Source organism: Flavobacterium sp. (genome assembly GCF_031409475.1).
Lineage (GTDB): Bacteria > Bacteroidota > Bacteroidia > Flavobacteriales > Flavobacteriaceae > Flavobacterium.
On sequence record NZ_JANNXH010000069.1, the window covers coordinates 1 to 57671 of the forward strand.

Annotated in this window: 47 protein-coding genes and 1 tRNA gene (1 of these 48 running past the window's edge); 29 read left to right on the forward strand and 19 right to left on the reverse strand. The window is 33.7% G+C overall.

What is annotated here, in order from left to right:
- Positions 1-3027, reverse strand: a 3027-nt coding sequence (locus RMO53_RS13395; protein WP_310381673.1) for a class I tRNA ligase family protein, incomplete at its 3' end; no start/stop codon positions are given.
- A 162-nt stretch (positions 3028-3189) separates the two neighbouring features.
- Between RMO53_RS13395 and RMO53_RS13400 the strand changes: the two genes are divergently transcribed.
- The 11 genes from RMO53_RS13400 to RMO53_RS13450 all read left to right on the forward strand — a co-directional run bounded on the left by RMO53_RS13400 (position 3190) and on the right by RMO53_RS13450 (position 13884).
- On the forward strand, positions 3190-4065 hold the full coding sequence (locus RMO53_RS13400) for a permease-like cell division protein FtsX (protein WP_310381674.1): 876 nt from the start codon (positions 3190-3192) through the stop codon (positions 4063-4065).
- A gap of 10 nt (positions 4066-4075) precedes the next feature.
- The gene (locus RMO53_RS13405) at positions 4076-4315 is read left to right on the forward strand and encodes a DUF3098 domain-containing protein (RefSeq protein WP_310381677.1); all 240 of its coding nucleotides are present in this window, start codon (positions 4076-4078) and stop codon (positions 4313-4315) included.
- Between the two features lie 74 nt (positions 4316-4389).
- Positions 4390-5199, forward strand: coding sequence for an undecaprenyl-diphosphate phosphatase (locus RMO53_RS13410; protein WP_310381679.1), 810 nt, complete (start codon positions 4390-4392; stop codon positions 5197-5199).
- A gap of 6 nt (positions 5200-5205) precedes the next feature.
- Positions 5206-5919 (forward strand): tRNA pseudouridine(55) synthase TruB, encoded by a 714-nt coding sequence (truB, locus tag RMO53_RS13415; RefSeq protein ID WP_310381680.1) that lies wholly within the window; start codon positions 5206-5208, stop codon positions 5917-5919.
- A complete protein-coding gene (locus RMO53_RS13420) occupies positions 5909-6490 on the forward strand; it encodes a hypothetical protein (protein ID WP_310381682.1) in 582 nt (193 codons plus the stop codon). The genes truB and RMO53_RS13420 overlap by 11 nt, the downstream gene beginning before the upstream one ends.
- Before the next feature lie 67 nt (positions 6491-6557).
- On the forward strand, positions 6558-7244 hold the full coding sequence (locus RMO53_RS13425) for an ion channel (protein WP_310381683.1): 687 nt from the start codon (positions 6558-6560) through the stop codon (positions 7242-7244).
- 297 nt (positions 7245-7541) lie between these two features.
- Positions 7542-8249, forward strand: coding sequence for a UMP kinase (gene pyrH, locus RMO53_RS13430; protein WP_310381684.1), 708 nt, complete (start codon positions 7542-7544; stop codon positions 8247-8249).
- Between the two features lie 64 nt (positions 8250-8313).
- Complete coding sequence (gene frr, locus RMO53_RS13435; protein WP_310381686.1) at positions 8314-8877, forward strand: ribosome recycling factor; 564 nt, start codon at positions 8314-8316, stop codon at positions 8875-8877.
- A gap of 160 nt (positions 8878-9037) precedes the next feature.
- Positions 9038-10387 carry a hypothetical protein gene (locus RMO53_RS13440; RefSeq protein WP_310381688.1) on the forward strand — a complete coding sequence of 450 codons (1350 nt, stop codon included), beginning with the start codon at positions 9038-9040 and terminating at the stop codon, positions 10385-10387.
- Between the two features lie 16 nt (positions 10388-10403).
- Positions 10404-10817, forward strand: coding sequence for a hypothetical protein (locus RMO53_RS13445; protein ID WP_310381690.1), 414 nt, complete (start codon positions 10404-10406; stop codon positions 10815-10817).
- Between the two features lie 571 nt (positions 10818-11388).
- Entirely contained in the window at positions 11389-13884 is a 2496-nt protein-coding gene (locus RMO53_RS13450) for a DUF5686 family protein (protein WP_310381691.1), read from the forward strand.
- Between the two features lies 1 nt (position 13885).
- Here the strand turns inward: RMO53_RS13450 and RMO53_RS13455 are convergent, their stop codons facing one another.
- Positions 13886-16156: a cation:proton antiporter gene (locus RMO53_RS13455; protein ID WP_310381693.1), complete on the reverse strand. Its 2271-nt coding sequence runs from the start codon at positions 16154-16156 to the stop codon at positions 13886-13888.
- Between the two features lie 197 nt (positions 16157-16353).
- Between RMO53_RS13455 and RMO53_RS13460 the strand changes: the two genes are divergently transcribed.
- From RMO53_RS13460 to RMO53_RS13475, 4 genes are all read left to right on the forward strand, one after another.
- Positions 16354-18726 carry an MMPL family transporter gene (locus RMO53_RS13460; protein ID WP_310381695.1) on the forward strand — a complete coding sequence of 791 codons (2373 nt, stop codon included), beginning with the start codon at positions 16354-16356 and terminating at the stop codon, positions 18724-18726.
- A 217-nt stretch (positions 18727-18943) separates the two neighbouring features.
- The gene (gene asnS, locus RMO53_RS13465; protein WP_310381697.1) at positions 18944-20380 is read left to right on the forward strand and encodes an asparagine--tRNA ligase; all 1437 of its coding nucleotides are present in this window, start codon (positions 18944-18946) and stop codon (positions 20378-20380) included.
- 92 nt (positions 20381-20472) lie between these two features.
- Positions 20473-21945 carry an RNA polymerase factor sigma-54 gene (rpoN, locus tag RMO53_RS13470; RefSeq protein ID WP_310381699.1) on the forward strand — a complete coding sequence of 491 codons (1473 nt, stop codon included), beginning with the start codon at positions 20473-20475 and terminating at the stop codon, positions 21943-21945.
- A gap of 144 nt (positions 21946-22089) precedes the next feature.
- Positions 22090-22701: a hypothetical protein gene (locus RMO53_RS13475; protein WP_310381701.1), complete on the forward strand. Its 612-nt coding sequence runs from the start codon at positions 22090-22092 to the stop codon at positions 22699-22701.
- Here the strand turns inward: RMO53_RS13475 and RMO53_RS13480 are convergent.
- The 7 genes from RMO53_RS13480 to RMO53_RS13510 all read right to left on the reverse strand — a co-directional run bounded on the left by RMO53_RS13480 (position 22696) and on the right by RMO53_RS13510 (position 28030).
- Positions 22696-23397 carry a porin family protein gene (locus RMO53_RS13480; protein ID WP_310381703.1) on the reverse strand — a complete coding sequence of 234 codons (702 nt, stop codon included), beginning with the start codon at positions 23395-23397 and terminating at the stop codon, positions 22696-22698. The two genes, RMO53_RS13475 and RMO53_RS13480, sit on opposite strands and share 6 nt — an antisense overlap.
- Positions 23398-23458: 61 nt before the next feature.
- Positions 23459-23543, reverse strand: a tRNA-Ser gene (locus RMO53_RS13485).
- Between the two features lie 62 nt (positions 23544-23605).
- Positions 23606-24634, reverse strand: coding sequence for an asparaginase (locus RMO53_RS13490; RefSeq protein ID WP_310381705.1), 1029 nt, complete (start codon positions 24632-24634; stop codon positions 23606-23608).
- Positions 24624-25760, reverse strand: a complete 1137-nt coding sequence (locus tag RMO53_RS13495; RefSeq protein ID WP_310381707.1) for a 1-acyl-sn-glycerol-3-phosphate acyltransferase — start codon at positions 25758-25760, stop codon at positions 24624-24626. The genes RMO53_RS13490 and RMO53_RS13495 overlap by 11 nt, the downstream gene beginning before the upstream one ends.
- Before the next feature lie 65 nt (positions 25761-25825).
- A complete protein-coding gene (locus RMO53_RS13500) occupies positions 25826-26593 on the reverse strand; it encodes a TatD family hydrolase (protein ID WP_310381709.1) in 768 nt (255 codons plus the stop codon).
- Between the two features lie 130 nt (positions 26594-26723).
- Positions 26724-27446 (reverse strand): tetratricopeptide repeat protein, encoded by a 723-nt coding sequence (locus RMO53_RS13505; protein ID WP_310381710.1) that lies wholly within the window; start codon positions 27444-27446, stop codon positions 26724-26726.
- A gap of 2 nt (positions 27447-27448) precedes the next feature.
- Positions 27449-28030, reverse strand: a complete 582-nt coding sequence (locus tag RMO53_RS13510; RefSeq protein ID WP_310381712.1) for a sigma-70 family RNA polymerase sigma factor — start codon at positions 28028-28030, stop codon at positions 27449-27451.
- Between the two features lie 250 nt (positions 28031-28280).
- Here RMO53_RS13510 and RMO53_RS13515 point away from each other — a divergent pair, with 250 nt between their 5' ends.
- The 4 genes from RMO53_RS13515 to RMO53_RS13530 all read left to right on the forward strand — a co-directional run bounded on the left by RMO53_RS13515 (position 28281) and on the right by RMO53_RS13530 (position 34801).
- Positions 28281-29264, forward strand: a complete 984-nt coding sequence (locus tag RMO53_RS13515) for a hypothetical protein (protein WP_310381714.1) — start codon at positions 28281-28283, stop codon at positions 29262-29264.
- A gap of 159 nt (positions 29265-29423) precedes the next feature.
- Entirely contained in the window at positions 29424-31394 is a 1971-nt protein-coding gene (locus RMO53_RS13520) for a PKD domain-containing protein (RefSeq protein WP_310381715.1), read from the forward strand.
- Between the two features lie 330 nt (positions 31395-31724).
- The gene (locus RMO53_RS13525; protein ID WP_310381717.1) at positions 31725-34367 is read left to right on the forward strand and encodes a CHAT domain-containing protein; all 2643 of its coding nucleotides are present in this window, start codon (positions 31725-31727) and stop codon (positions 34365-34367) included.
- Positions 34364-34801 carry a retropepsin-like aspartic protease gene (locus RMO53_RS13530; protein WP_310381719.1) on the forward strand — a complete coding sequence of 146 codons (438 nt, stop codon included), beginning with the start codon at positions 34364-34366 and terminating at the stop codon, positions 34799-34801. Before RMO53_RS13525 ends, RMO53_RS13530 begins: the two co-directional genes overlap by 4 nt.
- Before the next feature lies 1 nt (position 34802).
- Here the strand turns inward: RMO53_RS13530 and RMO53_RS13535 are convergent, their stop codons facing one another.
- From RMO53_RS13535 to RMO53_RS13560, 6 genes are all read right to left on the reverse strand, one after another.
- The gene (locus RMO53_RS13535; RefSeq protein ID WP_310381721.1) at positions 34803-36014 is read right to left on the reverse strand and encodes a TCR/Tet family MFS transporter; all 1212 of its coding nucleotides are present in this window, start codon (positions 36012-36014) and stop codon (positions 34803-34805) included.
- Between the two features lie 182 nt (positions 36015-36196).
- Entirely contained in the window at positions 36197-38260 is a 2064-nt protein-coding gene (locus RMO53_RS13540; RefSeq protein WP_310381723.1) for a T9SS type A sorting domain-containing protein, read from the reverse strand.
- Positions 38261-38654: 394 nt separating this feature from the next.
- Positions 38655-39881, reverse strand: coding sequence for a 2-oxoglutarate dehydrogenase complex dihydrolipoyllysine-residue succinyltransferase (gene odhB / locus RMO53_RS13545; protein ID WP_310381725.1), 1227 nt, complete (start codon positions 39879-39881; stop codon positions 38655-38657).
- A gap of 28 nt (positions 39882-39909) precedes the next feature.
- Complete coding sequence (locus RMO53_RS13550) at positions 39910-40146, reverse strand: DUF2442 domain-containing protein (RefSeq protein WP_310381727.1); 237 nt, start codon at positions 40144-40146, stop codon at positions 39910-39912.
- Positions 40124-40360: a DUF4160 domain-containing protein gene (locus RMO53_RS13555; RefSeq protein WP_310381729.1), complete on the reverse strand. Its 237-nt coding sequence runs from the start codon at positions 40358-40360 to the stop codon at positions 40124-40126. The genes RMO53_RS13550 and RMO53_RS13555 overlap by 23 nt, the downstream gene beginning before the upstream one ends.
- A complete protein-coding gene (locus RMO53_RS13560; protein ID WP_310381731.1) occupies positions 40361-43135 on the reverse strand; it encodes a 2-oxoglutarate dehydrogenase E1 component in 2775 nt (924 codons plus the stop codon).
- Between the two features lie 115 nt (positions 43136-43250).
- On the opposite strand from RMO53_RS13560, the gene RMO53_RS13565 reads away from it, so the two are divergent.
- Positions 43251-43790, forward strand: coding sequence for a hypothetical protein (locus RMO53_RS13565; protein ID WP_310381733.1), 540 nt, complete (start codon positions 43251-43253; stop codon positions 43788-43790).
- Here the strand turns inward: RMO53_RS13565 and RMO53_RS13570 are convergent.
- Together RMO53_RS13570 and RMO53_RS13575 are read right to left on the reverse strand one after the other, a co-directional pair.
- Positions 43781-44140 carry a hypothetical protein gene (locus RMO53_RS13570; protein WP_310381735.1) on the reverse strand — a complete coding sequence of 120 codons (360 nt, stop codon included), beginning with the start codon at positions 44138-44140 and terminating at the stop codon, positions 43781-43783. The genes RMO53_RS13565 and RMO53_RS13570 overlap by 10 nt on opposite strands.
- A 57-nt stretch (positions 44141-44197) precedes the next feature.
- Positions 44198-45172 carry a polyprenyl synthetase family protein gene (locus RMO53_RS13575; protein WP_310381736.1) on the reverse strand — a complete coding sequence of 325 codons (975 nt, stop codon included), beginning with the start codon at positions 45170-45172 and terminating at the stop codon, positions 44198-44200.
- Positions 45173-45436: 264 nt separating this feature from the next.
- On the opposite strand from RMO53_RS13575, the gene RMO53_RS13580 reads away from it, so the two are divergent.
- From RMO53_RS13580 to RMO53_RS13615, 8 genes are all read left to right on the forward strand, one after another.
- The gene (locus tag RMO53_RS13580) at positions 45437-46033 is read left to right on the forward strand and encodes a TetR/AcrR family transcriptional regulator (RefSeq protein ID WP_310381738.1); all 597 of its coding nucleotides are present in this window, start codon (positions 45437-45439) and stop codon (positions 46031-46033) included.
- The gene (locus RMO53_RS13585; protein ID WP_310381740.1) at positions 46033-47361 is read left to right on the forward strand and encodes a TolC family protein; all 1329 of its coding nucleotides are present in this window, start codon (positions 46033-46035) and stop codon (positions 47359-47361) included. The genes RMO53_RS13580 and RMO53_RS13585 overlap by 1 nt, the downstream gene beginning before the upstream one ends.
- A 27-nt stretch (positions 47362-47388) precedes the next feature.
- Positions 47389-48528: an efflux RND transporter periplasmic adaptor subunit gene (locus tag RMO53_RS13590; protein WP_310381743.1), complete on the forward strand. Its 1140-nt coding sequence runs from the start codon at positions 47389-47391 to the stop codon at positions 48526-48528.
- A 79-nt stretch (positions 48529-48607) separates the two neighbouring features.
- Entirely contained in the window at positions 48608-52072 is a 3465-nt protein-coding gene (locus tag RMO53_RS13595; protein WP_310381745.1) for an efflux RND transporter permease subunit, read from the forward strand.
- Positions 52073-52242: 170 nt separating this feature from the next.
- Positions 52243-53718, forward strand: coding sequence for an alpha/beta hydrolase-fold protein (locus RMO53_RS13600; RefSeq protein ID WP_310381747.1), 1476 nt, complete (start codon positions 52243-52245; stop codon positions 53716-53718).
- Between the two features lie 28 nt (positions 53719-53746).
- Positions 53747-54358, forward strand: a complete 612-nt coding sequence (locus tag RMO53_RS13605; RefSeq protein ID WP_310381749.1) for a hypothetical protein — start codon at positions 53747-53749, stop codon at positions 54356-54358.
- 3 nt (positions 54359-54361) lie between these two features.
- Complete coding sequence (locus RMO53_RS13610; protein ID WP_310381751.1) at positions 54362-54814, forward strand: GNAT family N-acetyltransferase; 453 nt, start codon at positions 54362-54364, stop codon at positions 54812-54814.
- 17 nt (positions 54815-54831) lie between these two features.
- A complete protein-coding gene (locus RMO53_RS13615; protein WP_310381753.1) occupies positions 54832-55164 on the forward strand; it encodes a DUF3291 domain-containing protein in 333 nt (110 codons plus the stop codon).
- A gap of 320 nt (positions 55165-55484) precedes the next feature.
- Here RMO53_RS13615 and RMO53_RS13620 read toward each other — a convergent pair whose 3' ends face one another.
- On the reverse strand, positions 55485-56498 hold the full coding sequence (locus tag RMO53_RS13620; RefSeq protein WP_310381755.1) for a TlpA disulfide reductase family protein: 1014 nt from the start codon (positions 56496-56498) through the stop codon (positions 55485-55487).
- Positions 56499-56953: 455 nt separating this feature from the next.
- Positions 56954-57319, reverse strand: coding sequence for a membrane-binding protein (locus tag RMO53_RS13625; protein WP_310381757.1), 366 nt, complete (start codon positions 57317-57319; stop codon positions 56954-56956).
- A 207-nt stretch (positions 57320-57526) separates the two neighbouring features.
- Here RMO53_RS13625 and aspS point away from each other — a divergent pair, with 207 nt between their 5' ends.
- Positions 57527-57671, forward strand: partial view of an aspartate--tRNA ligase gene (gene aspS / locus RMO53_RS13630; RefSeq protein WP_310381759.1) — the 5' portion only. It continues 1607 nt past the right edge of the window; 145 of the gene's 1752 nt are visible here — the first part of the coding sequence; the start codon lies at positions 57527-57529; its stop codon lies beyond the right edge, outside the window.

Genomic DNA, 57671 nt, shown 5'->3' on the forward strand with positions numbered 1-57671 from the left:
GTCATTATTTACGATTAAACCATTTTCGTCAAAATACAAACGCCATAATTTTTTAAGAAACCCAAAAACTCCCGAAATTCCTGCCGTGTTCCAAGGTTTTGCTTGTTCTAATGGACCAAGAAACATTTCATACAAACGCAAAGTATCCGCTCCGTATTCGTTGCAAATATCATCAGGCGTAACTACATTGTATTTTGATTTCGACATTTTTTCGATTTCGCGACCGACGATGTATTTTCCGTTTTCTTCGGTGATAAATTCTGCATCTTTATAATCTTCTCTCCAAGCTTTGAATTTTTCAACATCCAATTCATCCGAAGAATTTACTAATGAAACATCTATATGTATAGGAATAAAACTTAAATCTGAAAGTACAATATCAGCACAAGAAATACCACTTAATTGCTCATCGGATAAACTATCTTTAAGTGTTAATTTTAAATCATTTATTATTGAAATTAAATTTTTAGAAATAAGATCCTTAATTAAAATTTCGCCTTTTTCAGAGTTTTTCAATTTAGATGATATAAAACAAGTTGGAAATTTCGACGGTAAGGTTGTACTTATTTTAAATTTTGGAATATCAATAATAAGTAATCTATATGCAAAAGCACTCATTCCCAAAATCATTCCCTGATTAATAAGTTTTTTGAATGGTTCTTCGGTAGGAGCAAAACCTTTGTCTTTAAGGAATTTGTTCCAAAAACGGGAATACAATAAATGTCCGGTTGCGTGTTCGCTTCCGCCAATGTATAAATCCACGCTTTCCCAATATTTCAAAGCGTCTTGGCTTGCAAATTCGTTCTCATTGTGTGCATCCATATAACGCATCCAATACCAAGAACTTCCTGCCCAACCTGGCATCGTGTTCAATTCCAAAGGAAAAATATTGACATTGTCTATCAACTCACAACTAACAACCGTCAACTTTTTACTGTCCCAAGCCCAAACCGTTGCATTCCCCAAAGGCGGTTGTCCATCTTCGGTTGGTAAGTATTTCTCTACTTCAGGCAATACGATTGGCAAATGTTGCACATCGATCATTTGTGGTAAACCATTGACATAATATACCGGAAACGGTTCACCCCAATATCTTTGACGAGAGAAAACAGCATCACGCAAACGGTAATTTATTTTCCCTTTTCCTTGTTTTATTTTCTCGAGTTCAGCGATAACTTTTTTGGTTGCTTCTTTGTAACCTAATCCATTCAAAAAATCAGAATCTACCAATTTAAAACCTTCTTTGGCTCCAAAAGCCGCTTCGGAAATGTCTTTGTCAAAAATATTTTTTATTGGAATTCCAAAATGTTTGGCAAACGCATAATCTCTTTCGTCGCCACAAGGAACAGCCATAACTGCGCCAGTTCCGTAACCTGCAAGAACATAATCGCCAATCCAAACCGGAATCGGCTCATTCGTAAATGGATGTGCTGCAAAAGCTCCTGTGAAAACTCCCGAAATGGTTTTTACATCCGCCATACGTTCTCTTTCGGAACGTTTTGCGGTTTTTTCGATATACACATCGACTGCTGATTTCTGTTGTGGTGTTGTGATTTGAGAAACTAATTCGTGTTCTGGTGCCAAGGTCATAAAGGTAACTCCAAAAATGGTGTCAGGACGCGTGGTGAAAATCCTCACCCCAACCCTCTCCAAAGGAGAGGGAGACGAGGTTTGACTGTTTTGAGCTAAATTATTTCTTGAAATTAATACTTGTTTTATTTTTGATAAAATTTTACTGATTTCAAATTTCACTTCTTCATTTGAAAATCGAATCACTTTAAAAAAATGTTTTTGTTCCAGTTCTAATGTTCTTTCCTCGTCTAACTCTATTTGTTCATTTGAATTATGATATTTTCCATCAACCTCGATAATTAGTCTTTTTTCAAGACAAACAAAATCGACAATATATTTTCCAATCAAATGCTGTCTTCTAAATTTATCATTTAATTTTCTATTTCTAATTGCATCCCACAACATTGCTTCTTCTAATGTTGGTTCTTTTCTCATTTCTTTTGCGTGTCCTAATAATATTGACGCAGTTTGATAATCTCCGGTCATGTAACCCGCAAATTCTCCCTCTCCTTTGGAGAGGGTTGGGGAGAGGATTTTAAATTCAACCATAGCACCAACACTCTTTCCAATCCAGTTTCGCTGGCTTTCTTTGATGCTTTCGCTCCAATCAATATCGTTTAAACCTTGCAACAAACGTTCGGCATAAGCGGAAATTCGCATACTCCATTGGGTCATTTTCTTGCGAATAACTGTAAATCCACCACGTTCTGAAACGCCATTTACGATTTCGTCATTGGCTAAAACCGTTCCTAATCCTGGACACCAATTGACTTCGGTTTCTGCGAGATAGGTTAATCTGTATTGCAAAAGGATTTTTTGTTGTTCCTCGGATGAAAATGCATTCCATTCGCTTGATGAAAAACTAACAATAGTATCATCGCAAACTGCATTTACATTTGTATTTCCTTCTCTTTCGAAAATTGAAATTAAAGTCGAAATAGCTTCGGCTTTATCACTGTTTTTATTGTACCAAGAATTGAATAATTGGATGAAAATCCACTGTGTATGTTTGTAATAATCTGGGTTCGATGTGCGCACTTCGCGACTCCAATCAAACGAAAATCCTATTTTGTCGAGTTGTTTTCTATAACCTGCAATTTCGTTTCCTTCTTTGTCAAAACCACCATCAATATTGACACGGGTTGTATCCTCTGGTCGTTGCCCGGTTTGTATGGCATATTGCTCGGCTGGCAATCCAAAACTGTCGTAACCCATTGGATGCAAAACATTAAAACCCTGATGTCTTTTGTATCTAGAATAAACGTCAGATGCGATGTAACCCAACGGATGACCTACATGCAATCCCGCTCCAGACGGATAAGGGAACATATCGAGCACATAATATTTGGGTTTTTGTACTTCGTCAAGCTCAGTATGATTTTCGGCGGCAAATGTTTGATTTTTGGCCCAATACTGTTGCCAATATTTTTCTATTTCGTTTGGATTGTATTTCATTAAAAAGGTTCTAAAAAGCTAAGAAGCTAAGGTTCTAAGTGTTTATGACATTATAATCAGGTGCCAAATTTACGTTTATTGTACGAAAGTTAAAACTTTGAGCGTTATTAACTTCAAATAAAGAAATTCTTTATTATTTTTACGCCATAATTTCAATAAACTATGAGTTCTTCCTTTGATAAATTTCAAAAACGCAGATTAATTTCCTCTTATTTTTCAGTAGTATTAAGTGTATTCTTAGTGTTATTTTTGTTGGGTATTTTAGGATTTTTTATTATAAATTCTAAAAAACTAGCAGACGATTTCAAAGAAAAAATTGCCATGACAGTATTTTTCAAAAGCGAAGCAAATGATAGTATTTTGAAAGCTTTTGGTGGGGAATTAAAAACCGCCAAATTTGCAAAATCCTATGATTACGTTTCTAAAGAAGCTGCTGCAAAGCAACATACTGATATCATTGGCGAGGATTTTTTAACTTTTTTAGGAGAAAATCCACTTCAAAATTCGTTTGATATTCATTTAAAAGCCGATTTTGTGATTAATGATAGCATTGAAAAAATAGAAGCTGGCTTGCGAAAAAACATAATGATTTCTGATATTGTTTACGATAAACAATTAGTTAATTTAGTAAACAATAATATCAAAAAGGTCAGTATGTGGATTTTAATAACCAGTATATTTTTGACCATCATAGCTGTTTTATTGATTAATAGTTCTTTAAGGCTTTCTATTCATTCCAATCGATTTATTATTAAAACAATGCAAATGGTTGGTGCAACCAAATCATTTATACGCAAACCTTTTGTAATGCGAAGTGTTAAACTAGGCATGATTGGCGCAGGATTAGCTATTCTTGCATTGATTGGTGTTTTAGTTTATCTCGAAGTTAATTTTCCAGATTTAGGAATTTTGGATGATAAATTATTGATAGGAATTGTTTTAATAGTCGTTTTTGGACTTGGAATTCTAATAACATGGCTGAGTACTTATTTTGCTACACAGCGCTTTTTGAACTTAAGAACAGATGACCTTTATTAATCTATGAATTATGAAAAATAACGAAAGTAAACAAGAATTTCTTTTTGAAAATATAAATTATAAATTGCTACTTATTGGAATTGCGGTAATAGCTTTTGGATTTATTTTGATGTCTGGTGGCGGAAGTGATGATCCTAAAGTATTTAATGAATCGGTTTTTGATTTTAGAAGAATTCGACTTGCTCCAACAGTTGTTTTAATAGGTTTTGGAATTACAATTTATTCTATATTAAAAAATCCTAAAAAATAGTGTTCAGTTTGCAGTGTTCAATTTGCAGGAATAACTTGAATTAATCGTTGAATACTAATCACTGAATACTAAAAATGAATACATTACAAGCTTTTCTAATTGCAATTATAGAAGGATTGACCGAATATCTTCCGGTTTCCTCAACGGCTCACATGGTTTTTTTAAGTTCCTATTTTGGAATTCAAGAAGATGATTTCGTGAAACTTTTTCAAGTTTCTATTCAGTTTGGAGCAATTTTGGCCGTTGTCGCTTTGTATTGGAAGAAATTTTTTGATTTTTCTAAAATCAATTTTTATAGCAAACTCATTTGTGCTGTTATCCCAGCCTTAGTCTTAGGAAAATTATTCGACGATAAAATCGAAGCCGTTCTAGGAAATCCAATTCCTATTGCCATCGTTTTAATTTTGGGTGGCGTAATTTTACTTTTTATAGACAGTCGTTTTCAAAACCCAAGCATTCATAAAGAAGAAGATATTAGCGTTAAGAAAGCTGTAATTATTGGGTTTTGGCAATGTTTAGCCATGATGCCTGGCACAAGTCGTTCGGCAGCATCAATAATTGGAGGCATGCAACAAGGATTAACGCGTCAGGTTGCAGCAGAGTTCTCGTTCTTTTTGGCAGTTCCAACAATGCTGGCAGTTACTTGCTATTCCGTTTTTTTAAAAACATACGAAGCCTCACAGATGAAAGGTTACGAACTCATTTTAAAATCAGAGGAGAACATAAAATTTTTCATTATTGGAAACGTTGTAGCTTTTGTAGTTGCCGTTTTGGCAATTAAATTTTTTATTGAAATCATCAAAAAATACGGTTTTAAACCTTGGGGTTGGTATAGAATTATTGTGGGAATCCTTTTGTTGCTTTACTTTTCATATTTAAAATAATTTCTTTTGAAAACTGACGACGACTACTTAAACGGACAAATTTTATTGATAGACAAACCGTTGCATTGGACTTCGTTTCAAGCAGTGAATAAATTAAAATATTTGCTCATCAATAAAGTTGGATTGCCAAAAAAATTCAAAATTGGTCATGCTGGAACGCTCGATCCATTAGCAACAGGATTATTGCTAGTTTGTACCGGAAAATTTACCAAAAGAATTACGGAACTTCAAGGCCAAGCCAAAGAATATACAGGAACTTTCTACATTGGAGCTACAACACCATCGTATGATTTAGAAACCGAAATCGATGAAACTTTTGAAACTTCGCATATTGACGAAGCATTAATTCACGAAACAGTGAAACAATTTCTTGGCGAAATCGACCAAAAGCCACCAATTTTTTCCGCTATAAAAAAAGATGGAGTTCGCCTTTATGAACATGCTCGCGCTGGAGCAACTATAGAAATCGCCTCAAGAAAAACCACCATTCATGAATTTGAAATCACACGAATTGCACTTCCAGAAATTGATTTTAGAGTAGTTTGTAGCAAAGGAACTTATATTCGTTCGCTCGCTTTTGATTTTGGAAAAGCATTGGATTCAGGTTCCCATTTAACGGTTTTGCGAAGAACAAAAATTGGCGATTATCAGGTGAATAATGCGATTGATGTAAATGAATTTGAAGATTTTTTAAATAAAAACGCAAACAATGAAAGTTGATTTAAAAAAACAACACTTTGCACTTCTATTCCTGCTATTCGCAATAAATTCAAATTCTCAAACCGTTTATCAAACTAATGATGGAGAGAAAACAAAATCTAAACCCACTTTCCTTCAATTTGATTTTTCAATTCCCTTAACAGGAAATCCTGATAGAGACGTTGTCGATCCCTACACTCACGAAAAGGGATATTGGTTTATCCCCGATGGTTTAAATGCGATTGTTGGGTTTGGAATTCATAAAAATCAATGGCTTGCTATTGGAATAAATTCAGGAATCAACTGGAAAATCACAGAAAAACTTGTAGCTGTTCCTGTTTTTGGTAGTTTAAAAATCAGCCCTAAACTCTCCAAAAATGATGAAACTAGAATATTTATTGCCATTGGTTTCGGAAAATCATTTGCACTTGGACGAGGAAATCTTTCTGGAAATTATAGAAAAATAAGTATTGGTATTGAAACAGACGATCACATTGCACTCTTTCTTGAACTCTCAGAACACGGCTTGAAATACAATAATTTTAACACCGTTCCAAGTGTAAGTGTAGGAATTTCAATCACTCGTTTTTGAAGATTTGTAAATTGATTATATTTACAAAATTCATTTCAATAAATCGTTACCAAAAGACCGAGTAAAAATGGAAATAAGAACGCAAAAACGACTGTTTTCAGTATTTATTTATAAATATTGCTACGAAATTTTATTAGTTACCTTACTATTTCATCTCTACGGAAGTGTGCTTTTTTATGATTTAAATTTTTATGAAAAATATTTCCGTATCGGAAATGTTATTCTGGTGTATTTAGCTGCTACAAATAGTTTTTTTCATAGGAAAAACAATATTTCTATATTATTTGGTGCAATTTTAATTTTTACGTTTTGTTGTAATACAGGATTGTTTTATTTAAATAATTATATCTCATTAAAATATTTAAGAGAGATTTCATTTCTAATTTTTTTGATAATAACGACCTATTATACATTCTCTTTTTTATTTTCACCACATCGTATTGACAAAGCCTTAATATCAGGCACAATCGTTGGGTATTTATTGCTAATTGAAATTGCAGTTAGAATCTTTCTTATTTTATTTCTAATTGAAGACAGTAGTGTTTTGACTAATATTGATTTAGAACATCATACCAGTATTTATGTTGATCTTGTATATTACTGCACCAATACCGCTACGAGTATTGGGTTTGCAAACATGCTTCCCATAAGCCAAAACGCTAAAATGGTTTCATCCATATTAGGACTAGCTGGGCAATTTTATCTTGTAATTATTATGAGTATGATGATTCGAAAATTTACATCAAATAAATAGGCAAGTAAAAGTCAAAATTTAATGTCGCATTTTAGTGAAGCACTAAATTAATTTGCCACAGATTTCACAGATTAACACAGATTGATTCGTCACAAAGCTTAAAAAATCATTTTAATCCTTCAAATCTGTGGCAAAAACTTTTTATCCTATTTTGATATTAAGACAATATATCTTTCTAATTACTTAAATCTCGTTGAAGTCGTATTAATAAAAAAAGAATATGATTATATTTGCACAACTCAAAACAAAATACTGACTTGAGCTTGTAAAATCAGGACTCAAAATTCTAATACTATCATGAAATACAAAAGAATTCTTCTAAAATTAAGCGGTGAAGCTTTAATGGGCGACAGACAATACGGTATTGATCCCGCGAGATTAGCTGAATATGCTGATGAAATCAAGCAAATTCATGACAAAGGTGTTGAGATTGCTATAGTAATTGGCGGAGGAAATATTTTTCGTGGCGTTGCTGGAGCAAGCAACGGAATGGATCGCGTTCAAGGCGATTATATGGGAATGTTAGCCACAGTTATCAACGGAATGGCGCTTCAAGGTGCGCTCGAAGACAAAGGAATTCTTACCCGATTGCAAACCGCACTCAAAATCGAAGCCATCGCTGAACCGTATATAAAAAGAAGAGCTGTTCGTCACCTCGAGAAAGGCAGAATCGTAATTTTTGGTGCTGGAACAGGAAATCCTTATTTCACAACTGATACTGCTGCTGTTTTACGTGGTGTCGAAATTCATGCCGATGTAATTCTAAAAGGAACAAGAGTTGATGGTGTTTATTCCGCCGATCCCGAAAAAGATGCTTCGGCAACAAAATTTAATTATATTTCGTTCGAAGATGTCCTCAAAAAAGGATTGAATGTAATGGATACAACCGCATTCACATTAAGTCAAGAAAATAAATTGCCTATCGTGATTTTTGATATGAACAAACAAGGTAATTTATTGAAAATTTGCGAAGGCGAAAATATTGGAACTTTAGTAAATATATAAAAACCAGACCGCAGATAACAGTTTACAAATACACTGAAATCTGAAATCTGAAATCTGAAATTTTATGACCGAAGAAATTGAATTTATATTAGAAAGTGCCGAAGAATCTATGACAGGTTCCATCGAACATTTAGAAAAAGCTTTCTTGAACATTCGAGCAGGAAAAGCTTCACCGGCAATGCTTGGCAGTGTTTTTGTAGATTATTATGGTTCTGCAACTCCGCTTTCTCAAGTCTCAAAAATTAGTGTGCCAGATGCGAGAACCATCACTTTACAACCTTTCGAAAAAAACATGCTTCACACCATCGAGAAAGCGATTATGATTGCAAACATTGGGTTTAATCCAATGAATAATGGTGATTTAATCATAATAAGTGTTCCGCCACTAACCGAAGAGCGGAGACGTGATCTTGCAAAACAAGCCAAAGTAGAAGCCGAAGACGCAAAAATTGGAATTAGAAATTCTCGAAAAGAGGCCAATACCGAAATCAAAAAACTAGAAAAAGAAGGAACTTCTGAAGATATTTGTAAAACTGCCGAAGAAGAAGTGCAAACCTTAACCAACGCTTTTATTCGGAAAATAGACGAACTCTTAGTTCATAAAGATGCTGAAATCATGAAAGTATAAGTTACCATAAAACAAAATCAAATCCGTCTCGTTATTTTAACAAGGCGGATTTTTTTATTGCCTTGCTACTAATAACATTAAAATAAATAAACATGAAAACCACACACTTTATTTTAGTTATATTTTCTTACTTTTATAAAATTTAATTATCAAACTTTTTATGAAAACAAACCAACAAAAAAGAAAGCACCGCCTTAAATGGATTGTTCTACAACTAGGAATTTTTATCGTCATTTTAAATAGTTGTTCTATCGAAGAGTCAATTGGAGGTAGCAATTCAAAAATAAAAACAGTAACTAAAGAAGAGGCAATTTCGTTCTTAAAAATCAAAACTGTTAAAAATAGAGTACTTTCTAAAATAGAAACGCCAGCCTTTGATTACAGTAAAATCACACACGAAAAACTAACCAATACAGATCAATTACTCACTGTGGTGCCTTTTAGCACTAACACTAAAATCAAAATAAGTAGTGCGTTGTTATTAAAGATAGAAAACAACATTCAAACTATTGTTTATACTGAATATCCAGATGCAACAACTACAAAAAATTTCTTTAGCGGCATCATTATTATGACTACTCTTGAGGGCGATTTTATTAGAGCCTATCGATTGAAAAACAATAACTATGTAATCGATTTAGTCCCCACAAAAAATAAAACTATAAAAACGGGTAAAAGCAGTTTTACTGGAGGCGATATTTTTGCTGCAGGAATTGAATTAGACGAAGTAATCATTTACAATAATTATCAAAATCCAAATTGGAAATTTGTTAGGATGGAATTTACAAATCCCGATCCAACAGTTTCTGATGAAACCGATTTATGGTGGATGGCGAATGGCGGAGGAACTTCTACAACAGCTGAAGAAGGAGATCCATGTCCGGATGGACCAACTACAAACACCTCACAAAGTACTACCTACAGCTCTGCACTTTCCAGTATTTTAGCTGCAAGTGTTGATGGAAAAGAGCACAGCATTACTTTAGGAAGGGATAGCAATGGACAAACAACCCAAGCGCCTATGAACACTGGCGGTCAATATAATGTGGCAACAAACACCAGTTGGCCTGGAGCTTTTGCAGCTATACACAATCATGTGGTAGCTACTCCGCTATCTGCCGGAGATATATATGCTAGTGTAAAGCTAAATTCACTGCGCAGTGATTTCACAACTTCATTTATTGTTTTGCCAGACGGAGTAATCTACGCCATATTAGTTACCGACTTAGTGGCGGCTCAAGCCTTTGTGGTCAGTTATCCCGCTGATGTATTACCTGGTTACAGCCCCGAATTTCCTACCTTTATATTTGACCAAATTGACGCTCTCAAATCGGATATGGGTTATGATACAGAGGCACGCACAACTGCAATAGCTTTTGTTTTGGACAAATATAATGCAGGAATAACGTTACTGAGACAAGACAGTGCTGGGAATTTCAACTCCATTAAAACGGAAGAAAATATACAACAAGATGGTGCCAAAACATATACCCCAAAACCTTGTAACTAACACTAAAACAAAAAACATGAAAAACACACTTAAAATTTTCGCTCTACTATGCATCTTATTAAACAATAGCTGCAAAGCGCAACAAATGGTGCAAACCCCTAATGAAACTCATAAATTAAAAACAAATGAGCAGTGGTTTATTAACAAACCTCTAAAAGTTTTACTGAAAGAGATAAAACCCGAAATTAAAATGGCTGAAGCTACCCGAGATTTTCCTGATTATTTTTCTTTTAGATTCATAGATCGTGAACAACATAGGAAAAGAAGGATTAATCAAATACCTGTAGTTATATATGTTTATGTAACAGAACAAATAGATTGGCATTACGAAAAAAGGCCTAAAGGAAAAGAGTTAGTTTGGACCAAAGAAGATGCTGAGAAATTTGGCAACCTTACTGTAATAAGGATTAAGGTAAGTGGTAAGGAATAAGAGTTAGCAAATTTTATTGAATAAAAAACATGAAAAAACATAAAAATTCTCGCAATACTATTCATTTTATCAAACTTTTGTTGCAAAGCACAACAAATAGTTCAAACAACCTAAGATGTTTACAAGTTAAAAATAATCGAACAGCAATTTATCAATAAATCTTTAAAAGATTTACTAAAAGAATTAAAACCCGAAATAAAAACTTCCTGTGCGAGTAATGAAGTGGGTCAACAGTTTTTCTCGTTTAGATTTAGAACTTTAGAGCAACGTAAAAAAATGGGGGAAACTATGAAGATAGAGTTTCGTTATATGTTTATGTAAAAGAACCTATAGATTGGCATTGGGAGAAAAGACCTAGAGGAAAGGAATTAGTTTGGACAAAAGATGATGCTGAGAATTATGGGAACCTAATTGAAATCAGGTAAAAAGTAATTAGTCCGCCTAAAGATTAAAAATCACAAGTTTTTTCTAACAACATTAAAAATACGTTCTTTTAAGGGAGCGGATTTTTTTATTCTTACTTTTGTGCTAATAAATCGAAATCTTACTCGTTTTGAAATAAACTCTTTATATGAAGCAACTTTGTTTAGTGTTTTTCTTTTTTACGCTTTCGCTTCAAGCGCAGTTTCAATTAACCGGAATTGTCAAAGAAATAACTACAAATAAACCGTTGCCTTTTGCTACAATTATCTCAAATGACGGTTCAAACTCCATTACCGATGTTGACGGAAAATTTAGTATTCTCACAAAAATAACCACCACGAGTTTCACTGTTTCCTACATTGGATTCAAAAAAACAATTGTCGATATCGAAAAAAACAAAAACTACTATTCTGTTTTTATTTCTCCTCAAACCAATGAATTAAAGGAAGTTATCATTCAGAGTAATACTCGAGCTTTGGCAATTATCAAAAAGGTTATTGAAAATAAAAATAGTAATGATCCACAAAAAAAACTATCCAGTTTTGAGTTTAAATCCTACAATAAACTTATTGTAACCGCAAATCCAGATTCGATTCAAGGACGAATAGATTCCGTATTTATCGAAAAATCTATAGGGAGAGAATTCTCAAAAATAGATTCAACGGATTATAAATTTAAAGAAGTAATAAGCAAGCAACATCTATTTCAAACCGAAAAAGTGTCGCAATATCAATTTAATAATTCAAAATTAAAAGAAACTATTTTAGGCACAAAAATGGCTGGTTTCAAGCAACCTGTTTATGAAATTATAGGATTCAATTTACAGTCTTTTTCTATTTACGACAATTATTACGAGCTTTTTGAAACCCGCTACAATAGTCCAATTTCGATTGATTCACCATTGGATTACAACTATAAATTACTAGACACAGTCCTTATAAATGGTAGAAATACGGATGTGATTTATTTTAAAAACAAGAAAAAAAGCAAAGCTGCTGGACTCGAAGGTGTTTTGTATATAGACCAAAATAATTATGCCGTTGCCAAAGCTGTAATGCGCATAAAAGGTGTACTTGACATTAGCGGAACGCACGAATTCAACTATATTCCTGAGGAAAAATTATGGTTTCCAAGTGATAAAACCTTTAAAATTGTAAAAGGCAATAACGACGACGATATCAAAATCCTTGGCGGAACAATTCAGTTTGATGGTGATATGGAAAACGAAATGGGGAGAAAAAGAGAAGCATCGGATTATATTTATTTACTTTCTCGAAGTACTAATTTTGATATCAAGTACAACATTCCTTTGCAAATAAAAAAATCATCCATTTTTATCGAGATTAAAGACGATGCCATCAACAAACCCGAGAGTTTTTGGAACAATTACAGGAAAGACAGCTTGGATCTCCGAAGCCAAAAAACCTATATTTTACTCGATAGCGTTGCCTTAAAAAAACGATTAGAAAGCAGAATAACCCTTGGACGAAAAGTAATAAACGGGTATTTGCCCATAGGATTTTTAGATTTAGATCTACGCAAACTATTTAGCTACAACAATTACGAAGGGTTTCGTTTAGGTATAGGTGGCATTACAAACGAGCGATTTTCAAGAAAATATAAAATCGAAGGTTACACCGCTTATGGAACCAAAGATGGCGCTTTCAAATACAGTTTAGGGCTTGGTACACGTGTGGGCAAATTCTCCAATTCTTGGATTGGTGTTTCGTATACTGATGATGTTCGTGAAATTGCCAGTAGCACATTTGCAATTGATAAAAAAGCCTTCAAAATATATGATCCAAGACCTTTTAACATCAGCACTTTTTATAATTATGTAAGTTGGAAAACATTTATAGAAACCAAAATAATTCCAAAAACCGAAAGCTTATGGGAACTTTCGCATACTGCTGTTTCACCAAAATTTAATTACGCTTATAATTTAAACGGAAAATTATACGAAAATTTCACCATGACAACCGCGATGGTTTCGTTGCGATGGAATCCGTTTAGCGATTATATGCAAACGCCAACAGGCAGGATTGAAATAGAAAAACGATTCCCAAAGTTTACTTTTCAGTTTACAAAATCATTGCCAAAAATCTGGAATAATGATTTTGAATTTAGCAAAATAGATTTTAGAACAGAGTACGAAAAAAAATATTTGAACGGTCAAAAAACAACCCTTTTGTTTGAAGCTGGAGCAGCTTTTGGTAATTTACCAATAACGCATTTGTACAATACGTCGCCTAATAATTTGACCAAAGAAAGTGTTTTGCAGCGCATTACTTTTGCCGGTAAAAATAGTTTTGAAACCATGTTTTTCAACGAGTTCTTCTCGAGTGAATACTTATTTTTTCAGATGAAACATGGGTCAAACAGAGTCACATTGTTCAAGAATGTAAAGCCATCACTAGTCTTGGTTACACGTATGGCGTGGGGAAATATGAAAAATCCAGAGCAACATGTTGGCATAGCGTACAAAACGCTAAACAAAGGTTTTTTTGAATCTGGAATTGAACTCAATCAAATATATAAAGGCATAGGTTTGGGCGGTTTTTACCGTTATGGTCCAAATCAACTGGCAAAATTCGAGGATAATATTGCTATAAAAATAAGCTTTGTTCTAAATTTAGGATTGTAAACTACGGTTTTAAAATCAAAACCGAAGGAACTCTACTCAACCAAATACTTCGCGAATCTACAAGTGCTTTCCAGCTTTCGAGACTTATAATCATTAAATCTTGTTTCGAAAGAAACTCTTTTTTAATAATTTTTTCATCTATCAATGTGATTTTATTAGGATATTTTTGATCTAATGAAATTAAAGACTGTTTCACTACATCGAGTATATTTATTTGATTATTCGCATCTAAAACCGCAACTTTTGAATCGTTGTTATAAATTAATTTTTGAGCGTAATCAAACAAAAAAGCATCCTCAGAACTGAAAATAGGTATAAAAACATTGTCAAAATTCTGTAATTTTTTATCAATCAAAATACCTAACGGCATTTTAGCTTTCGAAATAATTTGCCTTGTTCTTTCGTCAAAAGGTGAATTTTCGAACAAGCCTTCTTTACCGGTAAATTTATCGATTAATCGGTCCGGATTAATTAATCTTGTTGTAAATCCTAAAACTTTACCCAGTAGCGTTCCTTCAAATATTGATTTACCGAGTCCTACCAACAGCAAGTCATAATCGCCATTGTTTGCGATTTCAGTAATATTCGTTTCAATGTCAACAGTGGCTCTAAATATAGTTGTAATTTCTTGTTTGAGTGCTTGAGATTCCTTAATTATTGGTGAAAATCTATCTTTTTCTACATCTTCTAAATTAAAGGAATGCATTTCGTCGCTCAATGTGAGGTGCATTGCCGTTATGGTAGTTGTCTCTTTTTGTTTTTTGATTAAACTGTTCGCTAAGCGTAAGAGTGATTTTCCTTTTTCGTTATTTCCAAACGATATTAATATTTTGTATTTGCTGATAGTTTCCATTTCATCTACAATACTATCCCCTTTTTCTTTAAAAATATAATTGATTAAATTTAAAGCTGGTCCGGTCATAAAAGTAGTTACAAGTGCCATAATAACCATCATGGTAAAAACTTCTGGAGTCAAAATTTTTAACTCTAATCCAATGTTTAATACAATTAATTCCATCAATCCTCTTGTATTCATCAACGCACCAATGGTTAAACTGTCTCTCCAGTTTTGACCTACAAATTTTGCGGCCAAAGCACTGCCTATAAATTTTCCAATTACTGCTACAAGTATTATAAAACCGGTTACTTTCCATAAATACGGATCGTTTATTAAGCCTATTTCTGTTCGCAAACCCGTATAGACAAAAAATAATGGAAGCAATAATATTACTGAAACATCTTCAACTTTTTCTATAAAAACATTTCGGAACTTTGTTATATCCGGCATGATTACACCCATCATAAATGCTCCAAAAAGGGCGTGAATACCCATAATTTCTGTAGTGTAAGAGGAGATAATTAAGGTTAAAAAGAAGATTGCAACTACCGGTTTATTTAAATTCTTTTTGCCTTCGTACAATTCTCCAATTTTTTTTAAAAATGGCTTGACTACAAATATCATTACAATCACATAGAAAACGGCTAATAAAATAATATAAAGTGAACTCACAAATGTTCCCGCTTTTGCAATTGCAATTACGGCAGCTAGCAAACACCAAGCGGTAATATCATCTGCTGCGGCACAAGTAATCACAATAGCGCCTAATTTAGTTTTATGAATGCCCCGTTCTTGAACAATTCTTGCTAGAACCGGAAAGGCAGTTATACTCATCGCAATGCCCATAAATAAAGCAAAAGGCAAAAAAGGAATGCCTTCGGGAGCAAATCTATAATATACAAAATAAGCCAATCCAACTCCTAATGCAAATGGAATTACAATACTGGCGTGACTAATTACAATGGCCTCATTTGCTCTGTTTTTTAATACTTTTAAATCGAGTTCCATTCCTATTACATACATAAAAAGGATTAACCCAATTTGGCTTAAAAACTGTAAATTTCCTAAAGATGCAACCGGAAATAAGGACAAAGAAAACTCAGGAAAATACATTCCTAATAACGATGGTCCAAGTACGATTCCTGCAATAATTTCACCAATGACTGATGGTTGACCTATTTTTCTAAAAATCCAACCAAAAAAACGTGCCACAATAATAATAGTGATAATTTGGGCTAAAAGTATCGCTAATGGATGGTGCAAGTTCAGCATCATCGAAGACAAAAAATCATTCCAATGTCCATTTTCAGTGACCGAAACGACTATAGTTTTACTCTCTTGTAAATATTTACCTTGTTTTATAATCCAATACATCAACGCAGTAAATCCGCCTGTTACAACAAAATAAAATATGGCGTTTTTAAAATTCTTCATGCGGTTTTGTTTTCAACTTTTTATATAAATTCAATACTAAGATGGTAAAACCAAAGATATAAATTTTAGTGTACCAAAAAATAGTAACGCAAATTTTAAGTAAACAAAAAAACGAATTAAATTATCATTAAATCTAACGGTACAAATTATTAATTGTCTCTTGTTTTATTTACCTTTGCGAGCATTTTAATCATTTTATGAAAAAAACTTTTAAAGTAGGGTTTTGGGAATGGATTGCCAGAATAATACTCAAAAATAGAATAACAATACTTGCAGTCATTTTTGTGCTAACGGTTTTTCTTGGTTTTCAATGGAAAAATTTAAGCATGACTTATACCGAAGCGAATTTGCTTCCGCAAAAACATATTGTTAACAAACAATACCAAGACTTCTTAAACAAGTTTGGTGAAGAAGGTAATTTGATTGTTATTGGTTTCAAAGACAAGACTTTTTTTACTCCGAAAGCTTATTCTGCTTGGAATGAATTAATGACAGGTTTAAAAAACAACAATGAAGTAGAACTCGTTGTTTCGCTAAACGATTTAAAAAAATTACAAAAAGACACCATTTCCGAAAAATTTGAATTGATATCTCTTGTAGATCAAAGCAAAACTAAAGACGTAGCTTATTTAGAAAAAATAAAAAGCGAACTATTCAACAACTTGCCTTTTTACGAAGGTTTATTGTTCAATAAACAATCTGGAAGTATTCGTTCTGCGGTTTATTTAGATAAAAATGTAGTAAATACTGCCGCAAGAAAAACTTTTATTGTTGATAATCTGGTTCCAAAAATCGAGAAATTCGAAAAAACAACCGGAATCGATCTTCGTGTTTCCGGCATGCCTTACATTCGAACCGTTAATGCCGAAAACATGAAAGGCGAAATCACGCTATTTATTGGCGCAGCTTTGTTTATCACTTCTCTAATTTTCTTTTTATTTTTCCGTTCTGTACTCGCCACTTCGATTTCGATTTTTATTCTACTTTTAAGTGTTGTTTGGTCGTTTGGAACATTGGGGTTATTTCACTATAAAATCACAATTCTTACCGCAATTATTCCGCCATTAATTATCGTTATTGGTATTACAAACTGTATTTTCCTTATCAATAAATACCAACAGGAAATAAAACTTCACAACAATCAGGCAAAAGCCCTGCAACGTGTTATTTCAAAAATTGGCGTTTCCACTTTGATGACAAACCTCACAACTGCCGCAGGATTTGCTACATTTATGATTACGGGCAACGATTTGCTTTTTGAATTTGGATTAGTAACTTCGATAAACGTAATGACCGTTTATTTTTTAACCTTATTATTAGTTCCAATAGTGTCCAGTTACATGGCAATCCCAAAAGAAAAACACTTGTATCATTTAAGTAAAACCTATCTCTCTGCTGTATTAAACTGGGTTGAATATGCCGTGAGACACAATCGAAGAATTATTTACACTATTTATGGATTGCTATTGGTTTTCAGCATAATTGGTGTTTCACAAATGAAAGTTTCTGGAAGTTTGATTGGCGAAATGCCAAAAAGCGCTTCTTTCTTCAAGGATATTCTCTTCTTCGAAAAAGAATTCAATGGCGTTATGCCTTTGGAAATTATGATTGATACCAAGCGTAAAAAAGGGGTAATGAAATTGTCCACGATGAAAAAAATAGACGAATTGCAACAAACCATTTCCGAAATTCCAGAATTATCAAAGCCAGTTTCTATCGTAAATCTAGTAAAATATTCCAAGCAAGCCTATTACAACGGCAACCCCGAATATTATGAATTACCAACTTCGCAAGAACAAGCATTCATCCTTTCGTATGCCAAAAATGCGACAAAAAACAGTAAAGACAATTTGATGAAAAGTTATGTAGATTCAACTGGACAATATGCCCGAATCACGACTTTTATGAAAGACATTGGCACCGAAGAAATGGAAAGAGTCGAAGGAAAATTACAAAAGAAAATAGACCAGATTTTTCCAAACGATAGTTACAAAGTAACAATGACAGGTAAGGCATTGGTTTTCCAAAAAGGAACATCCTATTTAATTGACAACCTCATTGAGTCGCTCATTTTCGCCATTTTCCTCATCGCAGGATTAATGGCTTATATGTTTCGCTCCGTAAAAATGATATTGGTTTCAGTCATCACAAACATACTTCCGTTGTGCATCACCTCAGGATTGATGGGCTATTTTGGTATTCCGCTCAAGCCGTCAACTATTTTGGTGTTCAGTATTGCGTTTGGGATTTCGGTCGATAATGCCATACAATTTATGGCAAAATACCGTCTCGATCTGATTGAAAATAACGGAAAAATCAAAAAATCTGTTTTCAGCGCATTACGAGAAACAGGAATAAGCACGTTTTACACTTCTATTGTTTTGGTTTTTGGATTCGCTATTTTCACCCTTTCTAGTTTTAGTGGTACGATTGCCCTTGGTGGTTTAATTTCCTGCACTTTGTTGTTTGCGATGTTTGCCAACTTATTAGTATTACCAGCATTGGTGCTAACTTTTGAAAAAAAGAATGCGATAAAAGAGGATCTTTTAGAAGCTGAAGCATTGGAATAACTTGTCATTGCGAGGAACGAAGCAATCTAGGAGCTGATTCCCGCTATTCGCTATATCTTTTTTAGGTTTCCAGCCTTTGGAAGGCTGGAAGCCTAAAAAAGGATGCCGCTATTATCGAGGCTAAAAAATCACAATAAATCAATTATATTTGCAATTCGATTGAAACAGTGATTTTTTGTTTCAATCTAAAATCAGAAATCAGAAATTTAAAATTAAAATGAAACATACCAGAATTAAAGACATACTAAACAGTCCAACAACCTTACAAGAAATAAATGCAAAAGGTTGGGTAAGAACTTTTAGAAACAATCAATTTATAGCTTTGAACGACGGTTCAACCATCAATAATATCCAATGTGTTGTCGATTTTGAAAACACTCCAGACGAAACTTTAAAAAGAATCACAACTGGCGCAGCGATTTCGGTTACCGGAAACTTGGTCGAAAGTCAAGGTGCAGGACAAAAATTTGAAATCAAAGTAGAAAAACTTGAAATCCTAGGCGACTCTGATGCAGAGAAATTCCCAATCCAACCCAAAAACAAACCGAGCTTGGATTTCCTTCGTGAAAATGCCCATTTAAGAGTTCGAACTAATATGTTTGGTGCAATTATGCGTGTTCGTTCAGTGTTGTCATTTGCAGTGCATCAGTATTTTCAGGAAAAAGGGTTTGTGTATGTAAACACCCCAATTATCACCGGTTCAGATGCCGAAGGTGCAGGCGAAATGTTTAAAGTCACCGCTTTGCCTTTTGACAATACGCCAAGAACCGAAGACGGACAAGTAAATTATAAAGAAGATTTCTTTGGAAAAGAAACCAATCTAACCGTTTCCGGACAATTAGAAGGCGAAACTTTTGCTATGGCTTTGGGTCAAATTTATACTTTTGGACCAACATTTAGAGCAGAAAATTCTAATACTTCACGCCATTTGGCTGAATTTTGGATGATTGAACCCGAAGTAGCTTTCAATGATTTGAATGATAATATGGATTTAGCCGAAGATTTTATTCAATATGTAATCAAATATACATTGGAAAAATGTCCTGAGGATTTAAAATTCCTGGAACAAAGATTATTAGACGAAGAAAAATCAAAACCACAAGCAGAACGCAGCGAAATGGGATTGCTGGAAAAATTAAACTTTGTTTTGTCAACTAATTTCAAAAGAGTTTCCTACACCGAAGCAATTGACATTTTACGCGAATGTACCCCAAACAAAAAGAAAAAATTCAATTATATCATTAATGAATGGGGTGCAGATTTACAAAGTGAACACGAGCGTTATTTAGTAGAAAAACACTTTAAATGTCCCGTAATTTTGTTTGATTATCCTGCAAATATCAAGGCGTTTTACATGCGTTTGAATGAAGACGGAAAAACCGTTCGAGCAATGGATATTCTTTTTCCAGGAATTGGAGAAATTGTTGGCGGTTCACAAAGAGAGGAACGTTTTGACGTTTTGGTCGAAAAAATGAAAGCTTTAGGAATTGACGAAGAAGAATTGTGGTGGTATTTAGACACCCGTAGATTTGGCAGCGCAGTGCATTCTGGTTTTGGACTTGGATTCGAAAGATTAGTATTATTTGTAACCGGAATGACTAATATTCGTGATGTAATTCCGTTTCCTAGAACGCCTATGAATGCGGAATTTTAAAAAAAGTTTAATGTCGTTTAAAAAAATTTAAAGTTGTTTTAATAAGAACAACTTTAAACCATTAAACTCTTAAACCTTTAAACAAATAAAAAATGCTTAAGCAATTTCTAAATCTTAAACTTTCTCAAAAATTATCTCCTCAACAAATCCAGTTGATGAAGTTAATTCAATTACCTACGCAAGCCTTCGAACAACGATTGTTGGAAGAAATGAACGAGAATCCAGCATTGGAAACAGGAACAGATGAGGAAGAAATTTATGATGACGAGTTTAATAACGATGATACCAATGACGAATTTGATGACTATGATGACAATGAAAGCGAAGACACTAGCGACATTAATATTGACGAATATTTAAGCAGCGACGAAACTCCCGATTACAAAACCCAAGCCAATAATTACAGTGATGACGATGAGGAACGCGAGTCACCACTTGTTGCACCCATCAGTTTTCATCAAGATTTAATCAATCAGCTCAACACTTTTATACTCGATGATGACGAGCGAGAAATAGCCGAGTTTCTGGTAGGAAGCATTGACGATATGGGTTATATTCGACGAACTATTCTAGATATTGTTGATGATATGGCGTTTACCCAAGGCATTTACACCGATGAAAAAACGGTCGATAAAATGTTACACATCATTCATGAACTCGAACCTTCGGGTGTTGGCGCACGTGATTTGCAGGAATGTTTATTGTTGCAATTAAAACATAAAACACCTACAGAATATGTGGCTTTGGCAATGGATATTATCGAAAATCAGTTTGATGCTTTTACCAAAAAACATTACGACAAACTCCTGCAAAAATATGCGGTTTCGAGTGACCAACTCAAAACAGCCATTCACGAAATCGAAAAACTAAATCCAAAACCAGGAGGTTCTTTCACAGGAAGCAACAAAATCACAGAACACGTAGTTCCCGATTTTGCTATTCGTATTGTTGACGACGAACTTGTTTTGACCCTAAACGGTAGAAATGCTCCTTCGTTACACGTTTCCAAAGATTATCAGGAAATGATGCAGACTTATAAAAGTTCCCGCGACAAATCAAATGCACAGAAAGATGCAGTTCAGTTTATAAAACAAAAATTAGATTCGGCTAAATGGTTTATTGATGCCATTAAACAACGTCAGGAAACGCTTTATGTGACCATGAACGCGATAATGCATTACCAACAAGAATACTTTCTTGAAGGCGATGAAACCAAGCTAAAACCTATGATTCTAAAAGATATTGCCGATATGGTTGGGCTTGATATTTCGACCATTTCTCGTGTGGCAAATAGCAAATATGTAGAAACACCTTACGGAACAAAACTCATCAAAGAATTCTTCTCCGAAGCCATGAAAAACGACCAAGGTGAAGAGGTTTCGACACTCGAAATCAAGAAAATTCTTAAAAATACAATTGAGGAAGAAGACAAGAAAAAACCACTTCCTGATGATCAATTAGCAGAAATCCTCAAAGAAAAAGGCTATCCAATAGCACGAAGAACCATTGCTAAATATAGAGAACAACTTGATATTCCTGTGGCTAGAATGAGAAAAAAGATTTAAGATTTTAGATTTTGGAATTACTCTTTTTGTCATTCCGACCGTAGGAGACATCACATTTTTGTTCTCATTTGTTGAGATTGCTTCGTATGTTCGCTTTGCTTGAGTCCTCGTACTTCGTAATGACAAATAAATGTTATAGAAAGAATGAATTTAAAAAAAACACTTCCTTTTTTTTCCTATTTATTCCATCCGATATTCATTCCGGTATTTGCTGCTTTGTATTACTTTATCATCAACCATTCTAAATATACAAATTCCGAAAAATACTTCGTTGTTTTACAAATAGTGATTATCACAATTGTGCTTCCCATACTATTTTTTTTGTTGTTGCATAAAATGGGCAAAATAAATTCAGTACTAGCTGTAGAAATTGAACAGCGCAAAATTCCGTTGGTTATTCAATGTTTTTTGATTATTTTTTTGGTACGGAAAAGTGTACCATTGGAAAATTATCCTGAATTACATTTCTTCTTTTTAGGTGGTTTATTAAGCGCTTTAGTAGCGTTGATTTTATTGTTTTTTAAAATAAAAGCCAGTCTTCACATGATTGCAATTAGCGCTTTGACGGTATTTGTAGTTGGTTTGAGTTTGCAACTTCAAATTCAAAACATTGTTGGTTTTACAGTAATGGTATTATTGAATAGCCTGGTAGCAAGTTCTAGATTGAAAATGAAAGCCCATTCCATAAAAGAATTAATTATTGGATTCATTTTAGGAATTGTACCTCAAGTAGCATTGTGGTTTCTTTGGTTATAGAATGTAGAAAATAATCCCAATATTAAGAGCGTTTATGTCAACGTTTTCAGTATTAATTTTGGCAGATTTAAATATTGGATTTAACCCATAATAGGCATACACATTCCAAGTGTTGTAACCCGCAGAAACATAAACCCCGTAGAGTATTTTATTAAAATCTTTGTTATTACTAACCACAATTTTATTATTTCCATCAACAAAAGTAGATTTGTTTAAGGCAACATAAGTCATTTTTAAACCACCGTAGATTCTCCAAAACTTATGACTTTCATAGGTTGATGTTCGCCACCTGAACTCAAGTGGAACATCAATTAAAAGTTGGGAGAATTTGTTTTTATCATATCCTATATTGTTTTGGATGATAGAATAAAATGTGGTTTGTCCCGATTTATAAATCGAAAGATTCTGATTGTAACTGTTATAAGTAACTCCTATTCCTGACGCTATTGCAACTGTTCTGGTTTTATTTATTGGCATATCTCTAAGAAACCCTGCGGATAAACCTGTTGATAAATTACTTTGAGATAAACCTACAGGCTTATTTTGCAACACATTAAAAGTAAACCCAAAGTAAAACTGATCTTCTCGATATAAGGAGTCTATTTTTACTCTTTGAGTATTTTCTGAAGTAATATTTTCTTGAGAAAAAACATTCAAAACCGATAATAAAAGAAAGCATATACTAAATAATCGCATATAGAATTTTTTTTAAATGTACAAAAAAAGACAACTCTACGAGTTGCCTTACGAATTTTTGCAGAGAGGAAGGGATTCGAACCCTCGATAAGTTGCCCTATACACGCTTTCCAAGCGTGCGCCTTCAGCCACTCGGCCACCTCTCTATTTTTATTTTGGTTTGCAAAGAACACGAAAAAAATTGAGTTTAGAAAGTAAAAAATCAATATTATATCATTTCGCCTCGCAAAGAAGTTTCGAATATCGTTTTGAAATCTTTTGGTGCTATTTTTTGACTTAATAAATACATCAATTTAGTAATTGCCGCTTCGGTGGTGATGTCTTTTCCTGAAATTACTCCAATTTTTTTCATGGCAGAACTCGTCTCGTATTGTCCCATACTCACGCTTCCCCCAGAACATTGAGTTACATTGATAATGTGCAATCCTTTTTCTATGGCAGTGCTTAATAAATTTATAAACCAATCTTCGGTTGGTGCATTTCCTGCTCCGTAAGTTTCTAGAACTATTCCTTTGAGTTTAGGAATAGTAAGAATTGCCGTCAAAACCATTTCGCTCATACCAGGAAACATTTTTACAATCGCAACATTGTTGTCTAAATGTTTGTGAACCTTGAGTTTTCTAACTCTTTGAACGGGTAAAAAAAGTTCTGAATTTATTTTTAAATGTACGCCTGACTCAACCAATTCTGGATAATTAGGCGAAGTAAATGCCTTGAAATGTTCGGCATTTATCTTTGTAGTTCGGTTACCTCGGTATAATTTGTATTCAAAATATAGGCAAACTTCTTTGATAAGCGGCAAACCGTTTTCTTGCAACGAAGCAATTTGTATAGCGGTTATTAAGTTCTCTTTTGCATCGGTTCTTAAATCTCCAATAGGTAATTGTGAACCTGTGAAAATTACTGGTTTGGATAAACTTTCGAGCATAAAACTCAATGCCGAAGCCGAATAGGACATGGTATCTGAACCATGAAGCACTACAAATCCATCAAAAGCATCGTAATTATCTTCGATAATAGTCGCGGTCTTCATCCAATTTTCAGGATTCATATTCGATGAATCGATGGGCTTGTCAAACGAAATGGTTTCGATTTCGCAATCTAATTGCTGAAGTTCTGGAATTCGCAACAATAACTTGCTAAAATTGAAAGCTTTGAGCGCACCAGTTTCAAAATCTTTTCTCATACCAATGGTTCCACCAGTATAAATCAAAAGTATTTTGGCCTTAGATGACATTGTGATATTTGGATTTGTTGACAACAGGATTGGCATACATCGCCAAAAACCCATCCAAAGCTATAGGGTTTTCTTGGTCAATTCGCATTTCTAATCTGCGCTGAAACAATGATTTTTCGTTTTCGGTGTATAAATGAGCATGTGCATCGGTATTATTGACGATATCATACGCAATAAAATTCGTTGGCCAAAGATTATAATTACTCAATATTGAATCATCAATAACCGTCGCCAATGCTTGTATTTGCCTGTTTGTATTGTCATTTTCAGCGACAATTTTGTCAATTTCAGTATCGAGAATGTCGCAAATGTGTATGTGAATTCGTTTTTTTTGTCCCATGATTCCACTTAAAAGCGTCATGAAATCTTCGTTTTTTTCTTTGATATAAATCTCATTATTGGCTTCGGCCATTAATTGCGGCATTTTTAACACATCCGTAGGATCGTATTCGTAGGAAATAGAAACTGGAACTACTTTTATTTTTTTGAAATAATCCATCAAATTGGCTTCGTCAGAACCCATTGCAAGCATTTTGAGCACTCCCGGATTCGTGGCGTCGTTTCCGTCTTTGGTTCTTCCTTCGCGTTGTGCAATCCAAACCGAACGATTTTCACGCAGTAATAATTGTCCAATATATTCAGATAATAATTTAGAACTTTGCAGCATTTCTCTTGGTGTTAAACCTCTTTGCACTAAAAAATTACGATTTAATTTTGCCAAGGTATCTAAAAAAGCTTTTTTCACTAAATTATCTCCAATGGCCGAAGCGGTCATTACAAATCCATGTTCGAATAAGGCGGCATTCAACAAAGTCGTGTCCAACAAAATGTCCCGATGATTCGAAATAAACAGATATGAAGTGTTTTTTTCTAACTTTTCGAAACCCGAAGTCGTTAATCCTTCGGAGCTTTTTTCCAGCACTTTTTGAACCGATTGATAAATAAAATTACACTGAAAATCACGTATTGAATGTGTTTTTTTGAGTTGTTCTTTCCAAATATCATCTGCAATATCTGGAAAAGAAAAATTCATCAACGCCTTCATCATAGGGTGATGTATCACTTTTTGAATAGCTTCGTTTACTTCGGCATCATAAAACGGACGAATAGCGTCAAATTTCTGCATTTTGATTGGGTTTTTTATGGGAACAAATGAACAAAAAAAAAGTTAAAACTTACGTAAATTATACTTTAAATACCAAAAACTACTTTGGAGTTTTCGGTTGTTATACTTGCGATTTCTTCATTGGATAAATTGTAAATTTCAGACAATTTGTCAACAACATTAAGGATATAACTACTTTCGTTTCTTTTACCTCGTAAAGGAATTGGAGCCAGATAAGGAGAATCAGTTTCTAGAACGATGTGTTTTAAATCTATTTGGTTCAAAAATTGATCAATTTTTCCGTTTTTAAACGTTACAACTCCACCTATTCCGAGTTTCATATTATACGAAATAGCCTGTAATGCTTGTTCATAATTTCCAGTAAAACAGTGAAAAATTCCAAATAAATCTGGAGATTTTTCTTCTTCTAAAATTTCAAAAATTTCATCAAAAGCTTCGCGACAATGAATCACGATGGGTAATTTGTATTGTTTTGCTAATTGAATTTGTTTCCTGAACGAATCTTGTTGCTCTGGTAAATGCGTTTTATCCCAATACAAATCGATGCCAATTTCGCCAATGGCGTAGAACTTTCGTTTAGACAATTCGGTTTCAACATGCTGCAATTCTTCGAGATAATTGTCTTTTACGTGTGTGGGATGCAAACCCATCATCAAAAAAATAGTGTTGGGATAAGCCTTTTCCAAATCATACATCGAATGGGTATATGCAGAATCAATAGCTGGAATAAAAAATCGTGAAACACCGGCATCAATGGCGCGCTGAATCATTTCATTGCGATCTTCGTCAAATTCGTTGGAATATAAATGGGTGTGCGTATCGGTAATTATCATTGCAAGCTTAAATTAAATAGCAAAGATACAATCTTGCTCAAAAAAATGAACCATATAAGGCATTTAAGGTCATATTAGCTTTTGAATAAATTTCTTATATGACCTTAAATGCCTTATATGGTTAAAAAAATTAATCCAATTCATTCAACAATTCCTGCACTTGGTCGTAATCCTCAAAGTCTTCAGGAATAGTCAAAAGGATTTCCTTGCAAGATGTATATTCTTTCTGTTTCAATTTTGAAAGTGCCAAGTACCAAGTTGCTTTGTTTTTATAAATAGAATTTCTAGATTTTAACTCCAACAAATTGGTTTCGGCTTTTTGAAATTGATTACTTTCCAAAAGCGAAACGGCATAAAAATACTGAATTTCAGGGGATTTATTAGCTGCTAAAACCGCTTCAAAATAGGGAATTGCGGCGGTATAATTCTTGGCGTTGAATGCATCTTGTGCCAGTTTCAAAGTTGAGTTCACGTCGCCTCTTTCTATAAATGTTGCCATTTCTGGATTGTTATAATCGTCAAAAGAAGGGTTTGTATTCTGGAAAACAAACAATCCTAACAAAACCGCCACCGAAGCCGCTGCTGCATATTGCCAAGGTTTGAAAGCTATAACTTTTGATTTTTTTGCTTTAAAACGTACCGCAGAAATTAATTTTAGATTCGTTTTGAAAGCATTCAATTCCGTTTCATTTCCAAATTTATTTTCCAAATGAAGATTCAATTCCTTGAAAATTGCAAATTCTGAATCAAATTCTGGATTTTCGGACAATTGTTTTTCGAAGGCAATTTTTTCTTCGGCTGACAATTCGTTAGCAAGATATTGATCAAATACTATGTAGCGTTCCTCGTTCATGGCTAGGTAATTTTTAAAGATTTAAAGCGACTGGTTTCCTGAATCCACAGGGTCAATTGACCAACACACAATGATTTTTTCTTACGAACATATCCATAAGTTACATTGAGTTTTTCGGCAACTTCCTCCATCGATTTGATAGTGAAACTCAATTTCAATAACTCTTGGCATTTGTCGCCGAGTTTTTGAAACATCAAATCAAAAAGATGTTGTTTTTCATCGAATACTTCGGTTTCTAGAACCATTTCATCAATAGATTCAGTATTAGATAGCCTTTCATCATCGATTGTTACCCCTTTATTCGAAGATTTTTTTATTTCGTTCAACCATTTTCTTTTGCACAGTAAAAAAAAATAAGCGTCAAACGGACACGTCAGTTGCAGTTTTTTGGCTTTGGCCTGATTGAAAAGTAAAATCATAATTTCCTGAACAACATCTTGCGCCTGATCCTCATCGCCTGAATTGTTCCTTATATAATGAACGACTTTAGGAACGAACTTCTTATATATAGATTGAATTATCGCCGAATCATTATTGGCAAGTCCATCAATATAGCTTTGGTCAGGATGATTTTTAGTACTCATAAAAAACTTTTTTTCGAAAATACTAAAAAAAGAGGTAACAAATATAAAACCAAGTTGATATAACATTATAAATCAATAATTGGAACATTTAAATTAGTTAGAACATGAAAAAAATAATAATCAAATTCATTACTAAACTTTGGGCATTAATAACCCGATAAAAAATAATTCAAAATAAAGGGTAACACTATCAAACCCAAATTGATATAACAACAGAAAACAATAAATAACAAATTAAACACTAGAAATTATGAACACAAATTTTAAAAACATCGGATTAATAGCTTTAGCAACAATCATTTTCGCAAGCTGTACAAACAATGAAGACACAACTCCAATCCCAGCCACTGAAGCGTCATTTATTGCAATAAAAGAGCAAGGTGTTAGAACCAACACCCAAAGTTTCACTGCAACTGCTGGAGCTGGAATCATCACGCTAACCTCTGCAAAAGGAGTAGTTATTACATTAAACGGAAATGCCCTTACTAAAAACGGAAATCCAGTAACCGGTGCAATCGACATTAAATTTATTGAAATTTTCGACAAAGGAAATATGCTTATCACAAACAAACCTACAATGGGAGTGATGCCCGACGGCAAAAAAAGTTTACTGAAATCGGGCGGAGAGTTTTTTATAAAAGCCTCTCAAGGTGGTGTTGATTTAGTTTCAACAGGTTCAATCCAGCTTCGAGTTCCCGCAAATTTAACAGGAACAATAGACACCGGAATGTTATTTTGGGCAGGTGACACAACCGATGCCGAAAATCTAGCTTGGGTAAATCCTCGAAACGCCGCAGGAACTGGAGGGCAAAAGGATGGGAATGTTGAATTTGGTCAAACCAGTTATAATGTAACTTTTGGCAACTTTGGTTGGACCAATGTCGATAAATTTTACAGCGACCCAAGACCAAGAACTACAGTATTAGCAACCGTTCCTACAGGATACGACAATACCAATAGTGCGATTTATTTGTCTTACGACGGTGAAGGTCTAAATGCACTTGCCAAATTAGATACTTACAATCCCACTACAAAACAATTCAGCGAACATTATGGTCAAATTCCAATAGGATTACAAATGCACGTGATTTTTGCCACCGAAGATAATGGAAACTGGAGATACGCCATCAAAGCCGTTACAGTAGTAGCAAACGATGTGTATACCTTCACTCTAGCCGAAACTACTGTAGTAACCGAAGCCCAAATGGTAGCCGCAATCAATGCGATACAATAAAACAAAAATATAATTTTAGATAAAGTGGTGATTTGCTCACCACTTTTTTCTATTTTTAAAAATATTTTGAAGCTAATCCTGCTGTTCGCTATATCTTTTCCTGGCTAAAGAAGCCAGAAAAAGGATGTCGCTACCATCAGGGCTAAAAACGAATCGATTATGAAAAAACAAGTCTCTATTTTCTTTATTCTATTTTCTTTTTGTCTTCCTGAGCATGTCGAAGGACAAACCAAAGTAAAAGATACCGTAACCCGTAAAGCCAAGATCACCTATAATCAAAACAGAAATGCAGTTAAATTCAAACCTGAAACACCACCGTTAATTCCGATTGCGGGCGCACCAAAACCTTCCTATTCCTATTTATGGGAAATGGGCGACGGACATTACAGTAAAGAAACCGAACCCAAACACGTCTATAAAAACAAAGGAACTTATAATGCTCGACTTGCCGTAACTAATAATTATGATAACGGAAAACCACCAGCAACACGACCAAAAGTAGTCTCCATAACCGAAATATCGGATGAAGAGGTTTTTACTGATATTGCCTCCATCGAAGCCCAAAACGGATTGTCCATCCAAAAAAATTGCGATCCCATTCCCGACCAGCAAATGGAAGTCATCGTGAGTTATCAAAATATGGAAAACTACGTAGCCGACGGAAAATTATATCTTTTCTACAACGAAAAACAATTCAAAAACGACAATTTCGAATTGGTCGATTTCAGGACGTATTCAGGCGAAAGAGAAGTCAAGGAAAATCTGGTTGCTGCTGTAAATGATTTGGAAAACTCGGATTCCTATTTGGTTTCCGAAAACGCATTGGCTACAGCCAAAAAATACAAAATCACCACGACTGAGGAAGATTTGGACGCTACTTTATTGGATGCCTATAAAACCTATAAAAAAGCAACCATATTAGAATTTGATGGTGTGAATCCAGGCGAAACCCGAAACGTTTTTTTTACGCACAAAACCACTCCCGAAATGATTAAGGATACCAGTACCACGGTAACGATGAGAAGCATTTTTGTCCCAAACAGAAGTTTTAAAAACCACAAAGTCAAAAATCTCGAAATGGAAATTGTTACTTCTCACGATCCAAACAAAATGGGCTCTAACGGAAGTTTTATGAATTATAGATTCGTGCGTTTCAAAAGAGTCAACTTCAAAACGCGTTTCCAGAATAATGGAGAAGGACCAGCGAGAATGATTCGGTTAGAAACTGATATACCAGATATGTTCGACAAAAAAACGTTCCAAATCGAAGATATGTATCCCAAATGCCCGATTTGTCCAAAAGGAGAAGAACCTACCACAAGCTGTTTAGACACCATCATTAAGCAAAAACAAATATTTTTTACATTCAAAAATATCTATTTGCCAGGAAGCATTCAAAAAAACGTTAAAGAAATAGACAGTACCAAAGGCTTTGTTAAGTATTCAATGAAGTTCAACAAAGACTTTCATAAAACCAAAACCAAAAGTAGAACCGCTATTATTTTTGATAAAAATGAACCCATTATTACAAATTATGCCACAACGCGATTCTTACCGGGAATTTCTATAGGTGCAAAAACAGGGTATAATTTGTATCCCGATTTAGGCAATTCCAAAAGTTATTTTGTTGGAGCAACCATTTCGCCCTATAAATCCTATCGTTATTATTGGCAAGTAGAATTGTTGAATAGCATTCATTCCTTCGATAATGATATTACGGTAAACGACACTTTTTTGAATGGGACAAATGGAGTTCGACAGTTGCAACGTACAATTACGGTATCGAATAATAACAATGTTAATTTAGAAGTACCATTGTTAGCTCGGTACAATCTCAATAATTTTATAGGAATTGGTGCGGGAATTCAGGCTAATATTAACGCTTCAGAAAAGCAAGAAGAACATACAAAAATAGAATATTTCGAATCAGAAAAACCAGATTCAATTATTATTAAAACTGAAGAAAATACTGTTTCAAACAGTGAAAGTTTTACAAATTTTAAAGCAGGATTGTTGTTTGATTTAACCATTGGAGCTGCGAGAATTGGCCCAAGTTTTGGTGCGAGATATGTGTTGAATTTCGAAGGCAATTTCAATTATATTCAGTTGTATGGTATTTGGAAGTTTTAGGAAAATGAACCATATAAGGCATATAAGTTCATTTAAGTCAGTTAATTATTAATTTTAACCCGTTGTGTGCAATTATTAAAAACGTCTATTCGAGTGTTTTTTGTCCCGAAGCTTCGGGAGTAAAACGGAACAAAAAATGCCTGTCTGCCTCAGGCAGGTATCGAGAATCGTTTTTAACGAAATTTTTCTTGTTCTCGATACGATTTTGTTATGTCATAGAAATCGAACTAACGAAAAATCATCATTAAAAACTAATTACACCCAACCGGGTTTAATTTTAAATCTTATATTTCCTTAAATGCCTTATATGGTTAAAATTAAAATATACTTATGTTTAAAAATATTTTTTATCTTCTGTTATTAATCAATCTAACTATTTTTGGGCAAAATCCGCTTGCGCCAGAGGATAAAATTTATAATTCAATTGATACTTTTTCCGCAAACCCAACCATTGAAGGATTGCAAATTTTAAACAAAGTCGAAAAAGATTTCTGGAAAAATCCAAAGCCAAAAACAAAGAATGAATTGTTGGCAATTGTAGTTTTAAATTGTAATAAAGCCTATTATGAAAATCAATTCGGCAAGACCAATCAAGCCGTTTCGAGTTATGAAAAAGCCTGGCAAATTTATCAAAAACACAAACTCTCCAATTACAACATAATCGAATATTGCCTGAAACCATTGGGCAATCTTTACACCATTATTGGGGATTACGACAGTGCTGAAAACACCATAAAACAGTATTATTTTATTGCCAATGCCGATAAAAATTCTCCCGAAGCTTCGGGACAAAAAATAGCAGCAATCCTTAATTTATCGAATGTGTATCAAAACACAGGGCGGATAACTGAAGCCATCGAATTACTCGAAAAAACGATTAAAACAGAGAAATTAACAGCTGTTCAAAAAGGAAATTTGTTCAATAACTTGGGCAACAATTATGTGTTAAGTTATAAAAATCCAGCCTCTTCCAAACCGATTCCAGATATATTTAAAAAATTGGAAAGCTCCTATTTTTCCGCCATTAAATTATTGCAATCAGATAAAACCCAAACCGAAACACTGGCGAATTGTTACCGAAACTTGTCCGCATTAAATATCCAATGGCAAAACATCGAATTAGCTAATTTCTATTTCGAAAAAGCCAAAAAATATTTTTTTGCAACCCCAAATCTTTCGCCTCAGAAACTAGCCAAGTTTAAGTATGAAGAAGCCAATCTGTTATTTCAACAACAAAAATTTTCAGAAGCAAACACAATATTGTCATCTATTTTCAAGACTTTAATTCCAAATTATTCCAATCAAAAAAATATTCTACCCAATCCAAAATCCCTTTATGCCGAAACCGTTTTGCTGGTCGCATTGGATTTGCAAGCCGAAATTTTTGTAGAACAAAACCAACCCAAAAAAGCCTTGGAAGCTTATGCTCTTTCGTTTCAAATCGAGGATTTGTTTACCAACTTGCTGGTTTATGAAAACTCTAAAATCATCAACCAAATTCGCATTAGAAACCGCACCGAAAAATGTATTTCCATCTATGATTTTCTGTACAAAAAAGAAAATAAAATAGGCTATATAGAAAGTGCCTTCCAACTTTCAGAAAGAACTAAATCAGGAGTTTTGAAAAGCTATCTTTCCAACAAAAAAACAGCTTCAAGAGAAGAAAAATTGCATTTGGAACAACTTCAAAACTGGAATAATGAAATCGTAAAAGAACAACAAAAAGGAGACTTGGCTGATGTTTCAAAAATAAACGAAGCCATAAAAAAACAAAACGAATTGATGCTTTCTTTAAAATCCAAAAGAGCAAAAGAATCTAAAAAATCGAAAACGGATTGGAATATTCAAGACTTGTATTCAAAACTCGAAAAAGACAAAGCGATTATGGTGGAGTATTTTTCGGGTTTTGAGAAAATGTATTCCTTTACATTATTTAACAACCAGATTAAAATGCATACTTATGACGGTTCAGCACATTCGACCGTTAAAATTTATCAATTTCTACAGTATTTTTCAGATGCAAATGCAATCATTAATGATATAAAAGGATACAATGAATTTGGCAATATCCTTTATGAATACTTAAAACTTCCAAAAAACACAACTTATAAAAACCTCATCATTGTTCCCGATGGCTTATTGAATTTCTTGCCTTTCGAAGCCTTGATTACAAAAGAATCTACTACAACTAATTTTGCCCAAATGCACTATTTGCTGAATGATTTCAGGATTGCCTACAATAATTCAGCTGGTTTTTATTTGGCTTTCGACAAGCTCAAGATGACAAAAAATGATAAAAAATCGGTTCTCGGTATTTTTCCAGTTTTCGAAAAAACTGCTTACGAATTGACGTTTTCCAAAGCCGAAATGCAATCGATAAAAAACAATTTCGAGGGCGAATTTTTCGATAATAAAACAGCTACTTTCAACAATTTTAAAATAAATTCTGTCAATTATTCGATTTTACATTTATCAACTCACGCGACTTCTGGTGATACAGAATCGCCAGCAAGCATTAAATTTTATGATCAAGAAATCTTATATTCCGAACTCTACAACCTCAACATCAATCCCGATTTAGTGGTTTTGAGTGCTTGTGAAACCGGTATTGGAAAACTCTACAAATCAGAAGGTGCGATGAGCGTCGCAAGAGGTTTCCAGTTTGCTGGAGCACAAAATTTGTTGTTTTCGTTGTGGAAAGTAAACGATTATACCACTTCGGTTTTTATGGAAGATTTTTATAAAAATATGAAAAAAGGGGAATCTTATTTTGAGGCCAATGCCAATGCCAAACTGAATTTCTTGAAGAACAAATCGATTTCAAACTCAAAAAAATCACCTTATTACTGGAGTGCTTTTGTGTACTATGGCGGAATTGAAACTGCTGAAAAACCAACTAATTATTATTTTTATATTCTTGGGTTATTGATTTTAATTGGATTAATTTTGATCTTTATTCGCCACAGAAAATGAAAAACCTCCACGATATTCTTAAAAAAGAAAAGTACAAAAAAATTAAATTTAAAATTACCAAAACACAACATCTTTTAATAAAAGCAAAAATCAATGGTGTTCTAGGAAATTTTATTCTTGATACCGGAGCGTCTAATAGTTGTGTAGGATTTGATGGCGTAGAGTTGTTTTTATTGCAAGCAAAGAAATCAAAAACTAGAGCTTCTGGAGCTGGCGCTACAGGAATGTTAACTCAAATAGCAAACCACAATAAATTAGATGTTGGCAACTGGAAAACCGCTGATTTTGATGTTGTTATTTTTGACTTATCTCATGTAAACGAAGCCTTGATAGAACACAAATCAAAAGCGGTTCACGGTATAATAGGTGCTGATGTTTTAATGAAAGGTAAAGCGATTGTGGATTATTACAATCATTATTTGTATTTGAAGTAGTTTACTCCTTTTTAAAGGAATAATAGGCTACAACAGTACTAAAAAGCATTAAAATACCACCTAAAACAAACGGAGCGCCAGCAAACTGAAATGGGGCGTCTTTATGAGTAAAAAAATAAAAAACACTAGTCATAAGTGGCGGTCCAACAATTGCTGAAGCGCTCATAAGACTTGTCATTGTTCCTTGTATTTCTCCTTGTTCTGACGCAGGAACTTTACTAGAAATTATGGATTGCATTGCTGGTCCAGCTATTCCTCCTAAACAATAAGGAATAAGAAATACAAACATCATCCAACCTTGGTTTGCAGTTGCAAACAAAAACATTCCTATGGTGTAAAGTGCCATTCCTAAATAAATGCTTTTTTGATTTCCTAATATTGGATTAATCCATCGAATTAATCCTCCTTGAACAATCCCAACTAATAATCCAATAACCCCAAGTGAAATTCCAACCATTTTTTCGTCCCATTGAAATTTATACATAGTAAAATAACTCCAGTTTCCTTGTATGGCGTGTGAAGCGACATAAAGCGAAAACACAGCTACCATCAAACCCATTAATGAAGGATGCTTTTTAAGGTTTAAAAATGCGCCAATTGGGTTTGCTCGTTTGATGTCGAAATCTCTTCGATTTTTTTTGGATAAAGATTCAGGCAAAATAAAATAACCGTATATAAAATTCACCATGCATAATATAGCTGCAGCATAAAATGGAACTCGAGAGCCAAATTGCCCTAATAATCCGCCAATTACTGGCCCAATTATAAATCCTAACCCAAAAGCTGCGCCTATCATCCCAAAGTTTTTTGCTCGATTTTCTGGTGTACTGACATCCGCAATATAGGCTGATGCCGTTGTAAGGCTTGCTCCTGTGATTCCAGCGATTATTCTCCCTACAAACAACCAAGTAATTGTAGGTGAAAAAGCGAGTAATAAATAATCTAATGAAAACCCAAAAAGAGAGATTAAAATTATAGGTCTTCGTCCAAATTTATCGCTCAAACTGCCAACTATAGGAGCAAAAACAAACTGGGTTATTGCATAAGCAAAAGTTAACCAACCACCATATTTAGATGCTTCGCTAATATCTCCATTTATAAGTTCTTGGATTAATTTTGGTATCACAGGAATAATGATTCCCCAACCTGTAATATCTATAAGCATTGTAATAAAAATAAAACCTACAGCTGCTTGCTTTTTGTCTTTTGACATATATAAAATTTCTTGGTGCGCAAATCTACAAAAAAACCTGTTTAATAACTTAAACAGGTTTTATAAATTAATGCGTGTTCTGAGTTAAATCTAAAGGGGTTACTTTAAGCATTTACTGACTTATAAAAACAAGAAAAACATTGGTAAACCAATGTTTTTCGAGCAAAAGTAAATTTAAAAATTTATTCTTTTATAATTTTTGATGTTGAAATAGCACCATCAATATCCGTTTTTACAACATAAACTCCTTTTTGAAGTGAACTGGTTTGTAAAGTAGTAGCATTTGTTTTTGGCGAACTTACCATAACTTCTTGTCCTAAAATATTATATATAGATACTTTGTTAATACTTGCGTTCGCCTCAATTGTTAAAGTGTTTTTAACAGGATTTGGATACATTTTTACATTTGATCTATCAAACTGAGTTGTACCCAAAGTTGCTGGTCTGTATAAATAGATATTATCAATGTAAGCAATACCAGTATTTGATGAGATTAGGAACTGCGCGATATCGTTTCTGTTTTGATTTCCCGCAAAAGTAGATAAATCGGCATCAATAGAAACCCAAGTTCCTTTTGCTGTAGGTAAATACGTAAGCAATAATGATGAAACTTCACCTGATGTTCCTCCCCATTGTGAGAATTTCGGATTGATTACTTTTCCAGTTAAATCTACACTAGTTGGCAGCCAAAAATCCATGTGGAACTTAGTCATTGCGGTTGCGTTTTGATGATGACCTGCACCACTAAAATCAACTCCAAGGAAATTTCCAAATGTAATTTTCTTCGTGTCATTACCCACAATAACAACATCTTCTTGACTTGAGTCATCCCATGGTGCTGACCAAGAATCTATTACTATATTCGAATAAGCATTGCTGAAAAGCGAAATAACATCCCATGCATTTCTAACTGGAGGAGTTGGAGCCGCAGTTAATGGCACCTCAGATGGAACAGGAGGTTCAACAACACCTGCTTTATACAAATAGAGGTTGTCTATGTAAGCTATGCCAGTATTTGATGAAAGTATAAATTGAGCTAAATCATTTCTATTTTGGTTTCCCGCAAAAGTTGTTAACGGAGCATCAATAGAAACCCAAGTTCCTTTTTCTGTTGGTAAATAAGTAAGCAATAAAGCTGAAACTTCACCTGATGTTCCGCCCCATTGTGAGAATTTAGGATTCATAACTTTACCTGTTAAATCAACAGTATTGGGCAACCAAAAATCCATATGGAAATGAGTCATTGTTGATGCATCTTTGTGATTTCCGGCACCACTAAAATCAACTCCAAGGAAATTGCCAAAAGTAATTTTCTTTGCGTCATTACCGGCTATCTGTACATCAACGATATCAGAATCGTCCCAAGGTGCAGACCATGAATCGATGGCTATATTGGTATATGCATTACTAAAAAGTGAAATAACTTCAGAAGATATTCTTACAGGTGGTGTTGGTGCTGCTACAAGTGGCACTTCGGAAACAACAAGACTTGCTGTAACATTACCCGTTAAGAATGCGCCAGATGCAGCTTGAATTGCAGTAATCGTTGAAGTTCCTGCTCCAACAATAGTTACAGTATTACCTGAAATTGTAGCAACAGAAGTATTGCTACTTGTGTATGAAAAAGCACCTGGACTATTACTTGTAGGCGCAGTTAAATTAAAAGGTGCATCGCCGAGGTTTTTAGCTGGTACAGTAAGTGGCCCAATTACTGGCGTTCCCACTGGTGCCGCTGCTCTCCAAAAATATAAATTGTCAAGATAAATTGTTCCTCCGCTTCCTCCATCAAACTTAAATTGAATAGCATTAGTTAAATTACCAGTAATACCTGATACAGGAATGTTCAACGATTGCCAAGAACCAGCTACACTAGAGATGGTAGTCGAAATTTCTGTTCCTGAACTAATAACAAATACTCGAGGTGATTGAGCATTTGTCCAAACATCAACATGTAAAAATTCCATGCCCGAAATGTTTTGTGGTGTTCCTGACCAATCTGTACCTTGATAATTAAAATTTGCGTATTGCAAAGTGTTATTACCCGAAATAGCAACCTCAGTTACAACGGTACTTTGCGACCAGTTTGGGTTTGTATTTACACCTGAAATATTGGTATATTCAGAGCCATAAATTGAAATTACGTCTGTCGCAACTCTTGCTGGTGGTGTTGGTGCTGCGCTGCCCGGAAGTTGAGCGAACCCTAATGAGGTTATCATTAGTGTGATTAATAAAGTAATTTTTTTCATAATATTGAGATTTATAGTTTTTATCAAATATACTATTGTATTGTATTGTACTTTAAAAATTTAAGTATGCAAAAACTATACGAAGCAATATTGTGGTTCGCTATTTAAAATTGCTCTAGAAATGGGGTGTAATCAGTCATATCCTTTTAAATATATTGTAAAGCAAGGAATACATTGAGGATGTGTAGTGGATATGTTGTGGTAATGTATAGGTAATTTATAGTTTTATTGCGCTTAAAAAAACACATAAAACAATTTATTTATAAAATAAAAACCACTACTCTAAAAAAAATGATAAATAATTGAATATTTATCATTTAAATAAATGTTTTTTAAAATAAAATATCCCTGATTTGATTAAACAAAACAGGGATATATTTTAAACCTTTTTTATTTACAATTCAAATGCTTTTTTAGGATTGTTATCACACAATAATTCCAATGGGTTTTCTAGAGCTTCCTTAACCGCTACTAAAAATCCAACAGATTCACGACCATCAATAATTCTGTGATCATAAGAAAGTGCCACAAACATCATTGGGTGAATTTCAACTTGACCATTTACGGCAATTGGACGCTCAATAATATTGTGCATTCCTAGTATTCCTGATTGTGGCGGATTTATAATTGGTGTAGATAACATACTACCAAAAACACCTCCATTTGTGATTGTAAAAGTTCCGCCTGTCATATCATCAACAGTGATTTGACCATCACGTGCTTTGATTGCCAGTCTTTTGATATCAGCTTCGATTCCTCTAAAAGTTAAGTTCTCGGCATTACGAACTACAGGAACCATTAATCCTTTTGGTCCAGAAACTGCAATTGAAATATCAGCAAAATCAAAAGCTATTTTGTGATCGCCATCCATCATCGAGTTTACATCTGGATACAATTGTAATGCTCTTGTAACTGCTTTTGTAAAAAAGGACATATAACCCAACCCAATTCCGCCATGTTTTGCTTTGAAGGCATCTTTATATTCGTTACGCAAAGTATTAATTGGTGTCATGTTTACTTCGTTGAAAGTCGTTAACATGGCTGTTTCATTTTTGGCAGCTACTAATCTTTCGGCTACTTTACGGCGCAACATTGACAATTTAGTTCTTTCTGAACCACGATTTCCGCCAGTTGGTGTTCCCATTGATGGCGTTGCATTTACGGCATCATCTTTAGTAATTCTACCCTCTTTTCCTGAGCCAACAATGTCAGATGGTTGTATATTTTTCTCGTCTAATATTTTCTTTGCTGCTGGCGAAGGTGTTCCTGAAGCATAAGTTGTTGCTGCAACTGGGGCAACTTTTGGTGCTTCCGCTTTTGGAGTTTCAATTGGTTTTGCTACTGCAACAGTTTGCGAAGTTTCGGTAGAACCAGACGGTTTTGTTGCGCTAGTATCAATTAAGCAAACCACAGCTCCTACTGCAACTGCATCGCCTTCTTCGGCTTTTAGTGTAATTATTCCGCTTGCTTCGGCAGGCAATTCAAGGGTTGCTTTGTCTGAATCAACTTCGGCAATGGCTTGATCTTTCTCTACATAATCGCCATCTTTTACTAACCAAGTTGCGATTTCTACTTCTTTTATGGATTCTCCCGGTGATGGGACTTTCATTTCTAAAATCATGTTTTTATAATTTTATTTGGTGTTTATTTTATTCTAATAAATTTTCAATGGATATATCTTCATCTATTTCTTCCCAATGAATTCCTTCTCCTCTTCCTATAAATCTCCATTTATTCAACTGTTCATTTGTGGCTTTTCGTAATCTAGGAAACCACTCTAACGGAATTGACAATTCTCTTCCATCTTCTAAAAAAACAATCATTTTAGAATCTGAAAAAACAATGTCAATTGCATGCTTTGATTTAGTGATTACTGAAAAACTCATCCCATTTTTGTATTAAAAGTTCTTGATTTTCTTCAACTAAATTACGAATTTGTTTTAATTCGTTAGCGTTAAATCTTGAAGACTTTACTAATTCTATACTTTCTAAATTAAATTTCGCTGTTTTTTCTGCTTTTTCGATGTGAATATGCTTTGGCAAATGCTCATTACTATAAAAGAAAAAACGTAGACCATCTATATAAAAAATAGTTGGCATCTAACGGAACAAATTCTTATCAAAAACCATTCTAATTGCATCTGCCTGACGGCGTTTTGCTCTAGTGTAACTTCCTGCAGCTGGTGCAGCATAAGCTTTCAACGAAGCCAATCTCCATTTTACTAAATCGAAATTCATTAACATATAACTGTAAGCACCCATGTTTTTAGGCTCTTCTTGCGCCCAAACATAATCGTCAGTGTTTGGATATTTTGCTATAATGGCTTTTAATTGCTCCACCGGTAAAGGGAATAATTGTTCAATTCTGACAACTGCCACATCTTTTCGTCCGTTGTTTTCTCTCTCGGCGGTGATATCATAATAGAATTTTCCGGTACAGAAAACGAGTGTTTTTACATCGGCTTTGTTCATTGATGTATCATCAAAAGTCTCTTGAAAACTACCATTTGCAAATTCTTCTACCGTTGAAACTACTCTTGGATCGCGTAATAAACTCTTTGGAGTAAATACAATAAGCGGTTTTCGGAATGTAGTTTTCATTTGTCTGCGCAACAAGTGAAAGAAATTTGCTGGCGTTGTACAATCAGCAACATACATGTTTTGTCTGGCGCAAAGTTGTAAATATCGCTCCATTCTGGCTGAGGAATGTTCTGCTCCTTGTCCTTCGTAACCGTGTGGTAAAAGTAAAACAATTCCGTTTTGATTGTTCCATTTGTCTTCGCCGCAAGATATGTATTGGTCAATCATAATTTGTGCTCCATTGCTGAAATCTCCAAACTGTGCTTCCCAAATTGTCAGCGTATTTGGACTTGCCAAAGCATATCCGTAATCAAAACCTAAAACGCCATATTCTGATAAAAGAGAATTGAAAATATTAAATTTCCCAGTTGCTCCTTCTAAATTTTGTAACAAAACCACTTCTTCTTCTGAATCTTCAACTTTTACAACCGCATGACGGTGAGAGAATGTTCCTCGCTCTACATCTTGTCCAGAAATCCGAATATTATAACCTTCTTTTAATAAAGAACCGTACGCTAAATGTTCAGCCATTGCCCAATCTAGCTTGTTGGTTTCGAAAAACATGGTCTTTCTATCGTTTATTAATTTTTGAATTTTACTAATAAATTTTTTATCGGTTGGTAGATTACAAATCGAATTGGCAACTGCTGTAAGTCCTTCTTTCGGGAAGGAAGTATCAACATTTTGAAGCATTTGTATGTCCGTAACTTGCGTAAAACCATTCCATTCATTTTTCATAAATGGGGTAATTATGGTCAAATCTTTTTTGCGGGAAGCTTCTAGATTTACTTCTAATCTGGATTTGTATTCTACTTCTAATCCTTTTACAAAATCCGCATCGATTACTCCTTCTGAAAGCAATTTTTCGGCATAAATATCTCTTGGATTTTTATGTTTTGCAATAATTTTATATAAAACGGGTTGCGTAAAACGAGGTTCATCGCCTTCGTTATGCCCGTATTTTCTGTAACCTAATAAATCAATAAATACATCACACCCAAACTGCATTCTGAAATCTAATGCAAACGAAATGGCGTGAACAACTGCTTCGGCATCATCAGCATTTACGTGCAATACTGGCGATAAGGTTACTTTGGCAACATCAGTACAATAAGTCGAAGATCGTGCATCGAGATAATTAGTAGTGAATCCTACTTGATTGTTGATTACAATATGTATCGTTCCACCGGTTTTGTAACCGTCGAGTTGCGCCATTTGTACAATTTCGTACAAGATTCCTTGACCAGCAATTGCAGCATCACCGTGAACAGCAATTGGCAATACTTTAGAGAAATCATCTGGAAAATATTTGTCCTGTTTGGCTCTTGTAATTCCTTCGATTACGGCACCAACGGTTTCGAGATGCGAAGGGTTTGGTGCTAAATTGATATTTATTTTTTTTCCTGTGCTGGTAACTTTGTCTGCAGTAAGCCCTAAATGGTATTTTACATCGCCATCAAAATATTCTTGGTCGTAATCTTTACCGTCAAATTCCCCAAAAATATCTTGAGTAGACTTATCGAATATATTTGCCAAAACATTCAAACGACCACGATGCGCCATTCCCATTACAAATTTTTCGACTCCTTTTTCTGCTGCTTTTTCAATCAAAGCATCAAGAGCAGGAATAATAGATTCTCCGCCTTCGAGTGAAAATCTTTTTTGACCAACATATTTGGTATGCAAAAAATTCTCGAATGAAACGGCTTGATTTAACTTATTGAGAATAGCTTTTTTCTCGTCTGAAGAGAAATTGGGTAAATTATCATTTTCACCTAATTTGTTCTGAATCCAATCTACCACTTCTGGTTTTCTGATGTACATGTATTCAACCCCAATGTGCTGACAATAAATGTTTTCTAGATGAAAAATAATTTCTTGAAGTGTACAAGGTTCAAATTTAAGCACTTTGGCTGCGTCAAAAACGGTGTTTAAATCGGATGCCGTAAGTCCAAAATTAGTATAATCTAATGATGGTGATGAAGGTCTTCTATCTCTTACAGGATTTGTTTTAGTAAACAAATGTCCTCGAGAACGATAACCGTCTATTAATTTTAATACGTTGAATTCTTTTTGAAGTTTTTCAGAAACCGATGTGCTTTCGACTGCTCCAGAAGCTACATTTGCTATGTAGTTTACTGGATTTTCGTCGTTGTAAGTTGCCATTCCAAAGTCGAAACCTTGAAAAAAGCTTCTCCAACTTGGCTCTACATTATCAGGATTTTCGAGATACTGTTCGTATAAATCGGCGAAAAATTCGGTGTGTGCTGCATTTAAAAATGAAAACCTATCCATATATTAGTGAATGTCCGTTTTGTTAAATAGTTTGACAAAAGTACAATAAACGAGTTTATTTAAATCTATTTTTTACTTACTTTTACGTGGCTATTTGTTAAAAAAACAAACAATTATGAGAGAAAATCACTTTTTACCCATTTCAAAAACAATTTTGATTGTAGTATACGTTTTGTTTTCTACCTCATTATTTGCACAACAACAGTCGATTGCGTCAAATAATTTTTGGGGAAACGTTCAATTTGGCGGTGGGATTGGATTAGGAATTGGCTCTGGTTATACTGACATTTCACTTTCGCCCAGTGCTATTTATAATGTAAGCGAAGTTTTTGCTATTGGTTTAGGCCTACAGGGAAGTTATGTTAAGTCAAAAGACAATTATAAATCTAGCATTTATGGAGCAAGTATACTAGGACTTATAAATCCTATTGAGCAAATACAATTATCCGTTGAGTTAGAGGAAACAAAGGTTAGAACCACTTTTGATTCGTCATTTGGGATACCATCAATTCATTTTTGGAATACTGCGTTGTATCTTGGTGCAGGTTACAGAACTGATAATGTAACTATTGGTGTGCGTTATGATGTGCTTCATGACGATACTAAAAGCATTTATAGCGAAGCCTTCATGCCATTTGTCCGAATTTATTTTTGATATTTATTCCTGAACCAGACTTTTTGCCATTCTCTTTTTAGAATTAAAAAAGCGACTTCTTCGGCTAGAATAACTAAATCTGAACCGTCTAATTTTTTGATTTGGTCTTCGGGAACGTCAATAATGTATAGCAAGTTGAGATATTCAGCGAATTTATACTGAATCAATCGATACATTTTTTCGTGCAATTGAATTTTTAATTCATTGGGAGAAATACTCTTCGGGAAATCTATTCCTTCATTGGCTAAATTGAAATCCTTGTTGATTTGTTGAATCAATTTTAGATATAAATTTTCGGCTTCGGCTTCTTGAAGTAGTAAATCGGAGTTTATTGGAGAAATGAAATTCATTTTTATGATTTTAACCCTATCAGGGTTTAAAACCCTGATTGGGTTGTAATTGTTGAATTAAACATTTCGATTCATTAGATTTTTTCCAAATTTCTTCAGAATTTCTTTTTTGTCTTGAGAAATATTGATTTTTTCTAATGTTTCAAATGCTTGTGAAGTAAAGTTTTTAATGGCAATTTGGGTTGCTTTGGATGCGCCAGAAGTATTAAAAATTTCTTTAACCGCATCAATCTTATCCAAATTATCTTCCAATCGAACAGAAAATAATTGTAATAAATTTTGTTTTTCCTCAATTGTAGCATATTCTATTGCTTTAATAAACAAATAGGTTTTTTTGTTTTCGATAATATCGCCACCCACTTGTTTTCCAAAAGTTTTTGGGTCACCAAACGCATCGAGATAATCGTCTTGCAACTGAAAAGCCAATCCTAAATTTAACCCGAATTCATAAATTAAATTCCTGTCATCATCCGAAGTTTCGGCAATAATCGCTCCCATTTTCATTGCCGCTGCAACGAGAACTGCGGTTTTAAATTCAATCATTTTTAAGTATTCTGGAATAGAAACATCCTCGCGAGTTTCAAAATCGACATCGTATTGTTGACCTTCGCAAACTTCGAGTGCTGTTTTACTGAATAATTTTGCTAATTCCTGAAATATTATTGGTTCGTATTGCTCAAAATATTGGTACGCTAGAATCAACATTGCATCTCCAGATAGGATTCCGGTATTTGTATTCCATTTTTCGTGAACTGTAATTTGCCCTCTTCGTAAAGGAGCATTGTCCATAATGTCGTCGTGAATGAGCGAGAAATTATGAAAAACCTCAACTGCTAATGCTGCTGGCAATGCCTTTTTATAATCAATATTGAAAATTTCAGCAATCAGTAAAGTCAGTACAGGTCGCATTCTCTTGCCACCGAGTTTCAAAATATATTGTATGGGTTCATACAAGTTTTTGGGTTCCTTGATTTCAGATTCCGAGTGCAAATAAGTTGAAAAAAAATCCTGATACTGTTGTATGGAATGCATTATAAAAAGTTAGAGGTTAAAAGTTAGATGTTGAAAGTCTTGACATTTTCAATTTAAAAAAAGTCGTACTTCATAAAAAAATCTAATCTTGACAAAGATAATTAAAATAAATTTTATTGGCAATCTTCCATCCACCATCTACCACCTCTTTTAAATGTTAAATAATTGTAAATACTTTGGAAACTATTTGCGTGTTAAAAGTTTCCTGTTTACATTTGCATCGAAATTTAAAGTGCGATTGCTTCGTGCAACGCAATGACAAATATGAAAGAAAAAATAATTGCAAAAGCGACTGATATGTTTTTAAAACTTGGTTTTAAAAGTGTAACTATGGACGATATTGCGGGAGAAATGTGCATTTCAAAAAAAACAATTTATAAATATTTTTGCAATAAAGAACTCTTGATTGCCGAAGGTACAAGTATTGTTCATGAACAAATACATCTGGGCATTAACGCCATTATCGAAAAAAACTACAATGCAATCGAGGAGAATTTCGAGATTAGAAAAATGTTTAGAGAAATGTTTAAATCAACCGACACTTCGCCTATTTATCAGTTAAAAAAACATTATCCAGATATATATGCAACAGTAATTTCAAGAGAAATTGACGAATGCATCTCTGTTTTTAAACAAAATACTATAAAAGGTATCTCCCAAGGATTGTATAGAAAGGAAACCCATATTGATTCGTTTGTGAAATTTTATTATACCCTAATTTTTAGTATTAACGAAACTACAAAACTAGAAGCTGAAGTTTTCAAATTAGAAATGCAAGCTCTAGAATATCACACCAGAGCATTGGCAACAAATAAGGGAATTGTCGAACTCGAAAAACAACTAAAAAACAATATTATATAATGAAAAACTTATTTTTAATACTACTAGCTTTTTCGCTAAATGTAAATGCTCAAGATGCAAAAACGTATTCATTTACGCTTCAAGATGCAATAAATCACGCGCTACAAAATAATTACGCTGCAATTAATGCAACACGAGATATTGAATCGTCGAAACAAAAAAAATGGGAAACCACTGCTGCAGGTTTACCTCAAATAAATGCCACTGTAGATTATCAAAATAATTTTGAGTTGCAAAAATCGCTAATTCCTGCTGAGTTTTTTGGTGGCAATCCAGGCGAATTTACAGAAGTGGCTTTTGGCACGAAACACAATATGAATGCCCGAGCTACTTTGAGCCAATTGATTTTTGACGGTTCATATATAGTAGCATTGCAAGCTTCAAGAACTTATTTGAAATTTTATCAAAATGCAAAACAAAAAACAGCTATTGAAATCAAAGAAATGGTCATCAATGCCTATGGAAACGTTTTATTAGCAGAGGAAAACATAGCCATTCTTCAAAAAAACAAAACCGTTTTAGACAAAACCTTGTTTGATACAAAAGAAACATACAAAAACGGACTTATTGAAGAAGAAAATGTAGAGCAACTTCAAATTACTTTATCGACAATCAATAGCAATTTAAACAATACTAAAAGATTGCTAGACATTGCCAATAAAATGCTCAAAATCACATTAGGGATTGATATTAATGATGAGTTAAACCTAACCGATAAGCTAGATGTTTTATCAGCTTCTAATTTAAACTTGGCGCTATCGAAAAAGGATTTTAATGTCGCTAATAATGTAAATTATCTTATAGCAACAAACTTTCAGGAGCAAAGACAATTGGAATATAAATTACAAAAAAGCAAAGCTTTGCCTACATTGTCAACTAATTTAAATTTTGGTTACAATGCTTTTGGAAATCAATTTGAATTTTTTTCAAGAAACCAACGATGGCTCAATTATTCTAATCTTGGAGTTGCTTTAAATGTGCCCATTTTTAGTAGCTTAGGCAGAAGCGCTAAAACCCAACAAGCTAAAATCGCTTTAGAACAAGCCAAAACCCAACTCACAGAAACCGAACAAAAATTAAAATTACAACACGCAAGTGCAAAGAGCGAGTATGAGTTTAGCATTGAAGAATTCATCACTTCAAAAACTAATTTGAACCTTGCAGAACGCATTGAAAAAAAGCAACAAATAAAATTTACCGAAGGTCTTTCGTCCAGTTTTGATTTCAGTGAGGCACAAAGACAATTGTATGCAGCTCAACAAAATTATTTACAATCCATGGTGAATATTATCAATAAAAAAGCCGCTTTAGAAAAAATAACAAACTAACATTAACTAAGACTTAATACATACAAAATGAAAAAAATAGTAATCCTTACCACACTTTCAATACTGCTTTTATCTTGTGGAAACAAAGAAAACAAACAATCAATTGATAGTCTAATTGAAACAAAAAACATCAAAGCATTACAAGAAAAGAAAACGGCTTTGCAAGTAGAAGTTGCAAAAATCGAAGAAGCTTTGGCAAAATTAGATACAAAAAAAGAGGAAGCATTAGTCTCTGTAATTACCGTAAAAGACACTGTTTTCAACCATTATCTTGACATACAAGGAAATGTAAATACCAAAGAAATTATATTGGTTCAACCAGAAATGCCCGGAACTTTAATAAATCTAAATGTAAAAGCAGGTCAACGTGTTTCAAAAGGGCAAGTTCTGGGTAGAACAGACGATGGCGGAATGAGTCAACAAGTGGCCAGTTTAGAAAGCCAATATGCATTAGCAAAAACTACTTTTGAGCGTCAAAAAAATCTTTGGAATCAAAAAATAGGTTCTGAAATTCAATATTTACAAGCGCAAACTCAAATGATTTCTGCTCAAAGAAGTGTTGCTCAAATTAAAGCACAATTATCAAAAACAGTTATAAAAGCTCCTTTTTCTGGCGTTATAGACGAAGTGTTTGTCGAGAAAGGACAAGTAGTTTCCCCAAACCAACAAGGCTTAATGCGAATCGTAAATTTATCGAACATGTTTGTTTCAACTGCTGTTCCTGAAACCTATATTGGCAAACTCAAAATAGGAACCGAAGTTGATGTGTATTTAACTTCTTTAGGGAAAACCTACAAAGGAAAAGTACGCCAAATAGGCAATTTTATAAACCCAAACAACCGAAGTTTTGGCATTGAAGTAAGTGTTCCAAACCCAGAAAATTTATTAAGACCTAACCAAGTTGCCAAACTTAAAATCATTGACTACGTAAACAATAATGCGATAACCGTTCCGTCAAATGTGATTCAAGAAGACGGACAAGGAAACAAATTTGTATACGCTGTAAACGGAAGCAATGGTAAAACCGGAACGGCCAAAAAAGTGATTGTAACACTCGGAAAATCATCAGATAATGTAACTGAAATTTTAAGTGGTTTAACTCCCGATGCTATTATTGTATCCGAAGGTGTAAATAACATTTCAGAAGGAATGAAACTTAATTTCTAAATATAATTGTTTCAAGTTTCAGGTTTCAAGTTGTTTTCTAAACGCTTAAAGCTGAAACTTGAAACCTTAAACTAAAAACATGTCACATCAAAACAAAGAATTCGGTATATCAAGCTGGGCTGTTGACAATAGAGTAACAGTCTACATCTTTGCATTATTAATAGTGGTTACAGGTTTGATTGCTTATGTAAACATGCCTCGGGAAGATTTTCCAGAAATTATTGAAAACAAAGTTTACATCTCCTCTGTTTTTCCAGGAAATTCAGCAGAAGATGTCGAGAAATTAATCATAAAACCACTCGAAAAAGAAATAAAAAACATAAGCGGTGTCGAAAAAGTAACAGCAAGTTCGTTCCAAGATTACGGAATGATTGTGGCAGAGTTTTCGGATAAAGTTTCTATTGAAGATGCCAAAGTAAAAATAAAAGACAAAGTTGACAACGTAAAAGCCGATACTGATTGGCCTAACCTGGACAACGGAAGTAAAGTAGAACCTTCAGTATTTGAATTGAACATTTCAGAAGAAGTGCCCATTTTGAATATTAATTTACAAGGAAATTACACCACGCAGCAACTTAAAAAATATGGCGAAAGACTTCAAGATGATATCGAAGAAGTTCCCGAAGTTAAAAAAGTAGATATTCTTGGTGTCGATGACAAAGAAGTTGAAATTGCTGTTGATATTTTTAAAATGACTGCGGCTCAAGTTACATTTGACGACATTCAAAACGCCGTTAAATACGAGAATATGACTCTTTCTGGTGGGAATTTAATTTCGCAAGGTTCTAGAAACAACATTAGAATCGTAGGGGAAATAAAAGACCCAAAAGAACTCGAAAATATTATTGTAAAACATCAAGACGGTACCATTTACCTAAAGGATATTGCAACTATTAGTTTTAAAGAAAAAGAAAAAACCACTTATGCTCGTGAAAAAGGCATCGAAGTTGTTATGCTTAGTGTAAAAAAACGCTCGAGCCAAAACATGATTTCGGCCATTGAGCAAGTAAAAGAAAAAATCAAATTAGCCCAAGAGAATTATTTGCCCAAAGATTTGAAATTAGAATTAACTAATGATCAATCCTCTCGAGTAGAACATCAAGTTGATGAATTGTCCAATCACATTATTTTTGGAATCGTGCTGGTAATGATCGTGTTAATGTTCACCATGGGATTACGAAACTCGCTGTTTGTTGGAGCTGCAATTCCATTATCAATGTTGATGGCGTTTACGATTCTGTCCGCTTTTGGATTAACCTTAAACACGATGGTACTTTTTGGATTAGTAATGGGATTAGGAATGCTGGTCGATGACGGAATTGTAGTCGTCGATAATGTATTCGCCAATATGAAAAAAGGAATGCCTAGAATTCAAGCTTCAAAAATTGGAATTGGCGAAATAGCTTGGCCTGTTATTTCTTCGACCGCAACAACATTAATGGCGTTTTTACCTTTTGCCTTATGGCCAGGAACCATGGGAAAATTCATGAAATATTTTCCTATTACCTTAACCATTACATTAAGTTCATCCTTATTTGTAGCCATGATTGTAAATGCAGCTATGACCGGAGGATCAATGGAAATTGAAGATAAAAACGTTTCTAAAAAATCGGCAAAAAAATATTCTATCATTTTTGGAATAATAGCCACTATTTTTGTGATTATTGGAAACCTTTACGATAGCAAAACAGCAAGAGCTATTGGTCATTTATCCATTATTTCTTTAGGATTAATGTGGTTGTATAAAATAAAATTATATCAATGGACACAAGATTTTCAGCATAATTTTTTTCCAAAAATGGAAAATAAATACAAATCGTTTTTGGCAAAAATATTAACCGGACGAAATGCTTGGATTGCGCTTGCTAGTATCATTGGAATGTTGTTTTTATCCTTAGTTTTATTAGGTGTTTTCCCTCGTAAAGTATTGTTTTTCCCTGATAATATTCCAAATCAAGCCATTACTTATATCGAATTTCCACAAGGAACAGCTATTGAAAAAACCGATAAAGCCACAAAATTTGTAGAAAATCAAATCATCGATATCATGAAAAAATATATCGATCCCAAAACTAATAAAAACTTCCTTGCCGAGAGTATCGTTTCGCAGGTTGGAGTTGGCGCTGGAAATCCAAATGTTGATGCAGGTTCGGCTTCGGAAACACCATTCAAAGGAAAAGTTACTGTAAATTTCTCCGAGTTCAAATTTAGACAAGGAATCAACACTGCCGATATTTTAGAAGAAATTCGTTCTAAAGTAAAAGGTATTGCTGGAGCAACCGTTACCGTCGAAAAAGATGCAAATGGTCCGCCAGCAGGTTATCCAATAAGTGTTCAGCTTACAGGCGATGATTATGACGAAATGCTCTCACAAGCAGGCAAAATGATTGCGTTTGTAGACAGCAAAAACATTCCTGGGATCGAAAAATTGAGTGTTGATGTCAATAAGCAAAGTCCGGAATTAGAAGTAAAAGTGGATCGTGTAAATGCTGGAAGTGCCGGAGTTACAACGGGTCAAGTTGGGTTTAATTTGCGCCGATCCGTTTATGGTCAAGAAGTTTCTACTTATAAAGAAGGAGATGATGATTATAATATTGTAGTGAGAATGCAACAAGACCAACGCAAAAACGAAAATGTATTGTTCAACCAGTCGTTGACTTTTAGAAACCAAAACAACGGTCAAATGATGCAAATTCCCGTTTCGGCAGTTTCAGAAACAGAAAAATCGTTTACCTATAATCAAATCAAACGAAAAAACTACAACCGTATATTAACCATTTATTCTAATGTATTAACGGGTTATAATGCAGATGAAATTACAAAACAAATTCAAACCGAATTAAAAGGGTATGAATTGACAAAAGGCATTACGTATTCCTTCTCTGGAGTGCAAGAAGAACAGGGAAAAAATCAAAGTTTCTTAATGTATGCTTTGTTTTTAGCCTTGTCAGGAATTACGATAATCATTGTTTTACAGTTTAATTCGGTTTCAAAATCAATGGTAATATTATTTACTGTGCTCTTGAGTTTTAGCGGAGTTTTCTATGGTTATGTAATTGCTAATATGGATTTTGTAATCCTAATGACCATGATGGGTATTATTTCACTTGCAGGAATTGTAGTGAAAAACGGTATTGTATTAATGGATTTCTTTGTCTTATTGCTGGATAAAAAAGTAGCAGAAAAAGAGGTTGAAAGTCACGATGATTTAACCCTAGAAGAAATAAAATTAGTAATTATCGATAGTGGGAAATCGCGTTTACGTCCCGTTTTATTAACCGCTTTGACAGCTGTGTTAGGCTTAATTCCACTCGCGATTGGACTAAATTTTGACTTCTTCGGACTGGTTACGGATTTAAACCCGCACTTATTCCTTGGTGGTGATAATGTAATATTTTGGGGACCATTGGCTTGGACGATTATTTTCGGGTTGACGTATGCCACAGTTTTGACACTGGTTATGGTTCCGGTAATGTTTTATTTGGTAAAACGAACCAAGTTTTGGTTGCGAGATCGAAGATTAGCCCGAGCTATTGAAATATAAGTTTTCTAAATCTTTAAAACAGAAACCACCCAAAATTTGATTTTGAGTGGTTTTTTGTTTTTGTAAAAAGAGTTTGAGTATATTTGAAAGAATATAACTTTTGTACAAATCAATGTCACAAAAGAAACCTTTAAATGACTTTTTGAAATACTATTTACAAATAATCAATCATGAATTTTAGACTTAAATTTTCCCTATTCGTATTCATTCTGAGTGTTTCGACACAAGCCCAGCAAATCAAAGTTTCCTTCTCCACAAAAGCATACGAAGGCGCTTTTTCGGGAAAAGTACTTTTATATCTTTCTAAAGATGGTAAAAGCCCAAAAGATTTAGGAATAGGATTACCCACACTTTCATGCTTTGCTATAGATGTCAATAATATAAACCCAAACGGAACTGTAGTATTTGATGATACCGCAATTTCATACGCAGTTAAACTATCAAATATAGAACGCGGGGAATATTATGTACAAGCCGTTTGGGATCGAAATTTGGGCGGACGAAATATTGGCAACAGCCCAGAAAATTTGTACAGCAAACCCATTAAAATCAATTTGACTAGGAATACAAAGGCAACTTATAGCATACAATGCGACCAGATAATTCCAAAACCTACTTTTAAGGAAACTGAATTTACAAAAGAAATAAAAGTGCCTTCGGCTTTGCTTTCAGTATTTTATAAAAGAGACATTACCATTGACGCAGCTGTTATTCTCCCAAAGGAATATTATAAAGAACCCACTCGTAAATTTCCGGTTCATTTTATAATTTTTGGTTTTGGCGGAGATTATCACGAATATTCCGGTAAAGAAGAAGCAAGTATTCCTCTTGAAAACGCACCTTGTATAACTGTAATTCTTGACGGAAATTGCCCAACAGGACACAGCACGTACGCAAACAGTGACAATAATGGTTCTTGGAGCGATGCGCTTGTGAAGGAGTTTATTCCAATGGTTGAAAAAAAGTATCGCTGCAATAGTGCAAGATTATTATCAGGCCATAGCAGTGGCGGTTGGTCTGTGTTGTGGTTGCAAATAAATTACCCCGAAACTTTTGCAGGTTGTTGGTCAAGTGCACCAGATCCCGTTGATTTTAGAAACTTTCAGCAAATTGATCTTTATACAAATAAAAACATGTTTTATGATAAAGAGGGAAATTTGAGATTAGATGCAGCTGTTGGCGGATACATTCCGTGGTTGTATTTGAGGGATGATTATAGAATTGAAGATGTACTTTATCGTGGCGAGCAATATGCTTCTTGGAATGCTGTTTTTGGTAAAAAAACTAAAGACGGTGCTCCTGAAAAAATCTGCAATACAAAAACTGGAGAAATTGACAGCAATGTAGTCGCTCATTGGAAAGCATACGATATATCCTTGCTAATTCGCACGAACTGGCAGCAACTTAAAACCGAGTTAAACGGTAAAATTAGAATATCAACCGGCAATCAAGACAACTATTTTCTCAATCAAGCGGTAGAGTTATTAGAAGTAGAAACCAAAAAATTAAATGCTGATTTTGTTTATGACTATTATCCTGGAGACCATTTTACAGTTCACACACCAGAATATGATACCGCAGGATATGCTTTTCTAGCCAATAAATATGCTGCATGGGTTTCTAAAAAAACAGCTCTTGGGAATTAATTTAATAATCGAAAACGCAAAGTTTAACATGAAATATACCGAAAAAATACAGCATTTACTACCTTTAGGATATCTTTATCTTGTAATAGTAGGAATCCTAAAGGAAACTGCTTTCTTTTATCAAATAGGGATAAACATTTTGAAATACTCCTCAATTATGGATGTATTAATGAGTCCAATTGCTACTTTAACTACACATCCTATAATATTTGTAGTCTTCACTTCTATTTTTGTGTTTTGCTACTATTTGCCTTCTATTTTATACAAGCACGATCACAAAAAATGGGTCCAAAAAGCATTTGAATTAAAAAAAACAAAAAGTGATTTGCCCGAAGATGAAATTAAAAATTATTACTTGTTTATTGCAATAAAAACACTGGCGATGGGTGTATTATCTGTTTATTTAGGTTACGGAATTGGAGAAGGCTTTACTACAGCTTCAAGGATAAAGGACAATAAACTACAATTTGACTACAAAATGAATTACAACTCAGGAGAATCAGAACAAGTATGTTTACTAGAAACAAATAGTTTGTATTACTTTTATGTTTCGAAAGACCAGAAAACAGTAAAAATTGCATCCATAAGTGGAATAAAAAACATTGAATTAATCAAAAATAGAATGTTTAAGGAAAAATAAAAAATGATCATTAGAGAAGCTGTAATTCAAGACATAAAACAAATTCAACTTGTTAGAAATTCTGTAACAGAAAACGTTTTGTCTAATCCAGACTTAGTTACAGACCAAGATTGTAAAGAGTTTTTGACCCAAAGAGGGAAAGGTTGGGTTTGTGAAATAAATAATGAAATTGTTGGGTTTTCTATTACCGACTTGAAAGACAATAATATTTGGGCACTGTTTTTAAAACCTGAATTTGAAAAAAAAGGAATAGGCAAACAACTTCATGACATTATGCTGGATTGGTATTTTAACAAGACTAAAAATACGGTTTGGTTAGGAACTTCACCTAAATCAAGAGCAGAAACATTTTATAGAAAAGCAGGTTGGACTGAAACTGGAATACATGGAAAAGGAGAAATTAAATTTGAAATGACATATAATGACTGGTTAAGTAAAACAGCAAATAATATTTAACACGAATTAATTATAAAATGAAAGTTACAATAACATCAATTGAATTAAAGGGTGCATTGCATTTTTTTTTATTCGCCAATCATGTGTTTAAAATAGTAGAAGAATTAAAAACGGCAAACTATATTGAATTTAGACGGAATGGTCATTGGAAAAAATTTTATACTATGACACTTTGGGACAATGATTTAGATATGAGAGCATTTGCAAAAAGTGGTGCTCACCTTGAAGCCATGAAAAGAAGTAAGAAAATCGCAAAAGAAATCAGAACTTATACATATGATGCTGAGGAATTGCCTTCGTGGGATGAAGCCAGAATACTTTTGAATAAGGCAAAAGTAATTCGATATTAAGGTTTCGATTGTTCCTTTTAAATAAATCAACTGAAGATTAAATATCAAAATCGGCTGTTACAAAAACTTGTGACAGCCGATTTTTTTATAGACGCTATATTAACAATTTAATACACAGAAATAGTTCGTCAAATTTAAATTCATTTTTTCTATATTCTGACAACAAGAGCGTCTTTGTATGAAGTAAATTTATAAAATAAAATTGTATTGAAAAAATATTTTGGACAGAAGTTATCAACCGTTTTAGGCTAGAAAAATAAGAATATCCCAACAAAAAAGCCAATGCAATGCATTGACTTTTAAAATATACACTTTTGGAATTAATTCAAGAGTGCGTCTAATTGTTTTTGCAATTCAGGATTTGATGGTCTTGCAGCATCCGATTTTACAACTTTACCGTTCGGGTCTATCAAAATAAATCTCGGTATTGAATTAATCCCGAATGCTTTTATAAAATCAGAAGTCCAATTATTATCTGCAAATAATTGTATTCCGCCCAATGCTTTGTCATCAACAAATTTTTTCCATTTATCGTGGTCTTTAGCTACATCAACTGAAATACTAACAAATTCAATGTTTTTGCCATGATATTTTTCTTCCACTTTCTTTAATGAAGGAATTTCAGCACGACATGGTCCACACCAAGTTGCCCAAATGTCGATGTAAACATACTTCCCTTTTAAATCGGTTAGTTTTGTGTTCCCACCTTTATGGTTTTCATAATCAAATAATGGCGAAACGGTATCATTCATTTTGCTTTTGGCCAAATTTGCTTCATAATTTTTTTTGTAATACTGGACGATAGCATTATAATTATCCTCAATACTTGTTTTTTGGAGTACTACAAAAATTGGATCTAATTTTTTGTTTTCTAAACGCTTCAAATCATCCGCTTTTTTCTGGTCAAGTCCTTTAAAAAAATCAACTTCTTTTGCAATAAGTAAACTGGCTATGTCGGTTTTCTCTTCAAACATAGAATTTTGAGCTAAAAAATTGTTTTCAATAGAACCTTTCCCACTATAAACTATAGATTCATCAAATTTTTTGGTATCCAATTTCATTTTTAAATCGAATCCATCTTTTAGATATAAAACCGTATATTCATTCCCATCAGAAAACGAATATCTTCCGGTTTCAACATGCATTGTGTCTTTAAAAATACCCGCTTTGTTGATTTGAATCTTTTTTATCAATTTGTTTTTATAGTCTGTAATATAAATTACATCTCCAAATTTATTAGCGATTTCCGCCTGAAAGGTCATGTACTTTTTGCCTTGTGCATTGCCATTAACAATACTTGATAATACAAATGCAATTAAAAATATTTTTTTCATAAGATTTTAATTTTAGTTATTCAAAACTACTTTTATTTTTTTTAGGACCAACAATGATTAACAAAAATTTACCTAATATATTACAGCAGTTATGACTTTTAGTTTTGATGATTGTTGTATAAAACTGGACTTAAAAATCTAATAACCTGAGTTCGATTAATAAAATATTGATTTTCAATAGGTTTTAAGTCCTGCAAGGTTTTAAAAACCTTGTAGGTATATGGTTTTTGAAGTGTTTTTATACCTACAAGCTCAAAAAAAAGACCTTGCAGGACAAGCACAATAATTTAAATCGTTAATTAATGCAATAATAATCGACCAAAGGTTAATACATGAAGTCGTCAATATTAACAGCTAAAAAAAGCCAAAAAAAATAGCGATAAAATATTTTATCGCTATTTATAATTGTTGTTATGCATGATAGGAACCTGAACAGTTTTATAACATGCAAGTTATTAATTTCTTGCTGCCAATGCTTCTTTTTTCCAGCTTTTAACCGATGCAATTCGGTTATCAGAATAATCGACTTCGCTTAAATTACTAAATCCTGTTGTTACATCTTGAGACCAAAAAAACCATTTGTTAGTTTTGACACCATTTTTATATTCACCAGAAGCGATTTTGTTTCCTTTTTCATCAAAAGAAATCCAAACTCCTTCTAACTTTCCGTTTTCAAAAAAACCTACTTGTTGCACTTGACCATTTTCAAAAAAGTAAGTAGCTTTCACTTTTTTACCAAATTTTTCTAATACAGGCTCAGCTGCTTGTGAGTAAATTACTCCTGAAATCAATATTCCAAATAAAACTATATACTTTTTCATGTCTTTTTTTTTAGGGGTTCAAATTAACTTCAACAAAGATAGAAATTAATTTACAATAAAAAAACTTTTAGTTAACAATTTGGTAACATTGGATAAAAACTTAACATTGGAAATTAAATTGAAATTAAAAACAATAGGATAAAAACTCTTTATATATCAATTCAATATTCATAATTAGTCCTAAATTTGCAGTCTAAAATTATTACAATGTATAGAAGTCATAATTGTGGGGAATTGAACGCCTCACATATTAATAAGGAAGTTACGCTTGCGGGATGGGTTCAAAAATCACGTGACAAAGGGTTTATGAATTGGATTGATTTACGCGATCGATACGGAATTACCCAATTGA

Bases quoted from the DNA above. Each gene is read 5' to 3' on its own strand.
- RMO53_RS13580 (WP_310381738.1), top strand. From the start codon at position 45,437: ATGAAAGAAAAAATAATTGCAAAAGCGACTGATATGTTTTTAAAACTT.
- RMO53_RS13625 (WP_310381757.1), bottom strand. From the start codon at position 57,319: ATGAAAAAGTATATAGTTTTATTTGGAATATTGATTTCAGGAGTAATT.
- RMO53_RS13610 (WP_310381751.1), top strand. From the start codon at position 54,362: ATGATCATTAGAGAAGCTGTAATTCAAGACATAAAACAAATTCAACTT.
- RMO53_RS13410 (WP_310381679.1), top strand. From the start codon at position 4,390: ATGAATACATTACAAGCTTTTCTAATTGCAATTATAGAAGGATTGACC.
- RMO53_RS13615 (WP_310381753.1), top strand. From the start codon at position 54,832: ATGAAAGTTACAATAACATCAATTGAATTAAAGGGTGCATTGCATTTT.
- RMO53_RS13420 (WP_310381682.1), top strand. From the start codon at position 5,909: ATGAAAGTTGATTTAAAAAAACAACACTTTGCACTTCTATTCCTGCTA.
- rpoN (WP_310381699.1), top strand. From the start codon at position 20,473: ATGCTTAAGCAATTTCTAAATCTTAAACTTTCTCAAAAATTATCTCCT.
- RMO53_RS13425 (WP_310381683.1), top strand. From the start codon at position 6,558: ATGGAAATAAGAACGCAAAAACGACTGTTTTCAGTATTTATTTATAAA.
- RMO53_RS13575 (WP_310381736.1), bottom strand. From the start codon at position 45,172: ATGCATTCCATACAACAGTATCAGGATTTTTTTTCAACTTATTTGCAC.
- RMO53_RS13555 (WP_310381729.1), bottom strand. From the start codon at position 40,360: ATGCCAACTATTTTTTATATAGATGGTCTACGTTTTTTCTTTTATAGT.
- RMO53_RS13620 (WP_310381755.1), bottom strand. From the start codon at position 56,498: ATGAAAAAAATATTTTTAATTGCATTTGTATTATCAAGTATTGTTAAT.
- RMO53_RS13405 (WP_310381677.1), top strand. From the start codon at position 4,076: ATGAAAAATAACGAAAGTAAACAAGAATTTCTTTTTGAAAATATAAAT.
- odhB (WP_310381725.1), bottom strand. From the start codon at position 39,881: ATGATTTTAGAAATGAAAGTCCCATCACCGGGAGAATCCATAAAAGAA.
- RMO53_RS13480 (WP_310381703.1), bottom strand. From the start codon at position 23,397: ATGCGATTATTTAGTATATGCTTTCTTTTATTATCGGTTTTGAATGTT.
- RMO53_RS13475 (WP_310381701.1), top strand. From the start codon at position 22,090: ATGAATTTAAAAAAAACACTTCCTTTTTTTTCCTATTTATTCCATCCG.
- RMO53_RS13500 (WP_310381709.1), bottom strand. From the start codon at position 26,593: ATGATAATTACCGATACGCACACCCATTTATATTCCAACGAATTTGAC.
- RMO53_RS13505 (WP_310381710.1), bottom strand. From the start codon at position 27,446: ATGAACGAGGAACGCTACATAGTATTTGATCAATATCTTGCTAACGAA.
- RMO53_RS13540 (WP_310381723.1), bottom strand. From the start codon at position 38,260: ATGAAAAAAATTACTTTATTAATCACACTAATGATAACCTCATTAGGG.
- RMO53_RS13445 (WP_310381690.1), top strand. From the start codon at position 10,404: ATGAAAAACACACTTAAAATTTTCGCTCTACTATGCATCTTATTAAAC.
- RMO53_RS13535 (WP_310381721.1), bottom strand. From the start codon at position 36,014: ATGTCAAAAGACAAAAAGCAAGCAGCTGTAGGTTTTATTTTTATTACA.
- asnS (WP_310381697.1), top strand. From the start codon at position 18,944: ATGAAACATACCAGAATTAAAGACATACTAAACAGTCCAACAACCTTA.
- RMO53_RS13605 (WP_310381749.1), top strand. From the start codon at position 53,747: ATGAAATATACCGAAAAAATACAGCATTTACTACCTTTAGGATATCTT.
- frr (WP_310381686.1), top strand. From the start codon at position 8,314: ATGACCGAAGAAATTGAATTTATATTAGAAAGTGCCGAAGAATCTATG.
- RMO53_RS13595 (WP_310381745.1), top strand. From the start codon at position 48,608: ATGTCACATCAAAACAAAGAATTCGGTATATCAAGCTGGGCTGTTGAC.
- RMO53_RS13600 (WP_310381747.1), top strand. From the start codon at position 52,243: ATGAATTTTAGACTTAAATTTTCCCTATTCGTATTCATTCTGAGTGTT.
- RMO53_RS13565 (WP_310381733.1), top strand. From the start codon at position 43,251: ATGAGAGAAAATCACTTTTTACCCATTTCAAAAACAATTTTGATTGTA.
- RMO53_RS13585 (WP_310381740.1), top strand. From the start codon at position 46,033: ATGAAAAACTTATTTTTAATACTACTAGCTTTTTCGCTAAATGTAAAT.
- RMO53_RS13515 (WP_310381714.1), top strand. From the start codon at position 28,281: ATGAACACAAATTTTAAAAACATCGGATTAATAGCTTTAGCAACAATC.
- RMO53_RS13530 (WP_310381719.1), top strand. From the start codon at position 34,364: ATGAAAAACCTCCACGATATTCTTAAAAAAGAAAAGTACAAAAAAATT.
- RMO53_RS13560 (WP_310381731.1), bottom strand. From the start codon at position 43,135: ATGGATAGGTTTTCATTTTTAAATGCAGCACACACCGAATTTTTCGCC.
- pyrH (WP_310381684.1), top strand. From the start codon at position 7,542: ATGAAATACAAAAGAATTCTTCTAAAATTAAGCGGTGAAGCTTTAATG.
- RMO53_RS13550 (WP_310381727.1), bottom strand. From the start codon at position 40,146: ATGAGTTTTTCAGTAATCACTAAATCAAAGCATGCAATTGACATTGTT.
- RMO53_RS13570 (WP_310381735.1), bottom strand. From the start codon at position 44,140: ATGAATTTCATTTCTCCAATAAACTCCGATTTACTACTTCAAGAAGCC.
- RMO53_RS13510 (WP_310381712.1), bottom strand. From the start codon at position 28,030: ATGAGTACTAAAAATCATCCTGACCAAAGCTATATTGATGGACTTGCC.
- RMO53_RS13460 (WP_310381695.1), top strand. From the start codon at position 16,354: ATGAAAAAAACTTTTAAAGTAGGGTTTTGGGAATGGATTGCCAGAATA.
- RMO53_RS13495 (WP_310381707.1), bottom strand. From the start codon at position 25,760: ATGCAGAAATTTGACGCTATTCGTCCGTTTTATGATGCCGAAGTAAAC.
- RMO53_RS13450 (WP_310381691.1), top strand. From the start codon at position 11,389: ATGAAGCAACTTTGTTTAGTGTTTTTCTTTTTTACGCTTTCGCTTCAA.
- RMO53_RS13525 (WP_310381717.1), top strand. From the start codon at position 31,725: ATGTTTAAAAATATTTTTTATCTTCTGTTATTAATCAATCTAACTATT.
- RMO53_RS13440 (WP_310381688.1), top strand. From the start codon at position 9,038: ATGAAAACAAACCAACAAAAAAGAAAGCACCGCCTTAAATGGATTGTT.
- RMO53_RS13590 (WP_310381743.1), top strand. From the start codon at position 47,389: ATGAAAAAAATAGTAATCCTTACCACACTTTCAATACTGCTTTTATCT.
- RMO53_RS13400 (WP_310381674.1), top strand. From the start codon at position 3,190: ATGAGTTCTTCCTTTGATAAATTTCAAAAACGCAGATTAATTTCCTCT.
- RMO53_RS13490 (WP_310381705.1), bottom strand. From the start codon at position 24,634: ATGTCATCTAAGGCCAAAATACTTTTGATTTATACTGGTGGAACCATT.
- RMO53_RS13520 (WP_310381715.1), top strand. From the start codon at position 29,424: ATGAAAAAACAAGTCTCTATTTTCTTTATTCTATTTTCTTTTTGTCTT.
- RMO53_RS13455 (WP_310381693.1), bottom strand. From the start codon at position 16,156: ATGAAGAATTTTAAAAACGCCATATTTTATTTTGTTGTAACAGGCGGA.